Genomic DNA, 57,423 nt, shown 5'->3' on the forward strand with positions numbered 1-57,423 from the left:
TTAATACAGAATTCGCACTTGGGGATAGCGCGCGCCCGGCTACAAAAGAAAAACCAATAATCAGTCTTATGGTATATTATCAGTTGGAAGTCATCACGAGGAAGCTTCAACTGAATGAAGCGATATGTTTAAGTGGCTTCGCGCGACAAATCAAAGAAACCGACTAGAAATGGTATTCTCTCTCAGTTCGCAGTTCCGCCCCGCCCTCAAGGAACGAAAGAAATAATAATCGGGAGAATGTCGAAATGAACAACCTTAAAATCTGGCTCTCAGCCGCGGCTATTGCCGGAGCCGCCCCCACCATTGCCGCCGCCGAATGCGGCGAAGTCAGCATCACCGAGATGACCTTCTCATCCGCGATCATCACAACTGAGATCGCCACCTTTTTGATGGAACAGGGCTACGGCTGCACAGTCACGCGTGTGCCCTCTGATACGATCCCTGCTCTTACATCGCTCGCCGAGAATAACGAGCCAGATATCGTCACTGAGCTTTGGGTTAACTCTGCGGGCAACGCCTACGAGAAGCTTAAAGAAGACGGCGTCATCCAGGATATGACGAAAGTTTTGCAGCCCGGTGGCCTCGAGGCTTGGTGGATCCCAACCTATCTTGCAGAAGAGCACCCAGAGCTCAAAACCATCCAAGGCATTCTGGATAACCCCGAATTGGTTGGAAATCACTTCAACAACTGCCCGACAGGCGGTTGGGTCTGCAGCACGATCAACCGCAATATCGCCCGCGCCTACGGTTTTGAAGAGGCCGGAATTGAGGTTTTTGATCACGGTGGCGGTGAAACATTGGCCGCCTCTCTTGCCTCCGCTTACGAAGCCAAGGAGCCGTGGTTCGGTTATTACTGGGAGCCGACGGCGCTCATGGGGCGGCTTGATATGACCATGGTGGATATCGGTGACGTCGACCTTGACGCCCACGCGGCCAACCTAAGCCCCGATGTCACAAACCCGAAGCCAAGTTCCTATCCCCCGAGCCTTGTTTACACGGTCGCAACCACCAACTTTGCGGAAAAGTACCCTGACGTTGCCGAATTGATGAGCAATATCAGTTTTGAAACCAGCGAGATGAGCGCTCTTCTGGCTTGGAAGGATGCGAACAAAGCCTCTACCGAAGAAGCGGCCGTACACTTCTTGATGAACAACAAGGATGTCTGGCGCGATTGGCTGAACGAAGACGCGCGCACGAAATTGTCGGCGGTTCTGGAAGATAGGTAATGATATCGGCCCGGCCAAAGTGTCGGGCCCATTTTAATGCGAGACTACCGGTTCTGGCCGAAGGCCGTTTCGTTGGCGTTATCACGCGAACCAACTTAATCGGTGCCCTTGTGCGGAACAGCCTGAAAGCAGATCTTCTATCGGGTTTCAACTATGAAGGGGTGAGGAAAAGACTTGTAATCTAGATGTCGACGCAGGCGGTTCGGACCCGTGCATGGCCCACCATTTGATAGGGGGAAATCCTGTCGATTCAAAAGAAAACTGAGAAGCCGTTTACCGAAGACTTGATAGCGCCCCTGTACGCCGCCGGATTTTAAGTGGTTTGAAACTCTGTTCCACCAAAGCTCGCCTGAATGAGCCGTATGAGAGTTTCTCATCGAGAAGGGAATTCCGAAACGGATCATACAAACGGTCAGCAAGCGCATCTGATTGGATCTGGGCCACACGGTTTGCGTTTAAATTAGGGGCTGCGTCTTAGGCACAGCCCCTGATCGAGATGGGCTTCTCTTTAAAATCCAGCCTTAATCTTCTCAAATTCGACGATCATCTGCTCACGCATTTTATTGTCCAGCGGACCCTGCGCCAAGACCGGCGCGGACACTTCACCGAGGCCGACACTGTCTAGCACGCCAGATCCCAAGGACGCCATCTGCGTTTGGTTGCCACTGCCGTAACCCCAGGCCTCCACGATGTAGTCGGCGGTGGCAGGCTCCATCCAAGCGTTGAGGAAATCATACATCAAGTCTTCGGAGTTTGGCCCGTCGACCACATTCACATAGCCGCAGAACCACGAAGACGATCCTTCAGCGGCTTCGCGATTACTCGCAACGGGAATGCCTTCGCCGATAAGCGTCGTAGGTGTCTCGTTCCATGCCCATGCAAGCGCAACCTCGCCCGTGGTCATCAGCTGTGCAAGCTCGGCGTTGTCAGCCCAATACGTAACAACATTAGAATGAGCCTGACGCAGCCAAGCAGAGGCGGCCTCAAACTGTTCTTGTGTCACGTCGCTCCAATCGGTCACACCTGTCGCCAAAAGCCCGAGCGCATAAACGTCATCGACATTGTTGGGCAGCGAAACCCGGCCGGCAAATTCTGGGTCAAGAAAAGCCTGCAGGCTGTCCATTTTAGACGCATTAACCAAATCAGTGCGGTAGACAAGGGACGTCGTGCCCCAGTCGGTCGGCAACATGTAGTAATCGCCGTCAATCACGAAGGCTTCCTTTACCTCGTTCACATCATCCCAGCGATCAATGCGCGACGTATCAAGCGGTTCGATCAAACCGGCCAACTGCCATTTCGATACGGATTGCGAGCATGGGTGTGCTACGTCGACCTCAAACCCTGCGCGCAATTTCTGGAATGCTTCTTCTTCTTCGCCGAAAAAGGAATAGTTTGGCGGGCCGCCGTGTTCTTTGATGTAGGCCCCGATAAAGCCCGGATCTTCGAAACCAGACCAATCCAAAACAATCAGTTCCTGCGCTGCGGCAAGGGTTGGCATGGCAGCGAAAGCGATTGCCGTCGTTGTTCGTTTCAAGGTTCTTAGCATTCTAAATCTCCAATGTTGGCTTGTATTTAATCCAGCAGAAGAACCGCCGAAGCGCTCTCCCAGCCGATGCGGACTTGTTGTCCGACTTCTCTTAGTTCGCGGTTGCTGGTGTTTCGCATAGACACGACAACCGGTGTGTCAGAGCCCTCGAATTTGACATCGTAGTAAGTCAGCTCTCCACGGTACTCGACATCGGTCACGGTGGCAGGGGTCTCTTTGTCGTAGGCCATCGCGCCATCGTCCAGAATGGTCATCAATTCCGGGCGCACCCCCGCACAGTAGTGACTTGATGCGTCCGCACACGGTTGAGGATTGAAGGCAAGGTCCGCAACACCCAACCCTTCGATCCTGGTCGTCGCGATGTCGCCCTTCACCTCAAGAATGTCCGCTTTAAGGATGTTCATCGCCCCGAAGAATTCGGCCACACGTTTGGAAGCAGGTCGTTTATAGAGCGCTTGTGGAGAATCCAGTTGTGCGATTTGCCCTTCAAACATCACGGCGACGCGGTCCGACATCGTCAGCGCTTCTTCTTGGTCGTGGGTCACCAGAACGAAGGTAATCCCGAGGCTGCGCTGCAAACGGCGAAGCTCCGACTGCATTTCTTCGCGAAGTTTTCGGTCAAGCGCGGAAAGCGGCTCGTCCAGCAGCAAGACCTTCGGCTTCAGGATCAGTGCGCGCGCCAAGGCAACGCGCTGGCGTTGTCCGCCTGACAGCGCGTGGGCGGCGCGTTCGCCGTAGCCCGCGAGGCCCACCTTCCCCAGCGACTCCGTCACCATTTCGGCCGTTTTAGCCTTGTTTAAACGTTGCGAGCGGAGCCCGTAGGCCACGTTCTGCGCGACACTCATGTGCGGAAAAATGGCGTAGCTTTGAAAGACCATGTTTGTGGGCCGCATGTTGGGCGGCACGCCGACCATCGATTGACCGCCAATCAATACGGTGCCAGAATCGATCTCTTCGAACCCCGCAATGGTGCGCAACAGCGTTGTCTTACCGCTGCCTGATGGTCCAAGAAGCGAAAAGAATTCACCTTCATTTATGTGGCAATTCACATCACGCAGCGCGTGGTACGTGCCATAATATTTTTCGATGTTGGAAAGTTTGATCATCGCTCTACAAAGCCCCGCTTGTCGCTTTTTGGCCAAGACGGCGCGCACTGCGCCGCCTCAGCAATTCGGAAAGTGTCAGAAGCACGACCGACAAGATCAGCAGAAGTGTGCCAAGGGCCATAACGCTAGGAATTCGCTGTGGGAAACGCAGTTGCGACCAAATGTAGACTGGCAGCGTGGGCTCGGTTCCTGAAAGGAAAAACGCGATCACAAATTCATCCAATGAAATGGTGAAGGCGATGAGTAAGCTGGACACCACGCCGGGCATAATTAACGGTAAGGTCACCCTACGAAATGTATTGATGCGGGATTCACCAAGATCGAGCGATGCTTCTTCTAAACTAGGATCAAGTTGCTGGAACGATGAGCGCAAGATTGCGATGCAGAACGGCGTGCAGATCAACACATGTCCCATAATGATGGTGTAGATAGAGAGCTTGAACCCCGCCAGAAGTACGACGGTGAGCAAAGACACGCCGATAATGATTTCAGGCAAAAACATCGGCAGCATGATCGCACCAATCGCAAAACCTTTGCCGGGAAACCGGTATCGGACCGTGGCCGACGTTGCCAATAGGCCGAGCATGGTTGCGATTATGGAACTGACGGAGGCAATGATTAGGCTGGTCCCGGCAGCTTTGCGCAATTCCTCTGCAGCGCCCAACGATTTGAACCAATTAAACGTAAACCCAGATAACGGAAACGAGATAATGCTGCTGTCATTGAAAGCAAAGATCGGCAAAAGGAGTGTCGGTGCATAGAGAAAGATCATGAAGATGATCATAAACATTGTGAGAACGCGCCTGCTCATGCTGCGCCCTCCGCTTTCAGATAGCGGCGATTGAGCCAGACAAAGATACCTGCCACGCTGCTCACCAATAGCAGGGCCGATAGCGCAAGTGCGGCTCCCAATGGGGCATTATTAGCATTCTTGAATTGGATTTCGATCATGTTGGCAATCATCAACCCGTCCGGTCCACCGACCAGTTTGGGCGTCACGTAGTCCCCAATCGTCGGGATGAAAACAATCAGCGTCGCCGCCACAACACCGGGCATCGACAACGGCAAGGTAATTCGACGAAACCGTTGGAACGGGGTGTCGCCAAGGTCCTGCGCGGCCTCCAGATAAGACCGGTTTACCTTTTCCATCACCACAAAGATCGGCAATACCGCAAAAGGCAACCACGCATGGCTTAGTGTGATGACAACGGCAAACTGATTGTAACTGATCCAATCTAGCGGCGTGTCTATAAAACCCAGTCCCATGAGCGATCCGTTGACCACCCCGTTGAATCCAAGGATCACCTTCCACAGGAAAATTCGCATTAAATAGGACGTCCAAAACGGAATGGTGATCAAAAACACCAGCATCGCCTTGCGATTGTTGGGGGCCACAAACGACATGTAATAGGCCGCAGGATACGCAAGTCCGACTGTCAGCACGGTGACGATGATCGAGATCTTTAGCGAGCGTAGCATCAACGTCCGATAGATCGGACTCGTCCACGCTTCTTTGAAATTGGCGAGCGTGAATGTGCGGTCCAGCGTCAAGAAGTCCTGCGTCCAGAAGCTCATCGCAAGTAATATCGCCAGGGGTGCAGCCAACAACAGGACAGAGAACGCAAGCGGCAGGCTAATCTGCGACAATCCGCGTCTCGCATCGGAATCCAATCGCGCGCTTTTTATCATTTGTTCGCCTGCTCTGTGGGCAATGCAATTGCAACAAGGGCACGCGTCATCGCCTCAATTCCTTCTGTTACATCTTGATATGTTCGGTTTTCTGAACGGGTGAAATCGAAGAACATCATGTTCGCGTTGTTAAAGAGTGTCCTGCCAAAAACAGCGCTATCAAGGTCGTTCCGCAATAGGTCGCGTGACTGCAGATCCTCGGCCAATGCAACGACTTGATCACTCAGCACGCGGTCAGATCGACGCAGACGACGTGCTTCCTTTGATGTGACGTCAGCAAAGGAGATCGCGAACCCCTTACGCCAAAGTGCTTTGTTCAAAAGCATAGATTCCGGGGCGAAGTATTGAAGCAGGAAGGCGCTGAAGATGTCCGCAGCGGGGGCATTAAAATCTGGCGCGAATGTCTGACCCATATCCTCAAGCCGCTCATTTTCTATGGCGATCAGGGTCATGAGGATCTCGTTCTTGCCCGGAAAGTAGTTATAAAGCGTCCCCACCGAAACCCTCGCAGTTTCGGCAATATGCTCTGCCTTCACAGCATCAAATCCGTCCCGCGCAAACAATTCAGCCGCAGCGTCAAGGATGTGCTGCTTGCGTTCGATTTTCTGTTGTTCGCGTAATCCCATGTGAAGCTTGTAAGGGCGGTTGCCGGTAAAAATCAACAAATATTATAGTTGATTCTAAAATTATACCTGACTATAGAAATATCAATACTGCGCAGAACGTGTGCCATAATGCGTCGCGACAGCCGGCATTCTTCAAAGGACACAGCATGACAGATACATCAAACAGCCAAACTGACGTCCGCAGCGAAGACAGCCACATCGTGCGCCCTTGGCAGGATGTCACCGCACTTGGGCAGGATGAGGCGACCGTGCTTGAGGGAAGTTCAGGCATTTACGTCAAAGACTCTGAGGGCAATAACCTGATCGACGGCCCAGGCGGTATGTGGTGCGTCAACGTCGGCCACGGTCGCCGCGAGATCATCGACGCCGTCGTGAACCAGATGGAGGAGCTTTCCTACTTTTCGCCTTGGACGATGTCCGCGCCCATCACAACGAAGCTGGCCGAACGCATGGCCAGCATCGCGCCTGGTGATCTGAATAACGTCTTCTTCACCACAGGTGGGTCTACGGCTGTTGATTCAGCGTTGCGCTTTGTCTTCTTCTACAACAACTGTCTCGGTCGTCCCGAGAAGAAGCAGATCATTTCGCGTGTGAATGGATATCATGGCAGCACTTACCTGAGCAGCAGCGTATCAGGCAAGAAAAGCGAAAAGGCACATATGGATATGGCTAAGGGTCTGGGCCATTTCATCTCTAGCCCCAAGCCCAAGGATCGGCCAAAGGGAATGTCGGTTGAAGACTTCGGCGATATGTTGATCGCAGAACTTGAAGCCAAAATCCTCGAGGTCGGCGCGGACAAGATCGGAGCCTTTATCGCAGAACCGGTCATGGGTTCGGGCGGTGTTATTGTTCCGCCGGAGGGGTACTTCAAGCGCTGCCACGAGATATGTAAGAAATACGATATTCTCTTTATTGCAGACGAAGTCGTTACATCCTTCGGGCGATTGGGGTACTATTTTGCATCGGAGGACGTATTTGGCGTCGTGCCCGACATGATCACGACGGCCAAAGGCATGACATCGGGATATTTGCCGATGGGCGCGCTGCTTATTTCGGACCGTCTAATCAATGATATCAACGCATCCACGAATGAGTATCGCGCGTTTACGTCCGGTTTTACCTATTCCGGCCATCCCGCGTCGGCGGCCTGCGCTATGGCGAACCTCGACATCTTCGAAGACAGCAAATTGCTCGAACACGCGCGCGATATCGCGCCGTATTTCGCCGAGGCCATGAAATCTCTAAATGATCTACCAGTTGTAACCGACGTGCGTGTTGTCGGTCTTATGGCAGGTGTCGAATGCGAACTTGACGCGGGCAATCCCGACGAAGACCGCGACTGCGCCTTTGCCGCGAAGGTAGATGAAGCATGCCAGACCCTTGGGCTGCTCGTGCGCCCAATTTACAATTCCTGCGTCATGTCACCGCCACTTACGATTACAAAACCTCAAATCGATAAAATGGTTTCGATCCTGCGTGCGGGAATTGTGAAGGCCGCCGCAGAGGAATAACCAGAGGGATCATTCTCTCAACCGCAATAAATGACCGGTTTGTCCGCGAGGTGTGAATTCGACCACTGGTGCTCACTGTGATCACCGGTGTTATGGCCTCAGTCCAGATCACAGACGGCGCTTCGGTTTAGCAAAGCAGACGCAAAAGCGACTCCGTTCTAAAATATGAGCCTACTACTCATTGTCATCGGCGCGTTTCAGTATCGTTTGGCACCTAGGCGAGAAGTTCGTCAAAGCGTCGATTTAAGATAGTCGAAATGACGTTGCGCCATGCCGCGATAGGAATTCCAGCCTTGCGCTGTGGCCTTTGCGACGTCATCGCTCAACACGGCCAGCGGCTTCCCGGATGAGAGTGCAAGTATCTGAGTTTGCGCGGCTTTCTCAAAAAAGTAGAGGTCCTCAAACGCATCCGCGACCGTAGGGCCGGTCACTGTGATGCCGTGATTGCGCATGACCAGAACAGTATTGCTTCCCATCGCTTGCGCAAGGTGGGCCCCCTCGGCTTCGCTGTCGGAAATTCCGCCGAACTCCAGATCATATCCGATCCGGCCCCAAAACCGCGCGGTGTTGTTATCGATCGGCAGCAAGGTGGGGTCCTCTAGGCTTGCCAAAGCCGTCGCATAGGGCGAATGGCAGTGCAGGATCACGCGCGCGGCGGGAATTTCACGGTGCAACGTGCCATGGACGGCCCATGCAGAAGGGTCCGGTGCATTGTCGCCCAACATCGTCTGGTCATCATCCACATCCAGTAACAGCAAGTCGTCGGGGTCAATCGTTGCGAAATGCTGCCAGCATGGGTTCAGCAGAAACTGACGCCCGTCGTCGGACACGGCGGCGCTGAAATGGTTGCCGACGGATTCGCTCCATCCGAATTGATGGCAAAGGCGGAAGGCAGCGGCGAGGTCTTCACGCAGGGCCGCCATTGTATCAACTTCGGAATGTACATTCATGATTTAAACCGCCCTTCGGAGACCAGCGACCGATAAGTCGAGCGCATTTCCGCCCTGTCTGTATATGTGCCGCGCAAATAACGCTCACCGCTTGTCGCAAAATATGCGGCACGGCCATGCACGATGCGGTGGTTGTCAAAGACGATACACTCCGTCGCTTGGAGCGTGAATTTCATGATGTATGTGTCATCCTGCAGCAGTTTTCCGAAGCGGCAGAAAGCGGGGTAATAGGTGTCCAGCAGCTCCTGCCGCAGGTCGATCAGATCCAGCATATGCTGGCTGATTGTTAGGCCGGATACCTCGCCATTCTGGTCGAGCTCAATCACGCGCTGATAGCTGCGCATGTCGTAATCATCGTGTTCACAGTAGAACGGCACGTCGATCTCGGACAGCAGTTTGAAGCCTTCCGGGTCGATATTGCGGAAGTCATTGGCCGCGGCAACCCCGTCCCCGAACAGGTTCAACCCACCTTCCACGCTGTTGGCGCGCATGTGCAGGTATTGAATGCCGGGCGCGGCTTCTTCGGCGGGGACATCAGTGTGCAGTTCAAGGGCCGCAGCGGTATAGGCGCTGTTGGTCGGTTTGATATGCGTCCGCACGTCGAAATAATCGCCAAAAAAGGTTGGACGCACTGTTCCAGCCAAGTTCGCAAGGTCAGTGAGTGCTACATCTGTGTCGGGCATCTGGGTCACGATCGAAATACCTTCGACGATCATCGCCTCAAGCCATGCGGTGCGCTTGGTGGGGTCTGTCTTTAGCTCATCAAGCGTGAAGCGTGTCACATCCGCGAAGTGATCCCCGAACCACGGTTTGCGAGGCAGGTCGGCAGGATCGGGCCGTGCCGTGCCGTTTGCATAGGTCTCAAGCGTTGCCAGTGGCATGCGCGTGACGTGGTCTTCGTCGGCCCATGTAATCACCAGATGCTCATCTTCGACCAACGCAGCACTGGCCCGCGGAGGGAGGTCCAGATGAAAGATATCAAAGGTACGTTCGCGCGTGACGCTGCTGAAGGATGCGGGGCAATTATCGCGCAGCCAATAGTAATTGAAATAGGCCATTTCCGCATTCGAAAGTGGGATGCGAAGGCCGTTTTCTTCCAATATTATTTGAGCTGTGGGGGAGGTCTGTATGTTCATGATCTAAGCCCTCGAGAAATGACGAATTTCACTATTCTCAAGCAGATTTGCCATTTGAAAAAGCCGCAAAAATCGGAATATAAGTTAACATGAGGGTTAACTTATGACTGATCGATCCTTCCTCCATGCGCTTGAAACGCTTGAATTGGTGTGCCGCCTGGGGTCGATGCACAAGGCTGCGGCGCGGTTGAATGTTTCGCCACCAGCAATCACGCGGGCCATTCGTTTGTTAGAGAGCGAAGTCGGTGCCACGCTCATGGACCGCAGCACAAAACCCGCGCGGCCCACCGAAGCCGGAGAGCGGCTGGCCCGCGCCACGCGGAACGGTTTGGCCCTTATCGAAGACACCATCGCCGACATCCGCGCCGAAAACAGCAGTAACGATAACCACGTCACATTGGCCTGCACCATCGGCATGGCGACCTACTGGCTGATGCCGCGCTTGTCGGATTTCTATGCCAAACACCCGTCGATTACGGTCAATGTACAGGCCCCGCCCCTTGACCGCCCTGTGCTGTCACGCGGCATCGATATCGCGCTGCGCTATGGCAGGGGGGATTGGCAGGACGGCGAGACCATCAAACTTTTTGACGAACGAATTTGCCCGGTGGGTCGGCCGGACGTGATCGAACGTGCGTTGAAACAGGGCGGGCTGTCGCAAGCGTGGCTTATCGATGTGCGATCAACGAGTCAGCACTGGCTGGGATGGACGGAATACCTGAGGGCCGCGGGGGAAACGTTCAAGCCCCAGGGTGAGGTGTTCGACAACTACATTCAGGCTGTGCAGGCGACGCTGGATGGTCGCGGGCTGATGCTTGGGTGGAAGTCGATCACATCAGAGCAGGTGAGTGACGGCACCTTTGGCTCATGGCCCGGCGGCGACAAATATATCGGGACAGCCTATTTTGTTTCGTCGTCAAAAACCGGGGGCAGGAAAGCGGCGGCCCAATCGTTTGTTAAGTGGGCTGTCGACATGGCGCGGGACCAATAGCCCCGCGCGGTCCAGTGAAAGCTCGGACATAACGATTTCAGCGCCCTTTCCAGATAGGATCCCGTTTTTCTGCAAAAGCTCGCGCACCTTCGGTGTTATCCTCAGACCGGCTTTGTTGCACAAATCGGGTTAATGACGTTCTTCCCCTTACCCCAGACGAATTTAGCCTACGGGCTTAGTGATAGGTATGCCAAGAGCCGTTCAGCGTTTTCTGACGGCGGCAAAGAGTGCTGAAGTCCGGTGCTGACCAATCAAGCACGACCAACCGCAGCAAGCTTTGAACGAACCCGGTTGTCTGGCGGAGCGGCATGCCAAAAAGGACCTTCAGCGTTAGACACGTTTGAATAGCCGCGTCACTGAATTGCTGTTGCCGACCGCGCTTGCCGTTTGGCGGCGGCGCCCACACCATCTAAGGATCAAACCAGATCGACGACGATCCGCGCCGCTTTAATTCTTGGTCTTATTATGGTTGGGGACCAGCTGCTTATCCCCTTCAGCTATCACACTGGATTCATACAGTGAAACCCATCAACCTATTTGTGCAACAAAGCCTCGCTAATAGACCAGCCACAACCAGTTGAACGGCTAACCAGACGCTGAGAAGCCCCGAGCACTGCGCGTTCGTGCGGATACCGCCCCTTTCCGTTAACTGTAAGTCTCTGGAACCAGTGTCCAGAAGACGGCCAAAGCAAAAGTCGGTCATGGGACGCGAGCCAAATTGTGGTGCCGGCAGAACTCCATGGTTTCTTTCGGTGTCAACGACCCAACCCCGCGCCTCCAGTTGGACGCGATCAGCGTGGCGTTGCCAATGCAATAGCACTCACTTAGCCCGCAAGATAGGTGCGGAACCAGGCTACCATGCGCGCCTCAGCGAGCTTGGCGGCGACTTCATCGTAGCGCGGCGTCGTGTCGTTATGGAACCCGTGGTTCACCTCAGGATAGATATGCGCTTCGTAGCGCTTGTCGTTTTCTTCCAGAGCTTTCTGAAAATCTGGCCACATGGCGTTGATGCGTTGGTCGAGCGCGGCAAGCTGGATCATCAGCGGTGCCTCTATCTGCGCGACCTGCGCACTGTCAGGAGCCGCTCCGTAGAATGGCACACCCGCAGCCAACTCCGGATAGGCTACGGCCAGCTTGCTGACGACGCCCCCGCCGTAGCAGAAACCCGTTGCGCCGACCTTGCCATTGGTGCCCTCCAGCGTCTGAAGATATTCGAACCCTGCAAAGAAGTCGTTCAGCAAGGCTTCGCCGTCGAGGCCGCGTTGCATCTCACGGCCCTCGTCGTCACTGCCAGGATAGCCGCCCAAGGAAGATAGGCCGTCCGGGCCCATGGCAACGAAGCCCGCCTTTGCAAGTCGCCGCACCACATCACGGATGTAGGGGTTAAGGCCGCGGTTCTCGTGGACCACCAATATCGCAGCTGGCGGCTGGTCGGGGTCGGTATTAGCCGGTCGAGCCAAATAAGCCGTGATATCTCCGGTGCCGTTCGGGCTTTGGTAGATGATGTCTTCACCCGCGATGTCGGCATCATCCTCTGCCACCTGCTGGGCCAGCGCATAGTTGGGGGTGAGCGTGCTGAGAACTGCGGCGGCAGTCAGTCCACCCACGGCCCATTTTCCCACGCGATCGAGAAACTCGCGCTTCGAGATTTTGCCGTGTGCGTAGTAATCATAGAGGTCGAGAAGCTCTTGGTCGAAGTCAGCCGCGGTCAGGCGGCGTTGAGGGCTCTGGTCATCCATCTGCGAATCTCCCGCTGTTTCCGCTCAGGATAGCATGGGCCCGCACGGTCGATGGTCACGAATTGCGACAGGGGTCCGGGGGTGCCGCCGTTCAGCTTTTTTTCCTGCGGAAACTGCGCCAAATCTTGAGGTCGGCCATAACCTTAGCCGCCGCCACGACCACACAGAGGCACAATGCAGCCTTGGACCAGTAACCCATCGTTCCCTCGATTAGCATCGCATGGGCCACGGCAGTCAAAACAGCGAGGGTGACGCAGGACGCATGGCCAATGCGCCAGGTTCTGATCCTCAGGTGCCGACGCATCAAGGCCAGACCCGCAGCGCCAAACAGCAGCCACATCGAGATTACGCCAAGGGTGGAAAACGCGGTGGGCGCGGCAAAGGTCAGCGCGTCGATCATATCGGGAGGGCTGGTCATCCAGAGCCCCGCAACATGGACGACAACCAATGCTATCAGCACGGCTCCGATCACACGGTGGGTCCGCCTTCCAGCCCGCGCGGCCAACCCCGGAAGGTAGCCACCCACAAGCAGAGGCTGGCACAGAATGGCAGCCATGGCCGCGATCCCGGCAAAACCCGCAACGATGTAAATCGGCTGGCGCCATTGCAGCAACGGGCTTTGGGCGGCGACGACAAGCGGCACCATAACCGTGGCTACAAGACAGCCCCAGATCAAAAAGGCCTTGGTCGCTCTCATCTGAGTCAGACAGCCTCGAGAACGAAGTCGGCCGACAGGGTGGTTTCACTGGCGCTGACCATGACGGGGCGTAGGAACACGGTCTTAAACTCCACATCGTCATCATAGGCAAGATGACCATGCGGCTGGCCAAATGCTGGAACGATCTGAGGCATCTCTAATCGGAAGCGGCCCTGAGCGTCGGTCAGGGTGGCGCCGTGGCTGTGCGGATCGCGCTCATGGCCCTCGGTGGTATGGGCCCAGATCTGGATACGCCTTTCCGCCAAGGGCATCCCGTCGCCTGCACGCAAAACTGTGCCTGACATCCAGAAGCCACCGTTGCCAATGCGCTCAACGATTGGTGCGCCGGAAAGGTAATTGTTCGCCCCGCCGCGCATGGTTAGTGTCGGAGAGATCCCCTTTGCTTGTAGGGGGCTGACCAAGCCCGCGATGCCCGGCACGAGAGCGGCACCGGATACGGCAAGTAGCGCGCGGCGGGTAAGGTTGTTTGCATGCATGAAGCTCGTCCTCATTGTGGAGTGCTCCTCACAATACCATAATCGGTCGGGGCAAATCGCGCCTATGAGGTTTTTAACGCGATTGTGAAGGCCCTCACTTTCATCGATTGTTCGCACCGCCAATGAAGCTGCAGAAAGGCATGTGGAAACGCTTTTTGAATAATTTCACGGCCAAGCCCGGTGGGGGGCGAACCTTCGACGCATCGCATGCGAACGGCAGCTTTGAGCCGTTCCGCAATTTGAATTAATACCGAAAATCTCTCCATCTGCGGCAGCATGCGCTGAGGATGACGCGCATGATGCATATCCCCCCGCGGCGAAACGTTCCTGCGACTTCGGTGATGCCCAATCTCCCCACCAGACAAAGATCATCTCGCTACGTATCGCGTGAAACGTAGAACGATTGCGTGATCGAAGTTAGCATGCACTGCATGAGCATGGTCGCGATTGCAGATTGTTGAATTGGGCGGATTATTTGAGCCTGAAGATAAAGAAGTTATTAGGGTTAAAACCGACATTGGTGGGTAAAATATAATGTGCGCAAAACCCCTTGAAGCCCGAGCGATGTTTCAGTCAGTCGTCGAAAACAGCCCGTTCGGCGTATGGATCGTGGACGACGATGGCCTTGTTGTCTTCAGTAATCACAGCGCAGAGGCTCTGCTGCCGGATAGGAAAGCCAAGACCACTGGGGTACAAATCTCAGAATTCTTACCAGCCCTGTCGGTCTCTAACGGTGAGCTGACCTTCACCGGCATTGAGATCGGGGATTTCGAGAATATCATCTCCCTCCCTTCGAATGAGGATGCGCGATTTGGAGAGGTGAGCCTGAGCCGGTTTAAGGACGCTACAGATCGGCCCTTTACCATCGTTAACGTCAATGACGTCACGAACCGCGTAAATTCTTGGTACGCGCTGAGGGATCAGGAAGAACGCTGGAATCTGGCGCTTGAGGGAAGCCAAATTGGTGTGTTTGAATCTGACCTTCGCACGGGTTCGGGTCGCGCATCTGACGCTTGGTATCAATTACTCGGCATGTCCGATGCGAACGGAAAAGATTCCGATCGCGAGTGGCGCGAACGGATCCATCCGGACGATCGGGAAGAGGTAGAATCGCTTGATGCCGAATGCATCGAAGGGCGAGTCGAGCGGTCAGAAGCCAAGTTTCGGATGCGCGCTGGTGACGACAATTGGCGCTGGATGCGGTCCATCCTCAGAGTGACGGAACGAGATGATCAGGGCGATCCGGTGCGCGTGCTCGGCACAATGATCGACATCACACCGCTTGAAACCGCGTTGGACCTTGCAGATGCGCGCCGGGCTGGCTTGGAAATGCTGGTGACAAACGCGCCGGTCGCAATGGCTGTTATGTCCCTCGACGGGGCTTTTATGCTTCTGAATGATGTCTGCTACACGCTATTTGGGTATGCCGCCGGGCAACTTGAGGAGAAGAAGGTCTGGCAGCTTTCCGGTGAAAAAACGCTGGAAAATCTTAAAGCTGAAGTCGAACGGCTTTTGGCTGGAAACACCAGCATTTCACGCGTTGAGGACGAATATGTAAGACCGAACGGCGAGCGGCTGACCCAGGTGGTGAACGATCTGCTCGATTTTCAAAAGCTTACTGCTGGGCACTTCTCTGTTGAAATCACTGAAGTCGATGCCATAGAAATCATCCGCCAAACAGTCATGGACAATGAACCCTTCGCGAACAAGTTTGAAGTATCCGTCTCAGTTGATGCGCCAGAACATCCCATCATTGTTCATGCCGACGCCCAACGTCTGAAACAGGTAGTTACAAATCTACTTTCAAACGCGTCGAAGTTCTCTGTCTCCGGCACAACAGTTGAAGTCAGAGCGGCAGTCGATGAAGGGACACTCCTAATTACAGTGACCAATCGTGGCCGCGGCATTTCCCCCGAGTTTGGCAAACGGTTGTTCGAGCCATTCTCGCAGCAGGCAGAACATCTAACACGGGACCGAGAAGGCACAGGACTTGGGCTGGCCATCTCTAAAGAGCTTGTCGAAAATATGGGCGGTAAGATCGGCTACAGTTCACAAATCAATGTGCAGACCACATTTTGGGTTCGGCTTTCTCTGGCTTTGCCGAGCGAGCGACAGTTAGAAGAAACATCGTCTACATCGAGAATAGAAGGGGCGAAGATCGAGAACCTCCTGTCAGCATCGTCATTTAGAAAGACCTGAACTCTTATTGGGCGGAAACCGGTCATTCGCTGCGACATGCACCAAGGCCTGCCTTGCGCACATTGCGCGCATACAGGACCATGCTCGACGGATTGGACTGTATGCATCCTCAGGCTCAGCGGACTTAGGCCCGGAGCGTCCAGTCAATCGTCATTGAGCGGCGCAGCGCTGCGATCTTAAAGCTTCAAAGCGATGGGGACGATAAAAACCAGAGCAAAGATCCGTGCGAAGTGATGGACTGCCACATAGGCCGGGTCCAACCCCAAAGACAGACCGATCGCGGCCATAGCCTCGACGCCGCCGGGGGCATAGGCGATCCAAATCTGGCTGAAAGAAAGCGTCGTAAGCTCGACAGCAATCAATGCAAAAATGAGTGAAACAATGAGCGCCGTGGCGACGGTAGACAGACCAGCAAGCGCATAGCGGCGAATTTGGCCGAGGGTCACACGGCTCATCCGCGCGCCCAGCACGGCACCCGTAAGGGCAAAGGCCCCGAAAATGACCCACGCCGGTGTAGCCCCCTGCGCGATACCTCCAGCGTGGGCGGCGGAGCTGACAACCATGCCCGACAGCAGACTTGCCGCAGGGAGGCCCAGCCGGCTTCCGATCATCCCCAGCAATAGGGCGGCGGCCAGTAAGCCGAAGAGTGTAGGAAGGCCCATGACAGTCTGGTTCAGCCCGGAAGCAGCCTCCGACGTTTCAAATGCCACGGCCAATGGGGGAACGAGGATGACCAGCGCAAGCAGGCGCATCAGTTGGAGGAACATCACCGCCGTCGCGTCCCCGGTGCCTTCTGCAGCGATGGCCACGGCATTTGACATGGTGCCGGGCGAACTGGCCAGCGTCGCCGTTTGCGCGTCCAGCCCGAAAATCCGGGTCAGGAGCAGCCGTCCGGTCAGGACCGTGACGATCAGCGACAGGATGAGGATCGACAGGCTGATGCCCCATGTGCCGATTTGCCCAAACACATCTTCGGTTACGCTCGATCCAAGCGACACGCCGATCGTCGCGAAAGCAAGGTCACGCAGCCCATTCGGCAGGCCGACCTTCAGGCCAAGGGCAGATACACCGGCGACGGCAAGGGTGCTGCCGATTAGCGCCCCTGCCGGAATGCCCGCAAGGGCGGCCAAAGCCGCCCCTGCAATTCCTGCCATTAGGGTTGGCAAGTATGATCTTAGATCAAGCGCCATCGCCTCAGAGCGCTTCCGAAGTGGCATCGCCTTCCATCCTACGGGCCCGCCGGGACAGCCAGATTGGTGCAATCACCACCAGAAGCGCGAGGACATAGAGCACGACGCTCTTGTAGTCCGCGATCAGGATCGACCAGTCACCGCCCGAGATCGACAGCGCACGGCGCAGGTTATTCTCGAACAAGCTGCCAAGCACGAAGCCAAGGATGACCGGCGCCAGCGAGAAGTCGAGCTTTCGCAGGAACCAACCGAACACGCCGAGGCCAGTGATCAGAAGCAGGTCGAAGGGGTTGCCCACGATGGTGTAGATGCCGATGAAGGCCAGGATTGCGATCAGCGGTGTCAGGTAATGCTGCGGGATCGTCAACATCCGCGCAAACAGCCCAACAAGCGGCAAGTTGATCACCAGCAATGCCACGTTGCCGATATACATGGAAGCGATCAGACCCCATGCCACTTCGGGGCGCTGCACGAACATCATCGGACCGGGTTGAATGTTAAACATCAACAGGGCGCCGAGCAGGATGGCCGTGGTGCCGGACCCCGGAATGCCGAGTGTCAGCATAGGCACCATTGCACCGCCTGCGGCCGCGTTGTTGGCAGCTTCGGGCGCCGCCAGCCCGCGCACATCGCCGGTGCCAAAGGTTTTGTCTTTGTCCGAGATCCGTTTCTCGGTGCCATAGGCGACGGCAGAGGCCACCGATGCGCCGGTGCCGGGCAGGATGCCGATGAAAAAGCCAATGACTGAGGCCCGAACGATGGTCCATTTGCATTTCGCCAGATCGGCCATGCGCACAAAGCTTTTGTCCACCGGCAGGGCTTTGAGCTTGCCCGAAACCTGGTGCTCGACGAGGGTCAGCAGCTCCGCCATACCGAACAGTCCCACCACCACGATCAGGAAGTCGATGCCCGCCAGAATATCCGGCAGTCCGAAGGTATAGCGTGGAATGCCGGTGTTCGCGTCGATGCCGATGGTAGCCAGCATGAGACCGATGGTGGCGCCGAGCATTGTCTTTACCGTGCTCTTGCCAACCAGCGAGGCCAGCGAAGCGAAGGCGAAGACCATCAGCGCCACATAGTCGGCGGGCGAGAATGTTACTGCGAAGGATGCCAAAGTCGGCGCAAAGAGCGACATTAGGATCACCGCAAACGTGCCGCCGATGAAGGAAGCGATGGCAGACAACGAGAGGGCACGCCCAGCCAGCCCGGCACGGGCCATCGGGTTGCCGTCGAGCGTGGTCATGACCGCGCCCGCGTCTCCCGGCACATTCAACAGGATCGAGGAAATCCGCCCACCGTATTCCGCACCGTAGTAAATGCCCGCCAGCAAGATCAGCGCCGATTCAGGGCCAAAGCCGAGCCCGTAGGCGATGGGCAGCAAAATGGCCACGCCGTTGATCGGCCCCAGGCCCGGCAGCGCGCCGATCAGGGTGCCAGCAAAACAGCCTGCTAGGACGAGAAAGAGGTTGAACGGGTCGAGCGCCACGCCAAAACCTGTGGCAAGGCCGGTCAGAACGGTTTCCATCAGAAATCTTCCTTTTCAAAGCTGTCGACAATCGCCTCGTAGAGCTCACCCTCGGGCAGATTGAGATCCAAAAGCATGGCGCAGAGCAGATAGCCCAGCACCCCCGTGGCGACGCCAAAGAGCGCCGAGCGCCAGAACCCCGCCCCCAGCATCGCGCAGAGCGTCGTGCCAAAGAGGATCGTGGCGAGGATGAAGCCGAGCGGCTCGTAAAGTTCGGAATAGGCGATCAGCAGGATCACCGTGGCACCCAGACGGAACCAGGTCTGACGGCTGACGCCCATCTCTTCGGTGTCGGGTTTCCACAGGATCACCAGCAGGCAGACAATCGCGACGAGCGACAGAATGCGCGGCCAGCTTTCGGGGCCAAGCGGGTCATACTGGAAGGGCGCGCTGATGGCGGTGAACGCGATGACCGCATAGGCAAGCGTTACGACCAGCAGGACCCCGGCAAAAATTCGGTCGACCATGTTGGCCTCCTCAACGTCTGGGGTGTGACATGAAAGGACGACCCGCACCGGTGGACAGTGCGGGCCGCGCAAGGATTGGCGATCAGTTGATCAGCCCAGCCTCTTTCGCGATGGCGCGAAGGTTCTCGACCCGCTCTTCGATGGACTTCTGAAGTTCGTCACCCGCAAGGTTCAAAGGCAGCAAGCCGCGCTCTTTCTGAATGGCGGCGAACTCCGGCGTTGCATAGGCGGCCTCGAAGGCATCAACCCACTTTTGGTAGTCTTCGTCGGATACGTCGCCGCCCATGTAGAAGCCGCGCAGGATGGTCCATTCGACATCAAAGCCTTGTTCCATCGCGGTCGGAATCTCGGCGAAGGGTGCCTCCAGACGCTCGGGCGACATCACGGCGAGCAAGCGCATCTGACCGGATTCGATATGCGGCACCATTTCACCCACATCGCCCATGTAGACTTCGATCGAGCCACCCAGCAGGGCCGCAATCGCATCACCGCCGCCATCGAACGCGACATAGCGCATGTCCATCGGCTTGGCTCCGGCTTCGCGCAACAAGAGCGCGCCTTTCATCCAGTCTTGCGAGCCGACGGAACCCCCTGCACCCACAACGACAGACGCAGGATCGGCGGAGAAGTCACTCATCAACTGTGACAAATCGGTATAGTCACTGTCCGCATGCACGACTACTGCGCCGAAATCCGCACCAGCGGTGCCGACCCAACGAACGTCCTTCTCGGTGAAGGCGCCGTATTTGCCGGTGACGATGTTCAGTAGCGACCCCGTCGAAAAGGCAACGATGGCCGATTCGTCATCGGTGCGGGTTGAGTTGAAAAGGTTATAGGCCACAGCGCCAATGCCGCCAGGCATGAAAGTGACCTGGACCGGCGCATCAATATGCGGGTCAAGGCCGGTTTGCGCCACCCGGCAGGTCAGGTCAAAACCGCCACCGGGGTTTGCCGGGGCCACGCATTCCGGGCCGTCGATCTGAACCTGCGCAGATGCGGATGCTGCGAAACCGGCGGCAACGATGATTGCTGCGCCAAAGCGAGTGAATTTCATTGGTGTTCCTCCCTGAACAATGTCTCCGAGTCACCCCGGGGTCCGACATCTATAGAGAAGCTTCCTGATCCAACCCTGACGCCAAGCTGACAGGACACTGACCTGGGCCGCGGCGCGGTTTCTCCATCTTCCCGGGTCATTGCCGCTCTGCTATCCAAGGGCAATGCGCATACTACTTGTGGAAGATAATGACGAACTGGCCGAAACGATCGTGGATCGGCTTCGGGCAGAGGGGCATTCCGTTGACCGCGAAAGCGACGGCAACGAAGCGAATGAACTGTTGCGTCACATCAACTTTGATATCGTTCTGTTGGACGTGAACCTGCCCGGACGCAGCGGCTACGACGTGCTGCGCTCGCTCCGGGCGCGGTCCGACCAGACCCCCGTGATCATCCTGACCGCCCGCAGCCAAATCGACGACCGAGTGCTCGGTCTTGATGCAGGCGCAGATGACTACATGATTAAGCCGGTTGATTTCCGCGAATTATCCGCCCGCTGCCGCGTTCTGGCACGACGGCGTTCGGGCAGTGCCAGCAACTTATTCACAGTCGGCGCATTTAGCTTTGACCGCGCTGCCAAACGCGCGACGATCCACGGTCAGGACGCGCAGCTGCGTGCCCGCGAAGTGCAACTGCTGGAGATCATGATCGACAACCTTGGCCGCATGTTGACCAAGGAAGAAGTTGCCGACCGTCTTTATACCTTCGAAGAAACGCCCAGCATGAATGCGGTGGAACAGCTTGTGACGCGACTGCGGAAAAAGCTCGAGGGCACCCATCTGGTGATCAAGACGGCGCGGGGTTTGGGCTATATGGCCTATGTGTCGGACGATGACTGAACGGCCCGGCCATTCGCTGCAACGGCGATTGCTGTTCAGCATGGCTGCGGGTTTCGCGATCCTGCTTATCCTGATCTCAATCCTGCTCTGGACCTATGCCCGCTCGGCAGCGAACCGCACCCACGACTTACTGCTCGCCGGGGCTGCGCTGTCGATCTTGGAACGGGTCTCGGTTGGGCCTGACGGGCCGACCGTGGACATGCCCTATTCCGCCTTGGAAATCCTGTCGTTGAACCCGGTGGACCGGGTTCAATACCGGGTGTTCGTGCCCGGGAAAGCAGAAATCACCGGCAGCGAAGACCTGCCTTTCCCGACAAACAGCGAGTTGGCCGCCGAGCCTGCGTTCTACGATTCAGATTACCGGGGTGCGGCGTTTCGCTTTGTCCTGCAGGGCAGACGCCTAAATGCCCCGACGGGGGCGGAATGGGTCGCGGTGCAGGTTGGGCAGACTGTCGAGGAACGCGCATCGCAACAATGGTCCTTCTTCCTTAGCGGTCTGATCGGGCTGGGCGCATTGTCCCTGATCGGGCTCGGCTTCGTCTGGGTCGCCATCCGCACCTCGCTATCCCCGCTGCGGCAAATCGCAGGCGACCTGAGGCTACGCGCGCCGAATGATCTGTCGCCGGTCAAGGGCGCGCCGCCACGCGAAATTCGCGGGCTTTTCGACGCGATCAACGGTTTCATCACCCGTCTCGATCAAAGCCGAACCCTGACCGAGACCTTTATCGCCGACGTCGCACATCAGACCCGAACCTCACTTTCAGCGCTACAAGGGCATCTGGCACTGGCTGTCGACGCCGAGGATTTCGACGGTATGCGCGCCCGGGTGGTCAGAGCTGACAGACAGGCCGACCGCACAGTGCGGCTGACGAACCAGCTCTTGGCGAACGCGATGGTGATCCACCGATCAGATAAGGCCAGCATGCATCCGGTTGCTCTAAGATCGCTGGTCCGAGACACCCTCGCCGAAAGTCTCAAGGACAGCCGTATGCGCAAAATCGCCCTTTCCTTTGAGGACGAAGGCATCGCGCCCGGCCGAGATATGATCCACGGCGATGCCCTGTCGATCCGTGAGGCATTACGCAATTTGATCGAGAATGCGGTCCGGCATGGCCCTGCCGACAACACGGTCACTATCACTCTCGACGAGGCTGACGAAATGGTGCGCCTTAGTGTCGATGACGCAGGGCCGGGCATTGCTGAGCCGAATTTGGCGCAGGCCACTGAGCGTTTCACGTCCCTGTCTGACAGCACCAGAGGTTCAGGGTTGGGCCTGTCGATCGTCAAAGCTGTCGCCGAAGGCCATGACGCGGAATTGCGCCTCGGGCGGTCGTTGCTTGGCGGGTTGAATGTCACTTTGATATTCAAGCGCCTCGCTGTGTCCCTATCGCTGATCTTTGGATTGATTTTCGCTGGATCGCACGCGCAGGCGCAAACATTGCGCATCTATAGTGCGACCGACACCCCGGCCATGCAGCCTCTGATCGACGCTTTCATCGCCGCTACCCCGGGCGTTGAGATCGACTATGTCGAATTCCAAACCATCGACCTCTACCAGCGGATACTTAACAGCGACCCCGACGAGATGCCGGATGTCGTGATTTCTTCGGCGATGGATCTCCAAGTGGATCTCGTAAACCGCGGCCTTGCCCAGCGGGTTTCCCTTCCGGTTGACGCCAGCCCGCCTGAATGGGCCGCATGGCGTTCAGAACTCTTTGGCTTCACCTTCGAGCCAGCCGCCGTAGTCTATGACCGTAGGGCGATTTCGGCGAGCGAGCTTCCCGCAAACCACCGCGAGCTCGCAACTTTTGTGCGCGCCAATGAAACCCGTCTGCAAGGCCGTATTGGCAGCTACGATCTGCGGGCGTCGGGCGTAGGTTACCTCTATGCCTCCCAAGACAGCCTGCAAGGCCCGCAGGCCCAACGCTTGATCGAAGTGTTAGGCCGCGCGGGCCTTCGTATTTATTGCTGCACATCACAGATGGTGGAGGCGGTGGCAAAGGGCGACTTGGCTTTCGCGGTGAATACAATCGGATCCTACGCCAGCAGCCTCGTCGCGGATATGCCGCACCTCGGTCTGCATTTCTTTGAGGACTACAACCTCGTGATGACACGGACAGCGTTTGTGCCTGCCGGTTCCAGAAACCCGGATTTTGCAGCAAGCTTTGTCACTTTCCTCCTCTCTGAAATGGGCCAGCGCGCCATCGCCGAGCAGACGCCGCTTATTCCCATCAGGTCAAACGGCCCCGCCCGCACGGAAATTGAACAGCTGATTAAGGAGAACCGAGGCACATTCCTTCCGATTAAGTTAACACCCGCTTTGTTGACGTTTCTTGATGTCTTAAAGAAGCAGGCTTTCCTGTCCGTCTGGGACACATCTCTTGCAAGGCTGCCCTAATGATGGGGGGCTACTGCTTTGCCAAAGTTTTCTGACTGCAGCCGCGTAGCTTGCTGTTGATAGCCAAGTTGAAGAGTGCCAAGTCGCGATGGTTCTAGGCCAGTTCAAGCCGAACCCTGATCGCCCAAACATACTTGAGTTTCAAAGGCCGCTTCTGGCTCACGATGCACCCCTTGTTCCACGCAGGGCGAAGCGCGCGAATGGCAGGCAAGTTCGGTGTTTGCATGTCTGATCCTCCGTTCCGCCACGCCCTCCACATCGACAACCCGGCGTTGACGGATCATCATATCATGAAATGCTGCGGCGCATCTGCGGTCTGCAGAGAGCCCATTTTTTCTTGATGCTGCGTGCTGCATCAAAGAGCGCAAAACTGCTATTGCGGTCTTTCAGTTCTGAAAGCCAAGGCTGATAAACAGTGAAGGCCAGCGAAAACAAATCCGCTGGCCGCGTTTTGTATTCCGACTTACATCATATCGCTCATGTCATGCATGCTGCTGCTGCCGGTCTTAGCTGGTTTGTCTGCGACCATCGCCTCCGTAGTGATCAAAAGCCCAGCAACTGACGCGGCATATTCCAACGCAATCCGCACGACCTTTGTCGGGTCGATAACACCGGCCTTGAGCATGTCACCGTATTGTTCTGATTGTGCATCATAACCAAATGACTTGCTGGCGTTCTCGATGATCTTGCCAGCGACCACGGACCCGTCGACACCGGCGTTTTCGGCGATCTGACGCAGGGGAGCCTGAAGCGCTTTGCGGATAATTGCGATGCCTGCAACTTGGTCTGCGTTGTCGCCCTTGAGCGCTTTAAGCACCTTACCCGCATGCACCAATGCAACACCGCCGCCGGGCACAACGCCTTCTTGGACAGCTGCACGGGTTGCGTTGAGAGCATCATCGACGCGGTCTTTGCGCTCTTTCACTTCAATCTCGGTCGCTCCGCCGACTTTAATGACGGCAACGCCGCCCGCAAGTTTCGCGAGCCGTTCTTGCAGTTTTTCTTTGTCGTAATCTGATGTGGTCTCTTCGATCTGCGCACGGATCTGGGTCACACGGGCCGCAATCGCCGCCTTGTCACCCGCCCCGTCGATAACCGTGGTTGTATCCTTGGTGATCGCGATTTTCTTGGCGGCGCCGAGCATATCCATCGTGACGTTTTCCAGCTTAATCCCGAGCTCCTCGGAAATCACTTGCCCACCTGTCAGCGCCGCAAGATCTTGCAGCATCGCTTTGCGGCGATCCCCAAAACCCGGGGCTTTAACGCCCGCAACTTTCAAGCCACCCCGCAGTTTGTTGACCACAATAGTCGCAAGCGCTTCGCCTTCGATGTCTTCGGCGATGATCAGCAGTTGCTTGTCCGCTTGCATCACAGCTTCAAGCAAGGGCACCATCGGGGCCAAAGAGGACAGCTTTTTCTCGTGCATTAGAATGACGCAGTCTTCGAGGTTTGCCGTCATTTTGGCAGAATCCGTCACGAAGTAGGGGCTGAGGTAGCCGCGATCAAACTGCATGCCTTCCACCACTTCGGTTTCGGTCTCAAGGCCCTTGTTTTCTTCGACGGTGATCACGCCTTCATTTCCGACTTTTGCCATCGCATCCGCGATTTGCTGGCCAATGGCGGCCTCACCATTGGCCGAAATGGTGCCGACTTTCGCAATCTCGGCGGTGTCGCCAACGGGACGTGACATCGCCTTTACCTCAGCAATGACGGCAGCCACGGCCTTGTCGACCCCGCGCTTGAGGTCCATCGGGTTCATGCCTGCGGCGACAGCCTTCATGCCTTCTTTGACGATGGCCTGCGCCAAAACGGTCGCGGTGGTGGTGCCATCGCCTGCTTCGTCATTGGTGCGCGATGCGACGTCTTTGACCAGTTGCGCGCCCATGTTCTCGAACGGGTCAGCAAGTTCGATTTCCTTGGCGACGGTCACGCCATCCTTGGTGATGCGTGGGGCACCATATGATTTGTCGATAACCACGTTGCGGCCCTTGGGGCCCAGTGTGACTTTGACAGCATTGGCGAGTGTGTTGATGCCATGAAGCATGCGGTTACGGGAGTCCGTGCCGAATTTGACGTCTTTTGCAGACATGTCGGTATTCCTAATTGAATGTGTAAAAAGGCAGCGTCGTTCAGGCCATAATACCCAGAATGTCGCTTTCTTTCATGATCAGCAGTTCTTCACCGTCGAGCTTGATTTCGGTGCCGGACCATTTGCCGAACAGGATTTTATCACCCGCTTTGACATCCATGGCGATGCGCGAACCGGCGTCATCTTTTGCGCCCGCGCCGACAGAGACAACCTCGCCTTCTTGTGGTTTTTCTTTGGCATTGTCCGGAATAATCAGACCGCCCGCAGTTTTTTCATCGCCTTCGATGCGGCGCACAAGAACACGGTCATGTAGAGGGGTAAACGTCATGGAAATGCTCCTTCTCGAGATTTCCGGAAGGGGTGGCATGCATAGAAACGCATTGGCACTCGCCACACCTGAGTGCCAATGTTATTGAAGTGGATATCGCAGCAGGCTGCCGCAAGTGGCTGGAGAACTATATTTCATAGGGAATGATTGCCCAGGAACGAGCGAGATAGTGGGCACTCCCGGCGACTTACTTTACCTTTTTACCCGCGATCGAGATCGCAGGTTTTCCAGCATTTGAATTCGCAGTTGCAGAGACTTTTGGCTTTTCCTGCTTAGGCTTCTTCGCTTCTTTGTTGCTGTTCTTACCTTTGGCCATGGTCTGTCCTTCCAAAATGCAGCGATCCGTTGCCGTGGTGGCAAAGCGAGGCTGCGCTACGCATCACGCGTTTGGAATGCGACGCGTAATGAATTCGATTGTTCATTTAGAGGCGCCGCTGCGGGTTTGACCCAGCTTCGTCCAACGACCGTTGCTGACTGCGCGAAACTGTCATGATCGGTGTGCCAAACATCGCGTTTGAAGCAGCGAAATCTTCGGGTGTGTTAATCTCGGTCCATTTCATGTCCGTGATGTCCAACGCATGAAACGGGATACCCTTGTGAACCAGCCGCGCATAGGCCACTTCGCAATGCGCTTGTGCGTTGGCGCGGCTTTCCATCATTTCTGTCAACTCGGCAAACAATAAAGGGCCTGTGACTGCGCTGATTTTCTCAATGCCGATGGATTCACCAAGTGCCGTCGCTGGATCAACGGATTTGCCAAATTCGCTGACGCGCATTTCGCCATCCGCAATCACTTTCACCTCTTTGTCCGCCGCCGCAATATTGCGATCAATGCACAGAAGGTTTGGTCGATCGCTATCTATCAGCGCACGCAGGATCCTCGTTTCGAATACGACATCAGCGTTAAATTTTATGAACTCTGCCGTGCCGACAGTCGATGATGCCAGCATCAGGGAATATCCTGTGTTGGTATCACGGTAGCGGTCGTTGATCACATAAGTGACGCGGATGCCGCGAAAGGTTTTGTCGATGAACTGCTTAATGTCATCCGCACGGTGGCCCAGCACCACGACAAACTGGGATATCCCGCAACTGAGGCAGTTGCGGATCATTCGTTCCAGAATGACCGAGCCGCCAACGGACAGCAGGCTTTTGGCAGTTTTGTCTGTCAGCGGGCTAAGGCGCGATCCGACGCCAGCAGCCAGAATAACGGCCATCGGTGGGCGCGCATTGTCATATTTCATAGGTTTGTCCTGACCGCATCAAGGATGCTCAAGGTAATTTCTGAATCGCAAGCTTTGGGTTGCGTCAATATCTGCGCCGCGTCGCCATGCTTTGTACGTTCCCCAAAGCAGCTGCATTGCGGCGAAGACCCATAACATGATTGTCAACTGGCCACAGATCGGCGCGGCGGACACCATGAAAATGAACACAACTTCCTCGAAATTGAGGATCTTGCTTTGTTCCGTTACGAGGCATTTCAAATTCGCCGCGATGCCAAAGCCCAATCGGGCCAATCTAACGCGCGTTTTTTGGTCGGCAATCTTTGTGGGGTGCGTGCATTGAGCGCTGGTTCGATCTCAATCGCTATGAAGCTTACATAGCCGCGCGGCCCATAAAACGCAATGCCAATCAGCGCGAGGAAAAAACCAGAGCGCTCAGCGATTGCGCCTAACATTGCAAGAATATGCCGAGACTTGCGCTGGTCGTGAAGAAAAAGGTCGATGAGTACGCTCTAGATGCGCCAAAAACCCGCGAGTGCTGCAGTCGCAGCGAAAGTCCGGTTTCCGCCGATTCTATGGAAAAACAGGGTGTTGCAGGCGTAGAAAGCCGGGCTTCAAACCGAGCTCGAACGCCTTTCTCATCAGGCTTTGCTCATTTGCTGCGGTGCGGGAATAATCTTGGCCAATTTCCGGAGATTTTGGGCGGTTGCAGCGAGCAGGAATTCGTCATTTGCGCCGCATGGTCTACGTAATCGAAGCCGCCCCACGCCAAGAATGCGTTTGAGGTGCGCGAAGAGCATCTCAACCTTCTTTCGGCGTTTCATCGAGATGTCGTATTGTTTGGTTTTAGCGAGGTCGCGTGCAACTTGCCGCGCGTCTTCGTGCTCCTCGCGGGTGATTTTGCGAGCGTCCGCATTTGGGCAGCATTTGGCGTTGGACGGACAGGCCTGACAGACCTCTTTCAGGGCCGGTAGCGGGCTGTGCAAGTACCGTCGCTGCGCCCGGACTTGTCGAACACAGGGATGTAGGGCGCGATCTTGCGATCAACTTGTCAGCCCAGCATGGGTCCAGTGCCATAGGCGGTGTCCACTGTCCGGCAGTGCATCGCGTCGCGATGTCACGAGAGGGGGCGATCAGGCGTTCCGGATGCAGATCGAACCTGGCCTTCACCCTATCCAGCATGGTCTTGGTCGATCCGACCTCGGCTTGCCGGATGGATCGCGTGGCTTCGACATCGACAATCACACCATAATCCGTGTCGAACGTGATCCTCCAGCGAGAACTCATAAAATAGCGATGGTTGAGCAGCCTGTCGGGGTCCCATCATCGCCGATCCACCCCTCAATTACACGAATTGAATCAGCAGTTCAGGGCTCGATCGAGCAATCGTTTTTCAACAAAATACGCCCTGACGGCTTTCAACGCTTGAGACTGATGCGCAGCTGAAGGTTCGCGTCCGACTTTGCTCGGTACCCACATTGCATTTTGATACCATCGGGATGACACGCTCATGAAAACCGCAGACGGCGCGCATCGCGAAACTGTCACGTCGCGAATGGCTTCCCCGCAATAGATCCCAATTACCTACCAAGCCTAAAGCCGTGACTGCCAGTGCCTAACATTGGTGCTGCCCGATCCAGCGCCAGTTGGCTCCGCGAAAAACGCACCGGCGTGCGCAGCCCATCGATACCCTCGGGGTCAATCCGCATGTTGCGGGCCACGATCTGAGGCTCGTTCAACGCCTCGGCGACTGTATTGATCGGGCCTGCAGGCACCCCGCACTCGGTGAGCCGTTCAATCAAAGACGCTTTCGTATGAAGAGCAGTGCGTTCCGCAATCAGGCGACAGAGCGTATCCCGGTGCCGAACACGGGCCGGGTTTGTCGCGTATCGCGTGTCGTCAGCCGCCTCGGGCATATCCAGCACCTCACAGAGCTTGCGGAACTGCCGGTCATTGCCGCAGGCAATAATCAGATGACCTTCGCGCGCCGGGAACACCTGATAAGGTACGATGTTGGGGTGCGCATTGCCGAGCCGTGTGGGGACGGCGTCGCCCAAGAGATAATTGCCCGCCTGATTGGCCAGAACGCCAACTCCGCAATCCAGCAGCGAAAGATCGACATGCTGCCCCTGCCCCGACCGCACGCGCTCGGCCAGCGCCGCTTGAATGCCGATCACGCCGTAAAGCCCGGTGAATACATCCACCCACGCCACGCCGACTTTCTGGGGCGCACCGTCTGGCTCGCCAGTCAAGTCCATGATGCCGCACATGCCTTGGATCAGGAAATCATAACCCGCCTCCTTGGCGCGCGGTCCATCCTGACCAAAGCCACTGACAGAGGCATAGACCAGGCCCGGGTTCTCAGATGCCAATGACGCATAGTCCAAACCGAACTTCGCCAGTCCCCCGACTTTGAAGTTCTCGATCACCACATCGGCCTGCGCAATCAACGCTTTGAGTTGCGCCAAATCCGCGGGATCGGTGAAGTCGCAGGTCAGTGAGGTCTTGCCGCGATTAGCCGACTGGAAATAGGCTGATACCGTTTCAGTGCTGCCATCGGGCCGGGCTCGTTCGATAAACGGAGGGCCCCAACGCCGGGTGTCGTCCCCCTCCGGCGCTTCGACCTTGATCACCTCTGCCCCAAGATCAGCGAGCGTCTGCCCGATCCACGGCCCCGCGAGGATTCGCGCCAGTTCGACGACCTTCAGCCCGGCCAGAGGCGCAGACCCGGACATCAGGTGTAAGGCTCGGAATGGATGTGGGACAGGAATGGCATGATTTTAGCCCTACTCTTCTTGAGGTGAATTTCATTGCAGATCAGTTGTTTGCCGGGCGGAGTTCAGAGGTTCTGCTCCACGATCCGCCATGCGTTTTCGGCTCGGACACGGGCCAGATGGCCCAGTTTCAACGCTTTTTGCGACGCGGCATTGCCATCAAGCCCGCGCTTGTAGACGCCTTGAATGATCGCAGCACTGCGGAAGAAGGAAAACACCACGAAAAACAGGTGGTTCGATACATTGTCGCGCCCTGAAAAGCGGCAGTAAAGTTCGAGAAACTCTTGTTCGGTCGGAATTCCCAAGGCCTCGAAGTCCAGCCCCTTGAACTGCCCCGTGGGCAGGTTGTCGGCGTGGTAGTTTGCACAGACATACCCTAGATCAGCAAGCGGATGGCCCAGCGTGCAAAGCTCCCAATCCAGCAGTGCGCTGACCTCGGGCGTGCCGTCGCGCACAATCGCGTTTCCGGGGCGGAAGTCGCCATGCACAATCGCGGCCTCGTCGTCAGCGGGCAGATTGGCCGGTAGCCATTCCATCAGCTTGTCCATCGCCGTGATGGTCTCGGTTTCCGTCGCTTTGTATTGCTTAGTCCAGCGGGCGACCTGCCGCGAGAGATACCCTTCGGGGCGACCGAAATCACTCAGACCCACGGCCTCGGGCTTCACCGCATGCAATTCGGCCAATGCCTTGATGAAGCTTTCGTAAAAGGCACGGCGCTCAGGCGGGGTCAATCCCGGCAGGCTGGGGTCGTGAAAGACGCGACCTTCGACCATTTCCATCACATAGAAATCAGTGCCAATCACCGATGGGTCGGTACACAGATGCAGCATCTTCGGCACCGGCACAGGCGTGTCGCGCAGGGCATGCATCACCCGGTATTCGCGATCCACGGCATGGGCGGAAGGCAGCAGCGTGCCCGGGGGTTTCTTACGCAGGACGTATTTGCGGCTACCAGCGGTCAGTTGATAGGTCGGGTTGCTCTGGCCCGCATTGAACTGACGTACCTGCAGGTCGCCGGAAAATCCTTCCAGATGGTCGGAAAGATAGGCCTTCAGCGCGGCCTCGTCAAAGCTGAGGGCTTCGCTGACAGTGATAAGGGGCGGTCCACCATTCTCGCTCATTTCGTGCTTCCTTTTGTGACGTGTCCTGTCGGTGTGCCGTTCAGATCCGCGAAACTGCGTCCTTCCCGCGCCAAGTCGCGCAGCAATTGCGGCACCTGCCAGAACTGGGGGTCTTCGTTGGCATAAAGCTCGATCCGCCGGATCAGCTCTGCGGGACCGATAAGGTCCGCCTGATGCATCGGTCCGCCGCGGTGGCGGGGAAAGCCGTAGCCAAAGAGCTCGACCGCATCGATATCGACGGGCCGTAGGGCGATGCCCTCTTCGAGCACGCGGACAGCTTCGGCGATCATCGCAGTGAGGCCGCGGGAAACGATCTCTTCGCTGGTGAAGCTGCGCTCGGGTAGGTTCAGAGCGCGGCGCTCCGCTGAAACAATCTCTAATGCTCCGGGGTTGCCACCCTTCTGCTTTCCGCCCTCGTAAAGGTAATAGCCCTGCCCGGTCTTCCGGCCAAACCAACCCTGATCGCAAATCAGATCGGCTACGCGGGAATAGCGTTCCTCCGCCGGCCGGGTGGCAGCCTTTCGGTCGCGGGTGGCCTTAGCGATGTCGAGCCCGGCAAGGTCGGACACCGCGAAGGGCCCCATGGCAAAGCCGAAGTCCTCCAATGCGCCGTCGATCTCGGTGAAGCTGGCACCGTCTAGCAGTAGGTAATCGGCCGCTCGGCGGTATTGGGTCAGAATGCGATTGCCGATGAAGCCGTCGCACACCTCTGCGCGCACCGGCACCTTGCCGAGTTTGCGTGCCAGGGCGAAGGCCGAAGCAACACAGTCCGGCGCGGTCTCCTCCGCGACCACCACTTCGATCAGCCGCATAATATGAGCGGGTGAAAAGAAGTGCAGACCGATCACACTTTGGGGCCGCTTGGTCGCGGCGGCAATCTCGTTCACATCGAGATAGGAGGTATTGGTGGCAAGGATCGCGCCGCGTTTGCAAATCATATCCAGCTTGGTGAAAAGTGCCGTTTTGGCGGACATGTCTTCAAAGATCGCCTCAATCACCAGATCGGCCCGGCCTACGGCATCAAGGCTGTCAGTGCAGTCCAGCGCAGCAAGAGTGGCACCATGCGCTTGTTCGGCCAACTTGCCACGTTTCAGCGCACCGGCGAGATTGCCCTCAACCGCGGCACGGGCCTGCGCAACCCGTTCGCTTTGCGCTTCTATCAGATCGACGTGATAGCCGCCGATCAGCAGAGCAGTGGCAATTCCGACCCCCATCGTCCCGCCGCCGATCACGGCGATGCGGTCTATGTGTCGGGGCTCAGCATCTTTTTCCGGAATATCACCCGTCGCGCGTTCGGCAAAGAAGGCATGGACCAGCCCGGCGCGTTCTTCGCCGGCCATAAGATCCATAAATAGCGCCCGTTCCTTGGCAAGCCCTTCGTCAATCGGCAGGGTCGCAGCGCAGACAGCCTCCAATGCTGTGAGCGGTGCTTGCAAGGCTGGGCGCTTAGCCTTCAAGCGCGCTTTTGCAGCCTCCACTGCGGCAAGGTCTTCGGCCACATCGCGCGTGTCTGTCCGGCGGGCGGCGAGCTTTCCAGCCAACACGTCGCGCGCCGCAGCAATGCCCGCTTCGCGCGGCGTGCCTTGGGCCAGTCGATCCAGAATGCCAAGGTCCAACGCCTCACGCGCAGACACATCGCGCCCGGAACAGATGATATCAATCGCGCCTGCCAGCCCGGTGAGCCGCGGCAGGCGCTGCGCGCCTCCGGCGCCGGGCAGCAGCCCCAGCTTCACTTCCGGTAGGCCGATGCGCAGATCCCCGACGCCGACGCGCAGATGGGTGGCCAGTGCCACTTCCAGCGCACCGCCAAAAGCCACACCGTGCAGCGCCGCGATCACTGGCTTTTCGCTGTCATTCAGCGCCTTGAGGATGTGCGGCAGGGTGGGTTGGATATCAGCCTTGCCAAAATCTTTGATGTCGGCGCCTGCGGAGAAAAAGCGCCCTTCGCCGTAGAGCACAATGGCCCGAACAGCGGGATCGTGCTGCAGGGTCTGGAAGCCGTCGTACATCGCCGTGCGCAGCGCCAGCCCGATGGCATTGACGGGCGGCTTTGCCAACCCGATCAAGCCAATCTCACCCTCTGTCTCGATGACCACCAATCTGTTGACGTTATCCTTCATGGCCCGTGCTCCTTCCCCGTTCATTTCAACCGTTCGATGATCACGGCAATGCCCTGACCAAATCCGATGCACATCGACAGACAGCCATAGCGCCCGCCGCTTGCCTCAAGCTGCCGAAGCCCAGTGAGCATGAGACGCGCCCCTGACGCACCAAGCGGATGGCCCACGGCGATGGCGCCGCCGTTTGGGTTGAGCCGGCTGTCGTCGGGCGAGAGGTCGAGCGCCTTACAGCAGGCGAGGACCTGCGACGCGAATGCCTCGTTGATCTCGATCACATCCATTTGCTCAAGGGATAGCCCTGCCCGGCTGAGCGCCTTTGGAATGGCAAGCGCGGGGCCGATCCCCATCACGCGGGGGGCCACGCCCGATACGGCCCCGGCGAGGATGCGCCCGCGGGGCGCGGGGCCGAGGCCGTTCCGGCCAATCAGCAAAGCCGCAGCACCATCGTTGATGCCCGATGCATTGGCGGCGGTCACGACACCCGACGGGTCCAGCGGACGCAGGCTGGCCATCTTTTCCAGCGTGGTGTCCGGGCGCGGATGCTCGTCCTCGGCCACGGTGGTGACCGCGCCTTTGCGTCCAGCAATCTCAATCGGGATCAACTCGCCGTCGAAGAACCCACCTTTGCGAGCGGTTTCGAAACGGCGCTGGCTGTTGGCGGCGAAGGCATCGCAGGCTGCGCGGGTCAGTCCGTAATCGGCGGCGAGGTTATCGGCCGTTTGCGGCATGCTGTCGTGGCCAAAGGCCGCCTGAAAGCGTGGATTGGGAAAGGGTTTGCCCGCAGTCGCGTCATGAATTTCCCCCTGACGCGACCAAGCGGTCGCAGATTTCCCCATGACAAAAGGCGCACGGGTCATGCTTTCAACACCGCCTGCGACAAACAACTCGCCCTCACCCACCGTGACCGCCCGCGCCACATCCAGCGCGGCAGACATGCTCGATCCACACAGCCGGTTCACCGTCTGTGCGCCGACCTCTTCCGGCAGACCAGCGAGCAGTGCTGAGAAACGGGCAAGGTTGCGGCTGTCCTCGCCGGATTGGCAGACGTTACCGAGCACCACATCCTCGACCCTTTCGGCTTGCAAGGTGCTGCGCGACATCAGTGCTTTGATGACCTGTGCCATCAGATCGTCTGGCCTGATCGCCGCAAGCGCCCCGCCATGCCGTCCGAAGGGGCTGCGGAGTCCGTCGTAGATATAGGCGTCCAACATCTTCTGCTCCTTGGGTATTGGCTCAGGCCGTGGTGAAACGGCCAGCTTCGGCCATGGATTTGATCGAGGGCATCACTTTGACTTCAAGATATTCCTCCAGCCCAAAGGCACCGCCTTCGCGTCCGTTGCCGGAAAGTTTGAAGCCCCCGAAAGGCGAGCCATAGGCCGCGCCCTGCCCGTTGATCGCCACGACCCCGGCACGCAACTGGTTGGCCACGCGTTGCGCCCGTGCGGCGCTGCCGGTTTGAACATAGGCGGCAAGGCCATAATCGCTGTCATTGGCGATGCGGATGGCGTCTTCTTCGCTGTCGAAGGGGATGATCGAAAGCACAGGGCCAAAGATCTCTTCGCGGGCGATGCGCATGTCGTTGTTGACATCGGCAAAGATGGTCGGTTTGGCGAACCAGCCCTTGGCCAGCCCGTCGGGCCGTCCCAGACCACCCGCCAAAAGCCGTGCGCCCTCGTCGATGCCAAGCTGGATCATCGTCTGCACCCGATTGAACTGCATCTCATCAAAGAGCGGGCCGATATGGCTGCCTTCCTTGGCCGGATCATCCACCACCTGCGCCTCGGCGGTCTGGCGCGCCAGATCGACGACCTCGTCATAGCAGCTGCGCTCCACCAACATGCGCGTGGGCGCGTTGCAGCCTTGCCCCGTGTTCACAAAGCAGCGCGTGACCGACGCCGGAACAACCGTCTCCAGATCGGCATCGGCAAAAATCAGATTGGCCGATTTCCCCCCCAATTCCAGTGCCACGCGTTTCACGCTCTCGGAACTGTCGCGCGAGACCATGGCCCCGGCGCGGGTCGATCCGGTGAAAGACATCATCGCGACATCCGGGTGGCGCGACATGGCGCTGCCCACATCAGCCCCATCACCAAAGACAAGGTTGAACACCCCGGCGGGGTAGCCCGCTTCATGCACGCATTCGGCAAAGATGACCGCCGACAGCGGCGTGTGTTCAGAAGGTTTGAGCACGCAGGTCGCCCCGGCGGCGAGCGCGGGCATCACCTTTTGGGCGATCTGGTTAATCGGCCAGTTCCACGGCGTGATCAGACCACAGACACCGATGGGTTCTTTGCGGATGATATCGCCATTTGGCAGCGTGTATTCTTCCTCATGCGCCTCAAGCGCCGCGATATAGGCGGCGGCATGACGCGGCCCGCATCCGGCCTGTGCATTTCGCGCCAATGTGATCGGGGCACCCATCTCCTGACTGATCGCCCGGCCCATGTCGTCAATGCGGTCCTCCAGCGTTTTTTGCAGCGCGCGCAGATATCCCAATCGTTCGGCCTTAGAGCTCAGCGAAAAGCTGGCAAACGCGCGTTTAGCGGCGGCGACGGCATGGTCAACATCTGTGGCACTGCCCAGAGTGACGGTGCCGATCTGGGCCTCTGTCGCGGGGTTCATAATTGGGAAGGGCTTGCCGCCCTTCCCTGCGACCCATGCGCCGTCGATGTAATTTTTGTCGACTGTGATCATGCCGTCCTCATGTCCGTTCACTTGGCTGCAACCTCCAGTAGGCCGCGTTCTTCCAGTACCTTGCGGGCATGGCGGAAACATTCCAGCGACTGGGGCACGCCGCAGTAGATGCCGATGATGTGCAAGATCGAACGGATCTCTTCCTTGGTGACGCCGTTGTTGATCGCGCCGTTACAATGGATCTCCCATTCATGCATCTTGCCCAAAGCAGCCAGCATCACGAGGTTGAGCATTGAGCGGGTTTTGAGGTCGATGGTGTCATCGCCCCAGCCAAAGCCCCAGCACCAGGCGGTCATCGCTTCCTGAAACGGCAGCGAAAAGTCATCGGCTGCCGCGAGGTTCTTTTCGACGTACTCTGCGCCGACGACCTTCTTGCGTTGCTGAAGGCCCAATTCGAAAAGTTTCTCGTCCATCTTTCTATTCCTTTTGCTTTGTGCCTGCGGAGGTGGTCAGGCGACCACGCCATCCGCATAGAGTGTGTCAATCTGGTCGTTGCCGTAGCCCAGCTCCGTGAGGATCTGGCGCGTGTGCTGGCCGACGGTGGGGGATTGGGCGCGATCATCGCCCGGAACGAAGGCCGGCAGGCCGGGGATATTCGGCACCGGCCAAGGATCATTGGCACCGGCCTGCTGCAGCCAAGAGAAGACGCCAACAGCCTCGGCCTGCGGATGGTGGACAAGCTCGCGGTAGGTCTGCACGACCTCGTTCTGCAACCCGGCCTTGCTCAGCAGATCCGACAGCTCCGCCGTTTTCCAGCTTGCGGTGAAGCGGCGCACGTAGTCGTAAAGGAAGTCGATATCCTCCAGACGGCCAGCAATGGTGTGATACTTCTCGTTGGCCCAAAGATCGTCCAGCTTCAGCAGGTCGCAGAACACCTTAAACTCGCGGTCGCGCACGATGTTGATCTGGATATGCCCATCGCTGGTCTGAAAGGTGCCCGAGGGCGCGGTTGAGGCCCGGCGCGGCCCGGTGCGATAGCCGCTCAGCAAGCGCACGGCCTGGATGCTGGCAGCCGCTTCGAGCAGACTCACTTCGATCTTTCGGCCCTCCGCCCCATCGCGTCGGGCGTAAAGTGCCGCGGCCAATGCCTGTTGCGCATAAAGCCCGGTAGACATGTCGAAATAGCTGACCGGTGTGTGGTGAGGCGTACCGTCGGTGCCGGTATTTTCTGCAACAAAACCGCTGAACGCCTGCAACATCGGGTCCATCGCGGGCCGGTCGCGCATGGGGCCGCATTGCCCGAAGCCAGAGACCGACACATAGATCAGCCCCGGATTGAGCGCGCGCAGCCGTTCGTAGCCGTAGCCCAGCCGTTCGGCCACGCCCGGGCGGTAGCCTTCGATAAAGACATCCGCCTGCGCGATCAGCTTGTCCACGATCTCGCCGCTGGGTTCGCTTTTGAGGTTCATCGCCAAGGCCCGCTTGCCGGTATTGGCAACGATGGAATAGGCCGTGTGATCGCCAAAGACGCCACCGATCAGACGGGCCCAATCACCCCCTTGCGGTTCGATCTTGATCACATCGGCGCCTTGCTGGGCCATCAGCATGCCGCAATAGGGGCCCGCCAGACCTTGGGAGAGGTCAACGACCTTCAGCCCTTCATATGGTCGCTCAAAGCTCATGACTGGTTCCTCTTTTCCAAAACCTCAAACACGCGGGTGAAGTCCGATTGCGGCGGCAGGCTTTCTTCGACAAGGTTCCAAACCTCGGCCACACGTTCGCCCATCAGGTTGGAGGTGCCTGCCTCTTTCACGAACTCGTTGTAGAGGCGCACATCCTTGTTGAGCAGTTCCGCGAAGAAGCCTGCGTCATAGGTGCCGGGCAGGATCCGGTTGGGGAACTTGTCCTCGATCGCCGTATTGTTGCCGGTCGAGACCTTCACCACGTCGAGGATGGTTTTCATCTCGACCCCATGCGCCAGACCAAACAGCACCGCCTCGGAGGAGGCCGCCATAGCGGTGGCCGACAGGAAGTTGTTCAACAGTTTCACCGCCTGCCCCTGTCCGGGCGTTTCACCGACATGGAAGGTATTCTTGCTGAACAGATTGAGGATCGCCTGATGCCGCTCCATTTCGGTCTTGGGGCCGGACCAAATGATGGTGATCGCAGCCTTGAGCGCGCCTTGCCGCCCGCCGCTGACCGGCGCATCGACATATGTCATGCCCGCGCCCTCGATGGTGGCAGCGGCCTGTTTCGCGGCGGCGGGGCCGATGGTGGACATATCGATGATGACCTTGCCCGCGACGCCGTCCAGCGCGGCGATCTCTTCGGTGACGGCGTTCACGATCTTACCGTCGGGCAACGACAGAAAGACCGTGTCAGCGCCTGCAACAACCTCGGCAAGGCTGTCTGCGGCGGTGCCGCCCTCAGGGGTGAGATCCGGCACCCGGTCATAACACAATACGGGGGTGTCACCCTTGCAGATGAAGGCACACATGGGTTCGCCCATTTGGCCCAACCCGATGAAACCGATGGTTTTAGGAGCGTTCATTTCAAACCCTTTCATTGGTGTATGGCTTCAGTTCCAACCGGGCGATCTGGTTCTGGTGAACCTCGTCCGGCCCGTCTGCCAAGCGGATCGCACGGGCCCGTGCGTAAGCGTAGGAAAGCCCGAAATCGCTGGAGATACCGGCGGCACCATGGACCTGAATTGCCCAGTCGATGACCTGCGCTGCCATGCGTGGGGCGACCACTTTGATCATACCGATGTCCTTGCGGGCCTCTTTGTTACCGACCTTGTCCATCCGGTCCGCGGCCTTGAGCGTCAGCAAACGCGCCTGGTCAATCATGATGCGGGATTCAGCGATCCGCTCGCGCGTGACGCCTTGATCCGACAAAAGCTTGCCGAAGGGCCGCCGCTCAAGCGCACGCTTGCACATCTTCTCAAGGGCCACTTCGGCCTGCCCGATCATGCGCATGCAGTGGTGTATGCGGCCGGGTCCAAGCCGCCCTTGGGCGATCTCAAAGCCGCGCCCTTCGCCCAGCAGGATGTTCTCTGCTGGCACGCGGACGTTGTCATAAAGGATCTCGCCATGCCCATGCGGCGCGTCGGAAAAGCCGAAGACCGGGATCATCCGCTTGATCGTCAGGCCCGGTGTGTCACGCGGCACGAGGATCATGCTCTGCTGGCGATAAGGTTCGGCCTCTGGGTCAGTTTTACCCATCACGATGAACAGTTTGCAGCGTGAATCGCCCGAACCTGAGGTCCACCATTTGCGCCCATTGATGACGTATTCGTCGCCATCGCGGGTGATGGTCAGGCTGATGTTACGCGCATCCGAGGATGCGACATCGGGTTCTGTCATAGAAAAGCAGGAGCGGATTTCGCCCGCCAAAAGCGGCTCCATCCATTCCTTCTTCTGCGCCTCGGTGCCAAAGCGTTCCAGCGTTTCCATATTCCCGGTATCGGGTGCGGAACAGTTGAAGACTTCCGCCGACCAAGGTGCGCGACCCATGATCTCGCAAAGCGGTGCATATTCGAGGTTGGTCAGCCCGCCACCCCGTCGGCTTTCGGGCAGAAAGAGGTTCCACAACCCGGCCTCGCGGGCCTTGGGTTTGAGCTCTTCGATGATCGGCACGCCGCCCCAGTTTTCCCAGTGCTCGATGCCGTGGCCCATTTCTTGAAGCTGCTGATTGTGAAGCTCCTGATTTGGGTAGATGTGCTCTTCCATGAAGGCGTTGAGCCTGTCGCAGAGGTCTTTCACCTTGGGGCTGTGATTGAAATCCATTGATATTACTCCTTTATTTTTCGGCCCGTGGCCGTTTTCAGAGTGCAAGAGGCCGCGGCCTGAAATCGGCCGTTGCGCTACCTCCTGCAGCTTGGGTTCAGTTTTTGCTCAGAAGCGCGGCCTTATGGCCCGACGATGGTTGTCCCCCCGTCCACGACGATGACCTCACCGGTGATGAACCGGGCCGATGGTCCGGCCAGAAAAGTCGCCACGCCGCCGATGTCTTCTGGCGCGCCAAGTCGCCGAACCGGGGTCCGCGCAATACGGTCATCGCGCAGGCTGTCGTTCTCCCAAAGGGCGCGGGCGAAATCGGTCTTGATCAACCCCGGCATGATGCAGTTGACGGTGATATTCTTCGGCCCCCACTCCACCGCGAGGGATCGCGTGACACCCACATCTGCAGTTTTCGAGATACCATAGGCCCCCAAGGTGGCCGAACCGCGCAGGCCGCCGATGGACGACACGATGATGAACGCCCCGCCACCCGCTTCGGCCATATGCGGCATCGCGGCGTTGGCGAACCAGATCGCGCTGTGAACGTTTGAGGTCATCACCTTGTTAAAGGCCTCGTCAGTCAGGTCGGCGAGCGGGCCATAGACCGGGTTGACCGCCGCGTTGGCGACGAAAATGTCCAGCCGGCCCCATGCTTTATGGGTCTGGGCTACCAAGGCTTCGCATTCGTCACGGCGCGAGATATTGCAGGCCACGGCCATGGCCTCCCCCCCGGCATCGCGAATTTCCTGCGCCGCAGCTTCGCAGGCCTCAATCTTGCGGCTGGCGATGGCGACCTTTGCGCCCATGGCGGCGAGGTGGTGCGCGATGGACAGACCGATCCCTTTGCTGCCGCCGGTCACGATGGCGACTTTGCCTTCAAGCGAGAATGGGTTCTTCATGGGGTTGTCTCCAGTCGTTTGGGTCATGCTGGCGTGTCCTTCATCCGCAGTTGCAGACGTTCGCCGGTATATGGATTGGCCTCGGCCACGGCTTCATCGAGCTCGACACCGAGCCCCGGCGCCGTTGGCGGGATGACATAGCCGTCTTCCCAGCGGATCGGGGTCTTGAGGATCTCGGCGTGGAAGCCGCCCCATTGCTCGATCCCCTCCATAATCAGGAAATTCGGGCTACAGGCAGAAACCTGAATGTTCGCCGCACCGACCAACGGGCCACAAAACAGGTGCGGTGCGATCTGTGCGTGGAAAGCCTCACCCATGGAGGCGATCTTCTTGGCCTCCAGAATGCCACCGACGCGGCCAAGGTTCATCTGCAGGATCGACGCTGCATTCTGGCGCAGCAGATCGGCGAATTCGTATTTGGTGGTCAGCCGCTCGCCGGTTGCGACAGGGATGCGGGTTCCGGCGGCAACAAGCGCCATGCCTGAGATATTGTCAGGCGGTGTGGGTTCCTCAAACCAGAGCGGATCATGCGGTTCCAACTTGCGCGCCAGACGCAGCGCGCCTGAGGGGGACATCTCGCCATGCGTTCCGATCAGGATATCGCAGCTTGCGCCCACCGCCTCACGGACACGCGCCGTGTAGCGGTCAGCAAAGTCGAGTGTCTCCATCGAAAGCTGGCGGGGATCAAAGGCAGTGTAAGGCCGCGCCGGATCGAATTTCAGCGCCGTGAACCCTTGCGCGACATATTCCAGTGCCCGCTCTGCCGCGGCGTCCGGGTCGTCATAAACCTTCTGGTTCGACGCGGCATCGGGGGCGGCATTCAGATAGGTGTAGCTGCGCAGGCGTTCATGTACTTGTCCGCCGAGCAACTCGTAGATCGGCTTGTCGAGCGCCTTGCCGATGATGTCCCACAGGGCCATCTCGATGCCGCTAAAGATGCCCATAACCGTCGGATCGGGCCGTTGCGAGAAGCCTGCCGAATAGACCAGTCGGAAATGCCGTTCGATCTTGAAAGGGTCGGTGCCCACGAAATGCCGCTCGAACATGTCGTCGATCATCGCGGTCAGCGCCTTGGGGTGGAACGCCACGCCATAGATTTCGCCGTAGCCCACTGTGCCGCAATCCGTGGTGACCTTGACGAAAACCCAGTAGGGACCGCCCCGGTGAATGGATGTGTTGCCGACCACGAAGGTCTTGATATCCTTGATCTTCATCTGCTTGCTCGCTTCTTGGGTTCGATGTGGGTCATGTCAGGCGATGTCCTCGAGGATCATATCCGCGGCTTTTTCGCCAATCATGATGCAGGCGGCATTGGTGTTGGCCGAAACCAGCGTCGGCATGATCGAGGCGTCCGCCACCCGCAGGCCGGTCAGCCCGTGCACCCTGAGCCGCGGGTCAACGACGGCGCCCGCGTCCACCCCCATGCGGCAGGTGGAACTGGGGTGAAAGATCGACGAGCCATTGGCACGAACGTAGTCCAGCAAGGCATCATCGCTGGTCACATCCTGACCGGGCAACATTTCCTCGCTGATATAATCGGCCAGAGACGGTTGCGCCGCGACTTTGCGGACCAGTTTCATACCGGCGACCATGGTGTCGCGATCGGTGGTTGTATCGAGGTAATTCGGCTGGATCGTCGGTTTCGCCCGGTGATCCGGCCCCGTGATCCGTACGTGGCCCCGGCTTTCCGGGCGCAACTGGCACATGGTCACAGTGAAGCCTGAAAACGGGTCCAGTGTGCGGCCGCGTTTCTGCGCGGTGTAGCGCAGAAAGTGAAACTGCACATCCGGCGTGGCGCATTCCGGGCGGGTCTTGGCAAAGACGCCAACCTGCCCCGCGCTCAGTGACATCGGGCCGCTGCGGTCCTTAAGCCATTGCAGCGCCACACCGACCTTGCGCGGCCAGCTTCGGACCTCGTCGTTGACCGTCACAGGCTGCGCGCAGCGGTAGGTGCTGCGGCAGGTATAATGGTCCTGAAGGTTCTCTCCGACCTCTGGCAGATCATGCATTACGTCTACGCCAGCAGTGCGCAGCATCTCGGCGTCACCGATGCCCGAAACCTGCAGGATTTGCGGCGAGTTGATCGCCCCCGCCGCCAGTAGCACTTCGCGCCCCGCGCGCAGGATCTGGACCTTGTCGCCATGTTCGACTTCGACACCAATCACGCGGGTGCCCTCAAGGATAAGACGGCGTACCAGAGTGTCGGTCTGCACATGCAAATTGGGCCGCTTGCGTGCGGGTTTCAAATAGGCCGTTGCGGCACTGCTGCGCCAGCCGTTGCGGGTGGTGACCTGAAAATACCCGGCACCCTCCTGCTCACGGCCATTGTAATCGGGGTTTGGCGGGATGCCGGCCTCATCCGCAGCGGCGATATAGGCATCGCAGAGCGGGTTCGCGCTGGCGCGGCTGACACCAAGCGGGCCGTCGCGTCCGTGAAATTCCTCGTCGATATCGTCGATCGACGCGCCCTCGGCTCGGCGGAAGTAGGGCAACACATCCGAATAGCTCCAACCGGGGTTGCCAAGCTGCCGCCAATGATCGAAATCCGCCGCCTGCCCGCGGGCATAGACCAGCCCGTTGATCGAACTGCATCCGCCCAACACCTTACCGCGCGGCCAGTCAAAGCGGCGTCCGGCAGATTGGGGCACGTCTTCGGTCTGGTACTGCCAGTTGATGCGCGTGTCGTCCATCGTGCGGTAGTAGCCGATGGGGATGTGGATCCAGGGATTTGAATCGCGCGGACCGGCTTCGAGTAGCAGAACACGCAAGCCCGGTTTGGCCGAGAGCCGGTTCGCCAGCACGCAGCCGGTCGAGCCCGCGCCGACGATGATGAAGTCATAAGCCGCGTCGCTCATATCTTGACCACCTTATGCCCAGCCGACAGCGTCTGGGGCGCGAATTCGGCCATGTCCGGGATCTCCCAGCCCTGCCCCGGCTGCGCAGCGATCAACGCCTTGGTGTATTCATGTTGCGGAGATGTGAAGATGCGGCCAACGCCGCCCCGCTCCACCACTTCGCCGTGTTTCATCACCAGCACTTCATTGCAGATCTGCGCCGCGACCCGCAGGTCATGGGTGATGAAGATCACGGTGAGGCCAAGCCTGTCGCGGATGTCGTTTATCAGCTTGAGCACCTCACGCTGGATCGACACGTCCAGCGCTGAGACCGCTTCATCTGCGATCAGCACCTTGGGATTGACCACAAGCGCGCGTGCGATGCACAGGCGTTGGCGCTGCCCGCCTGAGAACTGGCTGGGATAGCGATGGACCGAATATTTCGGCATCTGCACAATCTCGAGCAGTTCGTAGACCCGTTCCCAAGCCTCCGCACGTGGCATCCCGAAGTTGATCGCGCCTTGGATCAGCTGGCTGCCGATGGTGCGGCGCGGATTGAGCGAGCCGTAGGGGTCCTGAAAGACGATCTGGATGTCCTTGCGGTGGCGGCGAAGTTCGGCGGCAGTCTTGCTGGCAAAATCGACGCCCGAGATGTTGATTGCCCCACTGTCGGGGTCAATGAGCCGCATCAGACAGCGCACCAGCGTGGTCTTGCCCGAACCGGATTCCCCGACGATGCCCAGTGTCTCCCCCCGGCGCACCTGAAAGGAGATGTCATTCACGGCGGCGACGGTGCGGCTTTTCTTGAACATGCCGCCCGAGGTGTGAAAGGTCTTCATCAGCCCCTGCACGTCGACGACAACCGGGTTTTCCGAGATCGTCATCTCACGGTCTTCGGCACGGCGCGGCACCGCGTCGATCAGCGCACGGGTGTAGGGGTGTTGCGGATTGTTGAGCACCTCGTCGGCGGTGCCCTGTTCCACGATCTGGCCGTGGCGCATGACCACCACGCGGTCGGCAATCTCGGCCACCACGCCGAAGTCGTGCGTGATGAACATGATGCCAGCATCGTGTTTAGCGTTGAGCTGTTTCAGCAAATGCAGGATTTGCTTTTGGGTCGTTACATCCAGCGCGGTGGTCGGCTCATCCGCGATCAGCAGTTTGGGGTCCAGCGCCAGCGCCATGGCAATCATGATCCGCTGCCGCTGACCGCCCGAAAGCTGATGCGGGTACGAATTAAAGAGCCGTTCAGGATCGGGCAGCCGCACCTCTTCCAAAAGCTTCATTGTCCGCTTGCGCCGTTCTGTCGCGTCGTAGGGACGGTGAACACGCAGAACCTCTTCGATCTGGTTGCCAACGGTATAGGACGGGTTCAGGGCGGTCATCGGCTCTTGAAAGATCATCGCCATTCGGTCGCCGCGCATGTCGTTATGCTCGCTCTCGCTGAGCTTCAGGACATCCCGACCGTCAAATTCGATTTCTCCGCCAGTCACCTTCAGGCTTGAGGACAAAAGCCCCATCGTGGCCAGTGAGGTGATCGACTTGCCGGAGCCGGATTCGCCCACGACACAGAGGATTTCCTTGGGCCGGACGTCGAAGGTCAGATTTTCCACCGCATTGGCGCGTTCCACCTGAACCGGCAGCGCCACCGTGAGGTTGCGGATCGAAAGGATTGGCTTGGTCGAATTGGTCATTTGCTCACCGATCTTGCCAGAATGTTTCGCCAGTTTGCCCATCAGCTGCGGTCCTCCGGAGCGGTCACGTCGCGCAGCCCGTCGCCGAGCAGGTTGATGGCCAGAACCAGCATGAAAAGCGCGGTCCCCGGCACGGCGATCAGCCAGCCGTCAAAGAACATCAGCCCCTTGGCGTCCGAGATCATCAGACCCCAGCTTGGTGTGGGCGGCTGCACCCCCAGCCCGAGGAAGGACAGCGCCGCTTCGAGCAGGATGGCGTGGGCCATCTCAAGTGTTGCGATCACAATGATATGGTTAGAGATATTGGGCAGGACATCACTGAAAAGAATGCGCGGTGTGGAACTTCCCAAAGCCTGCGCCGAGGCCACGAAATCCAGCCCCCGCACCTGCTGGGTCGCACTGCGCACCACCACCGCGAAACGGTCCCAGATCAGAAGGCCGATCACCCAGATCACCACCGTCAGCGAAGACCCGACGATGCTGATGACCGCCAGCGCCACCAGAACCACCGGCATCGAGAGGCGCGTGGTGATGATGAAGTTGATCACCATATCCACCCGACCGCCGAAATAGCCGGCACAGATGCCCAAGATGGTGCCAATCACACCCGAGATCAGCATGGCGGAGAAGCCGATCATCAGCGAAATCCGTGCACCATACATCAAGCGCGAAAGGTAGTCGCGGCCCAGATGGTCGGTGCCCAGGATATGCTCCCAAGTCGCCTTAGGGCTATCAAACCAGACCGGCGGGATCAGCTTGCGCGACAGCATCTGCGCATAGGGATCATGCGGTGCAATCAGCGGTGCCAGAAGGGCCACCAGAACGATCACAGCGATAACAAATCCACCGAGCATCAATCCGCGATGGGTCTTCGCGTGTTGGAACATCATCTGCCGAGGGGAGCGAACGAGCGCCTCGCTGGGCATCGTGGGGGCGTTGTTTTGCAGCGTGCTCATATCATCCGATCCTAATCCGCGGGTCCAGCCAAGCGTTCAAGACGTCGGCAAGGAAGGTGAGTGCGATGTAAAAAAAGCTGAGAACCAGCACGATGGCCTGCATCATCGGCAGGTCGGCCCGCTGGATCGATTCCCAAGCCAGAAAGCCAAGGCCGTTGATCGCGAAGATCGTCTCGATCACGATGGACCCGCCGAGCATGAAACCGAATTGGACGGCTGCCAGAGACACCACAGGAATGATCGCGTTGCGCAGCGCATGTTTGAACATCAGCGAAAAGCGGCTGACACCCTTGGCGCGGGCCGTGCGAATATAGTCGGAGCGCAGAACTTCCAGCATCCCGGCCCGGGTCAGGCGCATGACACCCGGTGTGATGTAATAGCCAAGAGCGATGGAGGGCATGACGAAATGCAGCCATGTATCGCTGCCCGAGACCGGCAGGATGCGCCAGTTGATGGCGAACCAGAGCATCATCGTCAGCGCAAACCAGAAGCTCGGCATCGCCTGCCCCACCACGGCCACGGTCAGGGCAAATCGGTCAAATAGACTGTTGGGCCGGATCGCCGCCAGTACCCCCAATGGGATGGAAAGGACCAGCGCAAAGACCAGCGCGCTTAGACCGAGTGCCATGGTCGTTGGCAGGCGCTCAAATATTTCATCTGCAACCGGCTGGTTGAGGTAATGCGATTGGCCCAAGTCCCCCTGAAGTGCCCCGGTCAGCCAGTTGAAGTACTGGACGGGGATGGGTTTGTCGTAGCCGTAAGCCTCGCGGATGGTTTGTAGATCCTCTTGGGTGGCGCTTTCGCCTGCAAGGGCAATGGCCGGATCCCCAGAAAGGAAATTGAGCGAAAAGGTGAGCGACGACACGGTCAAGGCGACAAGTAGAGCCGTCGATATTCGCCTGAGAAGAAATGCAAGCACCGGTCAACCTCGATTGCTGTTGGTGTGAGAATGGGTTTGCCCCGTCTGCGGATACCCAAGTTCTGGGTACCCGCGGGGTTTGGTGGCGCCTTAAAGGGTGGAAGCTTGATCGACCCACGCGTAAGGCAGCGTGTTACTTCCAGCTCGCCTCATAGAGACGGGGGATCTCATCCGCCGTTGGCGTGAAGTCGAGATCATTGGAGAACACGTAGTATTTGGCGTAGGTGAACATCGGCAGCCAATAGACTTCTTCGGCGATGATATTCAGCGCCTCTTGATAGGCCTCTTTGCGCACTTCGGGATCAACCGAGGTATCACCGCGCGCCAGCGCTTCGGCAGTGCGCGGATCCTTGGCCGGATCATCGCTGCTGCCCGAGAAGAAATGACTGGTGATCGCTGCCACATCGGGGATCGAGCTTGAGCCCCAAGTCATGTGGTTTACCGGTGTCTCGCCGTTCTGAACTTTTTCAAGCAGCGAGCTGTATTGCAGCCAGTTTAGGTTGGCCTGAATGCCAACCGCCGCCAGGTCGCCAATGACCGCCTCGGTGAACTCACGCTCACGGTAGCCATATAGGTCGAACTTGAAGCCGTCCGGATATCCCGCCTCAGCCAACAACGCCTTGGCCTTTTCGGGATCGTACTCGTAGTGCGGCACATCCTGCGAACAACCGAATTGCTCGGGGTGGCAGGCGGAATGGATGGCGACAGATGCCGGGCCGACCAGTTCTTTCGCAATGGCTTCACGGTTGATTGCATGGGCAAAGGCGGCGCGCACTTTTTGATCCGTAAAGTAATCCTGACCGGAGCTGCCATCGACGTCAAAGGCGAGATAAGAAATCCGCAGCGTCTTTTCGTTGACCACCTGAACCTGCCCGCTTTCCTCAAGGCGCAGAGCCTGCTCTTTCGGCACGTCCCATGCCCAATCGAGCCCGCCTGTCATCAGTTCGGCCAGTTGGGTGTTCGACTCGCCAATTGTCCGGAAGTTGATGTTGCCAATCTGAGGAGTGCCTTTCGGCCCGTCGGCAAAATACTGGTCGTTCTTTGCCCAATTGACGTATTTGCCCGTTCTGACATCGCTGACCGTGTAGGGGCCAGTCCCGATCGGCGTCACTTTCGACAGGTCCCGCGTACCATCGGCACCGATTGTTGAATTTTCGTAGTAGCCCTCTGGCATGATCGAGATTTCATTTGCCAGATAGGCAAAAGCATTTGGGAAAGGCTGCACCAGCTCCAGACGGACCTTGTATTGGTCGATCTTGGTGGCGCTTTTCATCCAATTGACGACGGATTGCGCAGGAACGCCGTTTGCTTCGTCGGCCAGAAAATTGATCGTATAGACGACGTCATCTGCATCAAAGGTACTGCCATCGTGGAAGACGACGCCTTCGCGCAGATCGAACTCGACCTCGGTGTTGCTCTTCCATTCCCAGGAGGTGGCCAGAAGCGGGTCAAACTCACCGGTTTTATTGTTGAAAAGGACAAGACCGTCCCACCCCATATGGCCCATGATGACGAGTTCACGGGTCACGCTGAAATAGGGGTCGACAACGGCGACCTCTTTGTCGGTCGCAAAGTTCAGTGTGTCGTCCGCCTTGCCAGCCATTGCCGGCATAGCAGTGGTGGCCAAAAGGCTTGCGGCAAGCGCAAGGTACATCGGTCTCATCGGTTGTCTCCTCCCAGAGATATATTGGCACTTGTTCCTACCGAAAACTGCCTCCCTGCAGCTTCGCCACTGTGCCGGTACGACCGCTAGGCATCCGCCCAACCAATCGATCTGACAGAAATCTCGCTTAGGGCTGGGCATAAAGCAAATTCTAAATTAGCATCACATCATAACAAAACCTGATAGGGCCTGATTTCATGCTACGTTTCAACATTCGGCAGATTGAAGCCTTTCGAGCCGTGATCGAGACCGGAAATATGACGCAAGCGGGCGAGGTGCTGGGCGTCACACAACCTGCGATAAGCCGCCTGATACGCGATCTGGAGGAGGAATACGGATTGCAACTTTTTGCGCGTCACGCAGGCCGCATTGAACCCACTAAAGACGCCATCGCGTTCCATTCCGAAGTCGAACGCTGTTACGGGGAGCTTGAACATATGGTCAAGTTCGCCACCGAACTTGGCGCCCACCGCAAAAGAAGGCTTCGCCTCGCCTCCACCGTCGGGCATTCGTATTTTTTCCTCCCCGAAGTTATAAAGACATTTCACGCGCGTTGGCCAGATGTTCTGATCAGCTTGATCAGCGGGCCCTCCCCTGAGGTGGTCGAACATGTCGAGAAAGGCAGATGCGACATCGGGCTGGCGCTCTTGCCGCTCAACGTCCACGGCGTGGCAATCAAAACGATGCCGGAGACCAACCTTGTCTGCGTGATGCCGAAGGACCACGCTCTGTCCAAACTTAACTCCGTCACGCCGCAGGATCTTAAGGAAATCCCCTTGCTGCTGATTTCCGAAAGCAGCCTGATGCGAAAGCGGCTGCTGAAAGCGTTCAACGAGGCAGATGTCACCCCAAACGTCATATTTGACTCCACCTACACTGGCCCGATCTGCAGTTTGGTCGCGAATGGGATGGGCGTATCGATCATGGATATTCTGACAGCCGACGCCTATTCGAACCTTGAGATCGAAATACGACCCTTCAGCCCCGGTATTCCCTGTGAATTAAAGCTGGTGCTGCCCGAGTCACAGGTGCTGGCGCCGCCCGCGCAAGCCTTCGTGGAGATGCTGATGGATAGCGCCCGTTGAGCGGGGGCGATTAACGCCTTTATAGGGCCAAGCCCGCCTTTCGCGCTACACCCACATACTGCACGGCGGATTACCCCCAAACTATCTTGGTAAGGCCAGACTACGTCGCCGTTGCAAAATATGCTCATCCTGATCGAACGGCCCGTAGCGGGCTTAGACCAAGGTGGTCATCGTCGCGACGCAGGTCCTCCAAAGCTGTCTTTCGTGGCGTAGGACAGGTCAACCGCCACCGAGATCTTTAAAAACGCACTGTCTGCGCAGAATAGCACCACTTTAAGACGCAACTCGATTAGGCAATCGTCAACAGATTGATACCGCCCTTAACTTTTCCCACCAGCGTCCTCTGCGGCCAACTTCAGCGATCCAAACTCCACGCTTAAGGTTTCAGCAACCGCGCGGGGCATTCGCCAATCGACGGCACAGTCATACTTGGATAATCTGACAACCGTGTCGGGAACAGCTTTCCGCAATAGACGCTGAAAACCTCGCACCGGTCACGATGACATCAACGTCCCAGACATGTTCCATCTGGAACGCCAAATCCAATCCGTTCTTTGTGCTATCCATGACCAGAATGCTCTTCTTTCCGCAGCGAGCAATGGCCTTGCGTGCGGACATTTCGTCAGCATTATAGTCCATCAATCCGCCCTCCTCGGAAAGGCCACCGCAGCTAAAGATGGCGTAATCAGCCTGATCTTTTGCAAAGAATTTTAGGGCTGGCGTGCCGATTATATCCAGATCACGCATTCTCACAATGCCCCCGGCCAACTCGACGCGTACTCCGGGCGCGTGCTGTAAAGCGCAGACAGCGTGGATGCTGTTGGACACAACAACAAGGTCCTTATGCGAGGCCAGAAACCGCGCGCATGTCTCTACAGTTGTGCCGGTTCCTAATGCCAACCGCGCGCCGTCGGGGATTAGATTTTTCACGGCCAAAGCAATGTGCTGTTTTTCTTGTCGCGCGATGCCTTCGCGGGGCAGGTAGCCGATGTTCTCGCTTTGCTGCCGCAGCCGTGCATTGCCATGGCGGCGCTGAACAAGTCCAGCTTCGTCCAGATCGCGCAGATCAGCGCGTATTGTTTGAACAGAGACGACAAGCTCTGCCGAGAGCTCTGCCGCGGAGAGAATGCCACTCTTGGAAAGCAGCGCGATAATCTCATCTCTTCGCTGGGTGACGCCCCGTTGCACCGCACATTCCTTCGATAAGTTCGCGAACTTTTTGTGAGGTTAGGAAAAGCTCCTAAGCATCGCAATATAAATAAAAGTTTCAAATATCTGTTACAAAACTGTCAGACTTCTCAGGGATAAGGCTCTCGTGAACTGCTTTCGTTCGAAAGCTAACCTCCCAGGAGAGCCCCATGAAGTCTTTCGTCACAACTACCGCTTTTGCGCTCTTGGCCAGCACAGCCATGGCCGATACGATCACGCTTTATACCTCGCAGCCCAATGCCGACGCGCAGCGCACCGTAGATGCATTTATGGCCGCCAACCCCGGCACCGAAGTCGATTGGGTTCGCGACGGCACAACCAAATTAATGGCCCGCCTGCGTGCTGAAATTGAAGCCGGCAACCCGCAACCCGATGTGCTGTTGATCGCCGATACTGTGACGCTGGAAGGCATGGCGCAAGAAGGTCTTTTGACTGCCTATCAGTCGCCCGAGGCCGCTGACTATGACGCGGGACTGCACTCTGCCGAAGGGTATTACCATTCGACCAAATTGATCACCACCGGGGTCGTCTATAACACGGGCGTAGAAACCGCGCCGACCTCTTGGAAAGACCTCTCAGACGCTTCCATCAAAGGACAGATCGCGATGCCCTCGCCGCTTTATTCCGGCGCCGCGCTTATTCATCTTGCCACGCTGACCGGCGATGAGACATTGGGCTGGGAGTATTACGAAAACCTCGCCGCGAACGAGGCCCGCGCACAGGGCGGCAACGGCGGCACGTTCAAGGCCGTGGCCTCGGGTGAGAAGCCCTACGGCATGGTCGTTGACTTCCTTGCAATCCGCAACAAGGCCGATGGCTCCCCAATTGATTTCGTCTTCCCCGAAGAAGGCGTTTCCTACGTGACCGAGCCGGTTGCGATCATGTCTTCGGCCAAGAACGTCGAAGGCGCGGAGAAATTCGTCGACTTTCTGCTCAGCTCCGAAGGCCAGGAACTGGTTCTGGACATGGGCTATATCCCCGCCCGTGACGGTATGGGCGTCCCCGAAGGGTTCCCCGCTCGCGAAGACATCAAGTTGATGGCCTTCGACCCTGCCGAGGCCCTCGCAACCGCTGAAGCCAACAAAGCCAAATTTGCAGAGCTTTTCGGCGCTGAATGATGAATGTCGCGCAACAAACTGGAGGCAGCCGGTCCGAGGCCCGGCTGCTCTCTGCCATTCTGATCGTCGCGATTTGCCTGACGCTCGCCCCGGTTTTGCGCTTGTTCGTCGAGGGCGTCACCGATCAGGGCAGTCCCAGCCTGACCCTTATGCGCGATGTGCTGGCGCAACCCTCTACCCTAAGCGCGCTTAAACATTCGCTGGTAACGGCGGGTTTTGGCACTCTGGTATCGCTGGTGCTTGGCGCGGCCTTTGCCTTTCTCGTGGCGCTGACGGATCTGCGGGCCAAAGCGGCTTTGGTTTTTTGCCTGATGATCCCGATGATGATCCCGCCGCAGATTACGGCCCTGTCCTGGACCCAGATCATGGGGCCGTCGTCGGTATTGCTAAAGACACTGCGCATCGCACCGCCGCTTGGCGCGCCGCAGCCGCTTTATTCGCCGCAAGGGATCATCTTCCTGCTCGGCATCCAACATATGTCGATTATCTTTCTGACCCTGCGCGCGGGTCTGCGGTCTATCCCCCAAGACGTGGTCGAGGCCGCCCGTATCAGCGGTGCGAAAGGACTGCGCACATGGTGGCAGGTTGTGATACCGCTGACCTTGCCCAGTCTTGCGGCAGGAACGGCGATCACCTTTGTGACCGCGCTTGGCAATTTTGGCATTCCGGCGATGCTGGGCATTCCCGCGGGCTATGCGACGCTGCCGACGCTGGTCTATCAAAAGCTGGCCGGCATGGGGACAACCGTCTTGGCCGAGGTTTCGGTTCTGGCGATGCTGATCGGAGCGGTCGCCGTGGCGGGCATCTTGCTGCAACGTCTGTGCCAGTCGCGCCAGAAGTTGCACCTTGTGGGCAGCACTTCGCGCCCGCTCGCCCTGCCCTTGGGGGCGGCCCGTCTGCCGGTTGAGATACTGCTGTGGGCCGTGGTCTTCGCCATCCTTGTCCTGCCGATGTTCGGCCTATTGGCGACATCACTCGTGCCTGCCTATGGCGTGACTTTGCGCTTTGACACGGTGACGCTTGCATCTTGGTACGAGGTGCTATTCCGCCAACCGGTCACTTCACGGGCCTTTGCCAACTCCTTTGGACTGGCCTCGGGCGCCTCTGTCGCTTTGGTCATGATCTGCCTGCCTCTGGCGTGGCTGATGGAGCGGCGCAAAACGCGGCTGGCGCGGCTGTTCGACAGCCTGCTTGATCTGCCCTACGCACTGCCGGGGGTTGTTCTGTCGATTGCGATGATCTTGCTGCTGATTAAGCTGCCCTTCACCGAAGCCACGCTATACGGCACCATCTGGATCATCTTTCTGGCCTATCTCGCGCGGTTCTTTGCGGTGATGTTCCGCCCGGTTCAGGCAAGCCTGAAGCAGTTCGATCCTGCCATGGATGAGGCCGCACAATCGGTCGGTGCCTCCCTCTACCGGCGGCTGCGCGATGTGATCTTTCCACTTTCGGCCCCAGCTGCGGCGGCGGGGGCGATCCTTGTGTTTCTCACCGCGTTCAATGAACTCACGGTCTCTGCGCTCCTGTGGTCTTCGGGCACCGAGACATTGGGCGTGGTGATCTTCAATCTCGATGACAGCGGCGAAACCGGCATGGCCAGTGCCTTGGCGATGACCATCGTCTTTGTGGTCATCGTCCTCATGGCGCTAATCCAACTGTTTTCCCGTCGCTTTCCCAAAGGAGTTGTCCCATGGCAGACATAGACCTGTCTTCGGTCGGCAAGACATTCGCAGGTACGCCTGCGCTACAAGACATCACAACCCGGTTCGACGACGGCGAGTTTATCGCGCTTTTGGGGCCGTCGGGCTGTGGCAAAACCACGCTTCTGCGCATCTTGGCTGGGTTTGAGGCCCCCAGCAGCGGGCAAATTCGCATCGGCACCCACGAAATGGCCAATGCCCAGACAGGGGCGAACCTGCCGCCTGAAGAACGTAACATCGGGTTTGTGTTTCAGTCCTACGCGCTTTGGCCGCATATGTCAGTGCGGCGCAACGTGTCCTACCCGCTTGAGATTCGCAGGTTCTCTAAGACGGAAATCGCCAGACATACCGGTGCGGCGCTCGCCGCAACAGGGCTTGAGACCTACGCCGACCGCATGCCCTCGGATCTGTCAGGCGGGCAACGGCAGCGGGTCGCCTTGGCACGCTGCCTTGTCTCTGATCCCTGTGCCGTGCTGCTGGATGAACCCTTGGCCAACCTTGATGTAGCGCTGCGGGCCACGATGCAGGGTGTCTTCACCGATTTCCACAAACGCACCGGGGCCACGATGGTCTATGTCACCCATGACCAAGCCGAAGCCATGGCGATGGCCGACCGGATCGCGGTGATGGATCAGGGCCGCATTCAGCAATTCGATACCCCGCAAACGCTTTATGAACGGCCGAAAAACCGCTTTGTCGCCGAATTCGTCGGGCGCGGCACCGTGGTGCCGGTGCAAGAGGTCAAGCAGGCCGGAGAGGCCCGGCAGGCGCGGATACTGGGGGCCGAAGTTGCGGTGCAATCAGCACGTGCTGAGAGGCAAGTCAGCCATGTCTGCCTGCGCCCCGAAAACCTGACCATCTCTGAGAGTGGCGATCTGCGCAGCAAAGTCGCGCGGGTCACCTATATGGGCGGAAAATACCTACTGGAAACGGTGACCGACTGCGGCGCGCGCCTGTTTGCAGAAACCCGCGCCCGCTTCGACGTCGGCGCGCAACTGGGCCTGACAATCACCACCCCTTGGGCCTTCTCAGAGGATTAAATGCAAAGCATACGACTACTTTCCGGCATCGGGGACAAAGGCCCTGCGTGCATGCAATTGACCGTGGATAATCGGATCTGGCTGCTTGATTGCGGTTTCGGTCCCGAAGCCAACGCGCATTTCGATCCCGCGTGGCTTGAAGGGGCCGAGGCGGTGTTCATCACCCATGATCACATCGACCACATTGGCGGCGCGTCCTATGCCGTTGAGGCGGGCCTTCCGATCTATGCAACGGCGCAAACGGCCAAAGCCCTGCCGCCTGCGGCCAATGTGCATCTGCTGCCCGAACAGGGTCAGATAACGATCGACGGCGTCACCCTGACCACCGGGCGCAATGGCCATGCGATGGGCGGCGTCTGGTTCCACTTCGATCTGGGCGAGGGGCTGTTCTATTCCGGCGATTGGTCAGAGGAATCGGATTGGTTCACTTTTGATGTGCCGCCCCCTGCGGCAACCGCGATTTTGGACTGCTCTTATCACCTTGATGACGTACCACAATCAGATCGGTTCGACGCACTGAATGCCCTGCTCGACAGGGTCGACGGTCAGGTGCTTTTGCCCGTCCCCCCCTCGGGCCGCGCGGGCGAAATGGCGCTGCATCTGGTGCGGCGCTACGGCTGTGAAAGCGTGATGCTGGACCCTGAATGTCAGGACACGCTGCGCGGAGCACTCAGCAGCGGTGCTGTCAGTGCCGACGCCCGCCTGATCGCCCCCCTGTTGGACCGTGGCCCGATGGAGCAGGCGCGGTTTTTAATCTGCGACACGCCTAATGCCGACGGCGGTGCTGCTTGGGGCTATGTACGGGCATGGCATGAAAGCGGGCGTCTGGGGCGCGACGCGCATGTCGTATTCACCGGCCATATGACGGCCCATGCGCGGGGCATTTGCAGCGTTTCGGGCGGACATTTCCAGCGTTGGAACGTGCATCCACCGCTGCGCGATCAGGTGAAGATGTTAGAGCGCCTCGGCGCCAAACGCTTTGCGCCCGCCTTCTGCACGCAGCCGGAAGATTACCTAATTGAAGGGCTCGACGCTGAGGTGTTTTTTCATGATCGGGTCCGCCTATGACTGCAGCACCTTTCCCAACGCGCAGCTTTTGCCTGATCCGCCATGGCGAGACGACTGCCAATGCATATGAGATCATCGCCGGGGTAACGGATGTCCCGCTTACCCAGTTGGGTCGCGATCAGGCGCGCGCCCTTTCAAACATTATATGGCCAGTGCAGATTGCGATCCATGCAAGCCCGATGTCACGGGCCAAACACACCGCTGAGCTCGCCTTTCCAGCCCGAGGGTTTGAGGTACATGACGGGTTGCGCGAGCGCGACTGGGGGGTGTTCGAAGGGCAACCCTTGAGCGAGCAGCCCGTCAGAGAAGTCACACCAGACCGGGGCGAAAGCTGGCCCGATATGCTGATGCGCGTGCAAACTACGATCACCGACATTTGCGCCGCTTCCTCGCGCGCATTGCCGGTATTGGTATGCCACTCGGGCGTAATCCGCGCCGCGCGCGTGCTCTGGACGACAGGTGACGTGGGCCAACGCCCGCCCAATGCAAAACCACTCTTATTTGAAAACACAGGTAATAAATTACTGGAGAAGACCCTATGACCCAAGCAGCAGCGACCCCCTGTGTGGTATTTGATGTCGATGGCACACTCGCAGAGTTCGACGCAGAACGGCTGGGTCATCTTGTACATGGCGTCGAAAAGCATTGGGAAGATTTTCACCACGCGATGGCAGATGCCGCATTGATTGCCCCGGTCGCAAAGCTGATGCGACGGCTGAAAGAAAGCGGTGAGACCATTCTGATTTGCTCCGGGCGGCCAAAGGGCTGGGCCGAACATACGATTGCATGGCTGCGCAAACACGACCTGCCTTTCGATGGCATATACCTGCGCGCCGAAGATCAGGACGAAGCCACCGACCCCGAAGTGAAGCGCCGAGCGCTAAAAGAAATGCAAGCTGACGGCTTCAAACCTTGGTTGGTGATTGATGACCGAAGCTCTGTGGTCGAGGCGTGGCGCGGTGAAGGTTTGGTATGTCTACAATGCGCCCCGGGGGATTTCTAAGAATAGGTCGAAAAATGTCATCCATTGGCCCGTTGTCCTCGGGGCACTTCGAGGAGTTGATTTCTAAGTACTGTGCGTTGAATCGATGAGGGCTGAATGACAACTCCCTACGCTAAACTGCGTACCTTTGTATCATGCAGAGAATGTCAGGTTTCCGCCCTTCCTGAGGGGTGCCATTTCCGGCCCGAATTACGGCTATCTCCACCACACTGTCGCCGAATAGCTTGAAAACTTTCCCGCGGCAGCCGACCCTTGCGGCCAATGCGGCTATAAAGGCGCGGGTGAACACTGTTTCAGCACGCCCCCACCCATCTTCTGCAGGGGTGCCGCAAACTTCCGCGACACCCCCGCTTTTTTTTCACCATTCATCCAACCTCGGACTTGAAAATTGCCGTCGATCAGTCCCCTTCGGCGACCCCGGCAGCCCGTGCCCGGGCCCGGCGCGCGCGGTAGCTCGGCAACACCACCAGAATGACCGCGATGATCAGCAGGCCCAGTGTCATCGGGCGCTCCCAGATAAAAGCGACACCATCATAAAGCTGCATCGAGCGGGAGAAGTTGTTTTCCATCATGCCGCCCAGAATGAAGCCGATTAGCAGAGGTGCCAGCGGGTAGTCGGCAAATTTGAGCGCGGTTGCACAAACCCCGAAGCCGACCAGCAGCAAAAGCTCGGTTGCATTGTTCTGGCCGATATAGGCCCCCATCAGCGTGAAGAAGAGGATGAAGGGGATCAGGAAAGTCCGCGGCACCGACAACACCTTAGCGATATATGGGATCAG

50 protein-coding genes and 3 pseudogenes (1 of these 53 only partly in view) are annotated in these 57,423 nt (G+C 58.0%); 14 read left to right on the plus strand and 39 right to left on the minus strand.

Annotation, left to right across the window (positions count from 1 at the left end; genetic code table 11):
• Positions 1-245: 245 nt before the first annotated feature.
• On the plus strand, positions 246-1,226 hold the full coding sequence (locus tag WNY61_RS16470; protein WP_342852534.1) for an ABC transporter substrate-binding protein: 981 nt from the start codon (positions 246-248) through the stop codon (positions 1,224-1,226).
• Positions 1,227-1,734: 508 nt separating this feature from the next.
• Here the strand turns inward: WNY61_RS16470 and WNY61_RS16475 are convergent.
• Genes WNY61_RS16475 through WNY61_RS16495 form a run of 5 tightly spaced genes read right to left on the minus strand, consistent with a single transcriptional unit; the run spans position 1,735 to position 6,232 of the window.
• Positions 1,735-2,772, minus strand: coding sequence for an extracellular solute-binding protein (locus WNY61_RS16475; protein WP_342852535.1), 1,038 nt, complete (start codon positions 2,770-2,772; stop codon positions 1,735-1,737).
• Positions 2,773-2,798: 26 nt separating this feature from the next.
• Complete coding sequence (locus WNY61_RS16480; protein ID WP_342852536.1) at positions 2,799-3,878, minus strand: ABC transporter ATP-binding protein; 1,080 nt, start codon at positions 3,876-3,878, stop codon at positions 2,799-2,801.
• 4 nt (positions 3,879-3,882) lie between these two features.
• The gene (locus WNY61_RS16485) at positions 3,883-4,689 is read right to left on the minus strand and encodes an ABC transporter permease (RefSeq protein WP_342852537.1); all 807 of its coding nucleotides are present in this window, start codon (positions 4,687-4,689) and stop codon (positions 3,883-3,885) included.
• Positions 4,686-5,567: an ABC transporter permease gene (locus tag WNY61_RS16490; RefSeq protein ID WP_342852538.1), complete on the minus strand. Its 882-nt coding sequence runs from the start codon at positions 5,565-5,567 to the stop codon at positions 4,686-4,688. The genes WNY61_RS16485 and WNY61_RS16490 overlap by 4 nt, the downstream gene beginning before the upstream one ends.
• Positions 5,564-6,232 carry a helix-turn-helix domain-containing protein gene (locus tag WNY61_RS16495; RefSeq protein ID WP_342852539.1) on the minus strand — a complete coding sequence of 223 codons (669 nt, stop codon included), beginning with the start codon at positions 6,230-6,232 and terminating at the stop codon, positions 5,564-5,566. The genes WNY61_RS16490 and WNY61_RS16495 overlap by 4 nt, the downstream gene beginning before the upstream one ends.
• 107 nt (positions 6,233-6,339) lie before the next feature.
• Here WNY61_RS16495 and WNY61_RS16500 point away from each other — a divergent pair, with 107 nt between their 5' ends.
• Positions 6,340-7,704 carry an aminotransferase gene (locus WNY61_RS16500; RefSeq protein WP_342852540.1) on the plus strand — a complete coding sequence of 455 codons (1,365 nt, stop codon included), beginning with the start codon at positions 6,340-6,342 and terminating at the stop codon, positions 7,702-7,704.
• Positions 7,705-7,934: 230 nt separating this feature from the next.
• On the opposite strand, the gene WNY61_RS16505 is transcribed toward WNY61_RS16500, so the two are convergent.
• The gene (locus WNY61_RS16505; RefSeq protein ID WP_342852541.1) at positions 7,935-8,654 is read right to left on the minus strand and encodes a class II aldolase/adducin family protein; all 720 of its coding nucleotides are present in this window, start codon (positions 8,652-8,654) and stop codon (positions 7,935-7,937) included.
• Positions 8,651-9,790 carry a TauD/TfdA family dioxygenase gene (locus WNY61_RS16510; protein ID WP_342852542.1) on the minus strand — a complete coding sequence of 380 codons (1,140 nt, stop codon included), beginning with the start codon at positions 9,788-9,790 and terminating at the stop codon, positions 8,651-8,653. Before WNY61_RS16510 ends, WNY61_RS16505 begins: the two co-directional genes overlap by 4 nt.
• Before the next feature lie 103 nt (positions 9,791-9,893).
• Here WNY61_RS16510 and WNY61_RS16515 point away from each other — a divergent pair, with 103 nt between their 5' ends.
• Positions 9,894-10,781, plus strand: a complete 888-nt coding sequence (locus WNY61_RS16515) for a LysR substrate-binding domain-containing protein (protein ID WP_342852543.1) — start codon at positions 9,894-9,896, stop codon at positions 10,779-10,781.
• A gap of 202 nt (positions 10,782-10,983) precedes the next feature.
• Here WNY61_RS16515 and WNY61_RS16520 read toward each other — a convergent pair.
• From WNY61_RS16520 to WNY61_RS16535, 4 genes and pseudogenes are all read right to left on the minus strand, one after another.
• Positions 10,984-11,241: pseudogene (locus tag WNY61_RS16520) on the minus strand (transposase); the annotation flags it as partial.
• 364 nt (positions 11,242-11,605) lie between these two features.
• Complete coding sequence (gene yghX, locus WNY61_RS16525; RefSeq protein ID WP_342852544.1) at positions 11,606-12,520, minus strand: YghX family hydrolase; 915 nt, start codon at positions 12,518-12,520, stop codon at positions 11,606-11,608.
• Positions 12,521-12,611: 91 nt separating this feature from the next.
• Positions 12,612-13,217 carry a ferric reductase gene (locus WNY61_RS16530; RefSeq protein WP_342852545.1) on the minus strand — a complete coding sequence of 202 codons (606 nt, stop codon included), beginning with the start codon at positions 13,215-13,217 and terminating at the stop codon, positions 12,612-12,614.
• 5 nt (positions 13,218-13,222) lie between these two features.
• A complete protein-coding gene (locus tag WNY61_RS16535) occupies positions 13,223-13,714 on the minus strand; it encodes a twin-arginine translocation pathway signal (RefSeq protein ID WP_342852546.1) in 492 nt (163 codons plus the stop codon).
• Between the two features lie 564 nt (positions 13,715-14,278).
• Here WNY61_RS16535 and WNY61_RS16540 point away from each other — a divergent pair.
• Entirely contained in the window at positions 14,279-15,913 is a 1,635-nt protein-coding gene (locus tag WNY61_RS16540) for an ATP-binding protein (protein WP_342852547.1), read from the plus strand.
• A gap of 176 nt (positions 15,914-16,089) precedes the next feature.
• Here the strand turns inward: WNY61_RS16540 and WNY61_RS16545 are convergent, their stop codons facing one another.
• The 4 genes from WNY61_RS16545 to WNY61_RS16560 all read right to left on the minus strand — a co-directional run bounded on the left by WNY61_RS16545 (position 16,090) and on the right by WNY61_RS16560 (position 20,149).
• Positions 16,090-17,130 (minus strand): AbrB family transcriptional regulator, encoded by a 1,041-nt coding sequence (locus WNY61_RS16545; protein WP_342852548.1) that lies wholly within the window; start codon positions 17,128-17,130, stop codon positions 16,090-16,092.
• Positions 17,108-18,628 carry a tripartite tricarboxylate transporter permease gene (locus WNY61_RS16550; protein WP_342852549.1) on the minus strand — a complete coding sequence of 507 codons (1,521 nt, stop codon included), beginning with the start codon at positions 18,626-18,628 and terminating at the stop codon, positions 17,108-17,110. The genes WNY61_RS16545 and WNY61_RS16550 overlap by 23 nt, the downstream gene beginning before the upstream one ends.
• Positions 18,628-19,095, minus strand: a complete 468-nt coding sequence (locus WNY61_RS16555; RefSeq protein WP_342852550.1) for a tripartite tricarboxylate transporter TctB family protein — start codon at positions 19,093-19,095, stop codon at positions 18,628-18,630. Before WNY61_RS16555 ends, WNY61_RS16550 begins: the two co-directional genes overlap by 1 nt.
• Before the next feature lie 82 nt (positions 19,096-19,177).
• On the minus strand, positions 19,178-20,149 hold the full coding sequence (locus WNY61_RS16560; protein WP_342852551.1) for a tripartite tricarboxylate transporter substrate-binding protein: 972 nt from the start codon (positions 20,147-20,149) through the stop codon (positions 19,178-19,180).
• A gap of 163 nt (positions 20,150-20,312) precedes the next feature.
• Here WNY61_RS16560 and WNY61_RS16565 point away from each other — a divergent pair, with 163 nt between their 5' ends.
• Together WNY61_RS16565 and WNY61_RS16570 are read left to right on the plus strand one after the other, a co-directional pair.
• A complete protein-coding gene (locus tag WNY61_RS16565; RefSeq protein ID WP_342852552.1) occupies positions 20,313-20,987 on the plus strand; it encodes a response regulator transcription factor in 675 nt (224 codons plus the stop codon).
• Entirely contained in the window at positions 20,980-23,385 is a 2,406-nt protein-coding gene (locus WNY61_RS16570) for an extracellular solute-binding protein (RefSeq protein WP_342852553.1), read from the plus strand. The genes WNY61_RS16565 and WNY61_RS16570 overlap by 8 nt, the downstream gene beginning before the upstream one ends.
• 97 nt (positions 23,386-23,482) lie before the next feature.
• Here WNY61_RS16570 and WNY61_RS16575 read toward each other — a convergent pair.
• From WNY61_RS16575 to WNY61_RS16600, 6 genes and pseudogenes are all read right to left on the minus strand, one after another.
• Positions 23,483-23,611: pseudogene (locus WNY61_RS16575) on the minus strand (integrase); the annotation flags it as partial.
• 237 nt (positions 23,612-23,848) lie between these two features.
• Positions 23,849-25,474, minus strand: a complete 1,626-nt coding sequence (groL, locus tag WNY61_RS16580; protein WP_342852554.1) for a chaperonin GroEL — start codon at positions 25,472-25,474, stop codon at positions 23,849-23,851.
• A 40-nt stretch (positions 25,475-25,514) separates the two neighbouring features.
• Positions 25,515-25,802 (minus strand): co-chaperone GroES, encoded by a 288-nt coding sequence (locus WNY61_RS16585; protein ID WP_342852555.1) that lies wholly within the window; start codon positions 25,800-25,802, stop codon positions 25,515-25,517.
• 187 nt (positions 25,803-25,989) lie between these two features.
• Positions 25,990-26,118 (minus strand): hypothetical protein, encoded by a 129-nt coding sequence (locus WNY61_RS16590; RefSeq protein WP_342852556.1) that lies wholly within the window; start codon positions 26,116-26,118, stop codon positions 25,990-25,992.
• 106 nt (positions 26,119-26,224) lie between these two features.
• Positions 26,225-27,046, minus strand: a complete 822-nt coding sequence (locus WNY61_RS16595) for a phosphocholine cytidylyltransferase family protein (RefSeq protein ID WP_342852557.1) — start codon at positions 27,044-27,046, stop codon at positions 26,225-26,227.
• A 620-nt stretch (positions 27,047-27,666) separates the two neighbouring features.
• Positions 27,667-28,285, minus strand: a pseudogene (locus tag WNY61_RS16600) (transposase); the annotation flags it as partial.
• Between WNY61_RS16600 and WNY61_RS16605 the strand changes: the two are divergent.
• A complete protein-coding gene (locus WNY61_RS16605; RefSeq protein ID WP_342852603.1) occupies positions 28,172-28,471 on the plus strand; it encodes a hypothetical protein in 300 nt (99 codons plus the stop codon). The pseudogene WNY61_RS16600 and the gene WNY61_RS16605 sit on opposite strands and share 114 nt — an antisense overlap.
• Positions 28,472-28,605: 134 nt before the next feature.
• Here the strand turns inward: WNY61_RS16605 and WNY61_RS16610 are convergent, their stop codons facing one another.
• The 16 genes from WNY61_RS16610 to WNY61_RS16685 form a co-directional block, all read right to left on the minus strand.
• The gene (locus WNY61_RS16610) at positions 28,606-29,760 is read right to left on the minus strand and encodes a CaiB/BaiF CoA-transferase family protein (protein WP_342852558.1); all 1,155 of its coding nucleotides are present in this window, start codon (positions 29,758-29,760) and stop codon (positions 28,606-28,608) included.
• Positions 29,761-29,864: 104 nt separating this feature from the next.
• Positions 29,865-30,920 (minus strand): phosphotransferase family protein, encoded by a 1,056-nt coding sequence (locus WNY61_RS16615; protein WP_342852559.1) that lies wholly within the window; start codon positions 30,918-30,920, stop codon positions 29,865-29,867.
• A complete protein-coding gene (locus WNY61_RS16620; RefSeq protein WP_342852560.1) occupies positions 30,917-33,040 on the minus strand; it encodes a 3-hydroxyacyl-CoA dehydrogenase NAD-binding domain-containing protein in 2,124 nt (707 codons plus the stop codon). Before WNY61_RS16620 ends, WNY61_RS16615 begins: the two co-directional genes overlap by 4 nt.
• Positions 33,041-33,060: 20 nt before the next feature.
• Positions 33,061-34,251, minus strand: coding sequence for an acetyl-CoA C-acyltransferase (locus WNY61_RS16625; RefSeq protein ID WP_342852561.1), 1,191 nt, complete (start codon positions 34,249-34,251; stop codon positions 33,061-33,063).
• Between the two features lie 22 nt (positions 34,252-34,273).
• Entirely contained in the window at positions 34,274-35,734 is a 1,461-nt protein-coding gene (locus tag WNY61_RS16630) for an aldehyde dehydrogenase family protein (protein WP_342852562.1), read from the minus strand.
• Between the two features lie 17 nt (positions 35,735-35,751).
• The gene (locus WNY61_RS16635) at positions 35,752-36,147 is read right to left on the minus strand and encodes a carboxymuconolactone decarboxylase family protein (protein ID WP_067627552.1); all 396 of its coding nucleotides are present in this window, start codon (positions 36,145-36,147) and stop codon (positions 35,752-35,754) included.
• A gap of 36 nt (positions 36,148-36,183) precedes the next feature.
• Positions 36,184-37,356 (minus strand): CoA transferase, encoded by a 1,173-nt coding sequence (locus WNY61_RS16640; protein WP_342852563.1) that lies wholly within the window; start codon positions 37,354-37,356, stop codon positions 36,184-36,186.
• Positions 37,353-38,225 (minus strand): NAD(P)-dependent oxidoreductase, encoded by an 873-nt coding sequence (locus tag WNY61_RS16645; RefSeq protein WP_342852564.1) that lies wholly within the window; start codon positions 38,223-38,225, stop codon positions 37,353-37,355. The genes WNY61_RS16640 and WNY61_RS16645 overlap by 4 nt, the downstream gene beginning before the upstream one ends.
• A 1-nt stretch (position 38,226) precedes the next feature.
• The gene (locus tag WNY61_RS16650; RefSeq protein ID WP_342852565.1) at positions 38,227-39,462 is read right to left on the minus strand and encodes an acyl-CoA dehydrogenase family protein; all 1,236 of its coding nucleotides are present in this window, start codon (positions 39,460-39,462) and stop codon (positions 38,227-38,229) included.
• Between the two features lie 122 nt (positions 39,463-39,584).
• Positions 39,585-40,382, minus strand: a complete 798-nt coding sequence (locus WNY61_RS16655; RefSeq protein ID WP_342852566.1) for an SDR family oxidoreductase — start codon at positions 40,380-40,382, stop codon at positions 39,585-39,587.
• On the minus strand, positions 40,379-41,569 hold the full coding sequence (locus WNY61_RS16660) for a mandelate racemase/muconate lactonizing enzyme family protein (RefSeq protein ID WP_342852567.1): 1,191 nt from the start codon (positions 41,567-41,569) through the stop codon (positions 40,379-40,381). Before WNY61_RS16660 ends, WNY61_RS16655 begins: the two co-directional genes overlap by 4 nt.
• Positions 41,570-41,605: 36 nt before the next feature.
• A complete protein-coding gene (locus tag WNY61_RS16665; RefSeq protein WP_342852568.1) occupies positions 41,606-43,210 on the minus strand; it encodes a choline dehydrogenase in 1,605 nt (534 codons plus the stop codon).
• Positions 43,207-44,925, minus strand: a complete 1,719-nt coding sequence (locus tag WNY61_RS16670) for an ABC transporter ATP-binding protein (protein WP_342852569.1) — start codon at positions 44,923-44,925, stop codon at positions 43,207-43,209. Before WNY61_RS16670 ends, WNY61_RS16665 begins: the two co-directional genes overlap by 4 nt.
• Entirely contained in the window at positions 44,925-45,839 is a 915-nt protein-coding gene (locus WNY61_RS16675) for an ABC transporter permease (protein ID WP_342852570.1), read from the minus strand. The genes WNY61_RS16670 and WNY61_RS16675 overlap by 1 nt, the downstream gene beginning before the upstream one ends.
• Position 45,840: 1 nt before the next feature.
• Positions 45,841-46,758, minus strand: a complete 918-nt coding sequence (locus WNY61_RS16680; RefSeq protein ID WP_342852571.1) for an ABC transporter permease — start codon at positions 46,756-46,758, stop codon at positions 45,841-45,843.
• A 133-nt stretch (positions 46,759-46,891) separates the two neighbouring features.
• Positions 46,892-48,421 (minus strand): ABC transporter substrate-binding protein, encoded by a 1,530-nt coding sequence (locus WNY61_RS16685; RefSeq protein ID WP_342852572.1) that lies wholly within the window; start codon positions 48,419-48,421, stop codon positions 46,892-46,894.
• Positions 48,422-48,618: 197 nt separating this feature from the next.
• Here WNY61_RS16685 and WNY61_RS16690 point away from each other — a divergent pair, with 197 nt between their 5' ends.
• The gene (locus tag WNY61_RS16690) at positions 48,619-49,506 is read left to right on the plus strand and encodes a LysR family transcriptional regulator (protein ID WP_342852573.1); all 888 of its coding nucleotides are present in this window, start codon (positions 48,619-48,621) and stop codon (positions 49,504-49,506) included.
• Positions 49,507-49,929: 423 nt separating this feature from the next.
• Here WNY61_RS16690 and WNY61_RS16695 read toward each other — a convergent pair whose 3' ends face one another.
• Positions 49,930-50,694, minus strand: a complete 765-nt coding sequence (locus WNY61_RS16695; protein WP_342852574.1) for a DeoR/GlpR family DNA-binding transcription regulator — start codon at positions 50,692-50,694, stop codon at positions 49,930-49,932.
• Between the two features lie 170 nt (positions 50,695-50,864).
• On the opposite strand from WNY61_RS16695, the gene WNY61_RS16700 reads away from it, so the two are divergent.
• The 6 genes from WNY61_RS16700 to WNY61_RS16725 are packed head-to-tail and all read left to right on the plus strand — an operon-like array spanning position 50,865 to position 56,644.
• Positions 50,865-51,833: an ABC transporter substrate-binding protein gene (locus WNY61_RS16700; RefSeq protein WP_342852575.1), complete on the plus strand. Its 969-nt coding sequence runs from the start codon at positions 50,865-50,867 to the stop codon at positions 51,831-51,833.
• Positions 51,830-53,536, plus strand: coding sequence for an iron ABC transporter permease (locus WNY61_RS16705; protein WP_342852576.1), 1,707 nt, complete (start codon positions 51,830-51,832; stop codon positions 53,534-53,536). Before WNY61_RS16700 ends, WNY61_RS16705 begins: the two co-directional genes overlap by 4 nt.
• Positions 53,524-54,573, plus strand: a complete 1,050-nt coding sequence (locus tag WNY61_RS16710; RefSeq protein ID WP_342852577.1) for an ABC transporter ATP-binding protein — start codon at positions 53,524-53,526, stop codon at positions 54,571-54,573. The genes WNY61_RS16705 and WNY61_RS16710 overlap by 13 nt, the downstream gene beginning before the upstream one ends.
• A gap of 51 nt (positions 54,574-54,624) precedes the next feature.
• Positions 54,625-55,641, plus strand: a complete 1,017-nt coding sequence (locus WNY61_RS16715; RefSeq protein ID WP_342852578.1) for an MBL fold metallo-hydrolase — start codon at positions 54,625-54,627, stop codon at positions 55,639-55,641.
• Positions 55,638-56,183 (plus strand): histidine phosphatase family protein, encoded by a 546-nt coding sequence (locus tag WNY61_RS16720; RefSeq protein ID WP_342852579.1) that lies wholly within the window; start codon positions 55,638-55,640, stop codon positions 56,181-56,183. The genes WNY61_RS16715 and WNY61_RS16720 overlap by 4 nt, the downstream gene beginning before the upstream one ends.
• Positions 56,180-56,644: an HAD family acid phosphatase gene (locus WNY61_RS16725; RefSeq protein ID WP_342852580.1), complete on the plus strand. Its 465-nt coding sequence runs from the start codon at positions 56,180-56,182 to the stop codon at positions 56,642-56,644. The genes WNY61_RS16720 and WNY61_RS16725 overlap by 4 nt, the downstream gene beginning before the upstream one ends.
• A gap of 398 nt (positions 56,645-57,042) precedes the next feature.
• Here the strand turns inward: WNY61_RS16725 and WNY61_RS16730 are convergent, their stop codons facing one another.
• Positions 57,043-57,423: the final stretch of a tripartite tricarboxylate transporter permease gene (locus tag WNY61_RS16730; protein WP_342852581.1), read on the minus strand. It continues 1,131 nt past the right edge of the window; the window shows 381 of its 1,512 coding nt (coding positions 1,132-1,512); its start codon lies beyond the right edge, outside the window — the gene reads right to left on this strand; the stop codon is at positions 57,043-57,045.

The organism is Sulfitobacter sp. AS92 (assembly GCF_038900015.1).
Taxonomy (GTDB): Bacteria; Pseudomonadota; Alphaproteobacteria; order Rhodobacterales; family Rhodobacteraceae; genus Sulfitobacter.

What these genes read in the sequence shown, in the direction of transcription:
- WNY61_RS16590 (WP_342852556.1), bottom strand. Translation starts at nt 26,118, where the DNA reads ATGGCCAAAGGTAAGAACAGCAACAAAGAAGCGAAGAAGCCTAAGCAG.
- WNY61_RS16555 (WP_342852550.1), bottom strand. Translation starts at nt 19,095, where the DNA reads ATGGTCGACCGAATTTTTGCCGGGGTCCTGCTGGTCGTAACGCTTGCC.
- WNY61_RS16670 (WP_342852569.1), bottom strand. Translation starts at nt 44,925, where the DNA reads ATGGGCAAACTGGCGAAACATTCTGGCAAGATCGGTGAGCAAATGACC.
- WNY61_RS16690 (WP_342852573.1), top strand. Translation starts at nt 48,619, where the DNA reads ATGCTACGTTTCAACATTCGGCAGATTGAAGCCTTTCGAGCCGTGATC.
- WNY61_RS16615 (WP_342852559.1), bottom strand. Translation starts at nt 30,920, where the DNA reads ATGAGCGAGAATGGTGGACCGCCCCTTATCACTGTCAGCGAAGCCCTC.
- WNY61_RS16545 (WP_342852548.1), bottom strand. Translation starts at nt 17,130, where the DNA reads ATGCCACTTCGGAAGCGCTCTGAGGCGATGGCGCTTGATCTAAGATCA.
- WNY61_RS16470 (WP_342852534.1), top strand. Translation starts at nt 246, where the DNA reads ATGAACAACCTTAAAATCTGGCTCTCAGCCGCGGCTATTGCCGGAGCC.
- WNY61_RS16595 (WP_342852557.1), bottom strand. Translation starts at nt 27,046, where the DNA reads ATGAAATATGACAATGCGCGCCCACCGATGGCCGTTATTCTGGCTGCT.
- WNY61_RS16560 (WP_342852551.1), bottom strand. Translation starts at nt 20,149, where the DNA reads ATGAAATTCACTCGCTTTGGCGCAGCAATCATCGTTGCCGCCGGTTTC.
- WNY61_RS16720 (WP_342852579.1), top strand. Translation starts at nt 55,638, where the DNA reads ATGACTGCAGCACCTTTCCCAACGCGCAGCTTTTGCCTGATCCGCCAT.
- WNY61_RS16505 (WP_342852541.1), bottom strand. Translation starts at nt 8,654, where the DNA reads ATGAATGTACATTCCGAAGTTGATACAATGGCGGCCCTGCGTGAAGAC.
- WNY61_RS16630 (WP_342852562.1), bottom strand. Translation starts at nt 35,734, where the DNA reads ATGATCACAGTCGACAAAAATTACATCGACGGCGCATGGGTCGCAGGG.
- WNY61_RS16650 (WP_342852565.1), bottom strand. Translation starts at nt 39,462, where the DNA reads ATGGATTTCAATCACAGCCCCAAGGTGAAAGACCTCTGCGACAGGCTC.
- WNY61_RS16645 (WP_342852564.1), bottom strand. Translation starts at nt 38,225, where the DNA reads ATGAACGCTCCTAAAACCATCGGTTTCATCGGGTTGGGCCAAATGGGC.
- WNY61_RS16640 (WP_342852563.1), bottom strand. Translation starts at nt 37,356, where the DNA reads ATGAGCTTTGAGCGACCATATGAAGGGCTGAAGGTCGTTGACCTCTCC.
- WNY61_RS16585 (WP_342852555.1), bottom strand. Translation starts at nt 25,802, where the DNA reads ATGACGTTTACCCCTCTACATGACCGTGTTCTTGTGCGCCGCATCGAA.
- WNY61_RS16605 (WP_342852603.1), top strand. Translation starts at nt 28,172, where the DNA reads ATGCAGATCGAACCTGGCCTTCACCCTATCCAGCATGGTCTTGGTCGA.
- WNY61_RS16480 (WP_342852536.1), bottom strand. Translation starts at nt 3,878, where the DNA reads ATGATCAAACTTTCCAACATCGAAAAATATTATGGCACGTACCACGCG.
- WNY61_RS16700 (WP_342852575.1), top strand. Translation starts at nt 50,865, where the DNA reads ATGAAGTCTTTCGTCACAACTACCGCTTTTGCGCTCTTGGCCAGCACA.
- WNY61_RS16565 (WP_342852552.1), top strand. Translation starts at nt 20,313, where the DNA reads ATGCGCATACTACTTGTGGAAGATAATGACGAACTGGCCGAAACGATC.
- WNY61_RS16710 (WP_342852577.1), top strand. Translation starts at nt 53,524, where the DNA reads ATGGCAGACATAGACCTGTCTTCGGTCGGCAAGACATTCGCAGGTACG.
- WNY61_RS16715 (WP_342852578.1), top strand. Translation starts at nt 54,625, where the DNA reads ATGCAATTGACCGTGGATAATCGGATCTGGCTGCTTGATTGCGGTTTC.
- WNY61_RS16635 (WP_067627552.1), bottom strand. Translation starts at nt 36,147, where the DNA reads ATGGACGAGAAACTTTTCGAATTGGGCCTTCAGCAACGCAAGAAGGTC.
- WNY61_RS16705 (WP_342852576.1), top strand. Translation starts at nt 51,830, where the DNA reads ATGATGAATGTCGCGCAACAAACTGGAGGCAGCCGGTCCGAGGCCCGG.
- WNY61_RS16500 (WP_342852540.1), top strand. Translation starts at nt 6,340, where the DNA reads ATGACAGATACATCAAACAGCCAAACTGACGTCCGCAGCGAAGACAGC.
- groL (WP_342852554.1), bottom strand. Translation starts at nt 25,474, where the DNA reads ATGTCTGCAAAAGACGTCAAATTCGGCACGGACTCCCGTAACCGCATG.
- WNY61_RS16550 (WP_342852549.1), bottom strand. Translation starts at nt 18,628, where the DNA reads ATGGAAACCGTTCTGACCGGCCTTGCCACAGGTTTTGGCGTGGCGCTC.
- WNY61_RS16570 (WP_342852553.1), top strand. Translation starts at nt 20,980, where the DNA reads ATGACTGAACGGCCCGGCCATTCGCTGCAACGGCGATTGCTGTTCAGC.
- WNY61_RS16510 (WP_342852542.1), bottom strand. Translation starts at nt 9,790, where the DNA reads ATGAACATACAGACCTCCCCCACAGCTCAAATAATATTGGAAGAAAAC.
- WNY61_RS16725 (WP_342852580.1), top strand. Translation starts at nt 56,180, where the DNA reads ATGACCCAAGCAGCAGCGACCCCCTGTGTGGTATTTGATGTCGATGGC.
- WNY61_RS16625 (WP_342852561.1), bottom strand. Translation starts at nt 34,251, where the DNA reads ATGTTGGACGCCTATATCTACGACGGACTCCGCAGCCCCTTCGGACGG.
- WNY61_RS16655 (WP_342852566.1), bottom strand. Translation starts at nt 40,382, where the DNA reads ATGACCCAAACGACTGGAGACAACCCCATGAAGAACCCATTCTCGCTT.
- WNY61_RS16535 (WP_342852546.1), bottom strand. Translation starts at nt 13,714, where the DNA reads ATGCATGCAAACAACCTTACCCGCCGCGCGCTACTTGCCGTATCCGGT.
- WNY61_RS16485 (WP_342852537.1), bottom strand. Translation starts at nt 4,689, where the DNA reads ATGAGCAGGCGCGTTCTCACAATGTTTATGATCATCTTCATGATCTTT.
- WNY61_RS16530 (WP_342852545.1), bottom strand. Translation starts at nt 13,217, where the DNA reads ATGAGAGCGACCAAGGCCTTTTTGATCTGGGGCTGTCTTGTAGCCACG.
- WNY61_RS16610 (WP_342852558.1), bottom strand. Translation starts at nt 29,760, where the DNA reads ATGTCCGGGTCTGCGCCTCTGGCCGGGCTGAAGGTCGTCGAACTGGCG.
- WNY61_RS16515 (WP_342852543.1), top strand. Translation starts at nt 9,894, where the DNA reads ATGACTGATCGATCCTTCCTCCATGCGCTTGAAACGCTTGAATTGGTG.
- yghX (WP_342852544.1), bottom strand. Translation starts at nt 12,520, where the DNA reads ATGGATGACCAGAGCCCTCAACGCCGCCTGACCGCGGCTGACTTCGAC.
- WNY61_RS16660 (WP_342852567.1), bottom strand. Translation starts at nt 41,569, where the DNA reads ATGAAGATCAAGGATATCAAGACCTTCGTGGTCGGCAACACATCCATT.
- WNY61_RS16540 (WP_342852547.1), top strand. Translation starts at nt 14,279, where the DNA reads ATGTTTCAGTCAGTCGTCGAAAACAGCCCGTTCGGCGTATGGATCGTG.
- WNY61_RS16620 (WP_342852560.1), bottom strand. Translation starts at nt 33,040, where the DNA reads ATGAAGGATAACGTCAACAGATTGGTGGTCATCGAGACAGAGGGTGAG.
- WNY61_RS16665 (WP_342852568.1), bottom strand. Translation starts at nt 43,210, where the DNA reads ATGAGCGACGCGGCTTATGACTTCATCATCGTCGGCGCGGGCTCGACC.
- WNY61_RS16675 (WP_342852570.1), bottom strand. Translation starts at nt 45,839, where the DNA reads ATGAGCACGCTGCAAAACAACGCCCCCACGATGCCCAGCGAGGCGCTC.
- WNY61_RS16490 (WP_342852538.1), bottom strand. Translation starts at nt 5,567, where the DNA reads ATGATAAAAAGCGCGCGATTGGATTCCGATGCGAGACGCGGATTGTCG.
- WNY61_RS16685 (WP_342852572.1), bottom strand. Translation starts at nt 48,421, where the DNA reads ATGAGACCGATGTACCTTGCGCTTGCCGCAAGCCTTTTGGCCACCACT.
- WNY61_RS16475 (WP_342852535.1), bottom strand. Translation starts at nt 2,772, where the DNA reads ATGCTAAGAACCTTGAAACGAACAACGACGGCAATCGCTTTCGCTGCC.